Annotated in this window: 48 protein-coding genes and 1 pseudogene (1 of these 49 running past the window's edge); 33 read left to right on the forward strand and 16 right to left on the reverse strand. The window is 63.9% G+C overall.

Features of this window, described 5'->3' with window-relative positions; all coding sequences use genetic code 11:
* A pseudogene (locus tag ACQ4WQ_RS18935) lies at positions 1–183 on the reverse strand (carbohydrate porin); the annotation flags it as partial.
* Positions 184–494: 311 nt separating this feature from the next.
* Between ACQ4WQ_RS18935 and ACQ4WQ_RS18940 the strand changes: the two are divergent.
* From ACQ4WQ_RS18940 to ACQ4WQ_RS18975, 8 genes are all read left to right on the forward strand, one after another.
* On the forward strand, positions 495–1,805 hold the full coding sequence (locus ACQ4WQ_RS18940) for an ABC transporter substrate-binding protein (RefSeq protein WP_436499182.1): 1,311 nt from the start codon (positions 495–497) through the stop codon (positions 1,803–1,805).
* A gap of 230 nt (positions 1,806–2,035) precedes the next feature.
* A complete protein-coding gene (locus ACQ4WQ_RS18945; protein ID WP_436499184.1) occupies positions 2,036–2,896 on the forward strand; it encodes a carbohydrate ABC transporter permease in 861 nt (286 codons plus the stop codon).
* A 10-nt stretch (positions 2,897–2,906) separates the two neighbouring features.
* Positions 2,907–3,725 (forward strand): carbohydrate ABC transporter permease, encoded by an 819-nt coding sequence (locus tag ACQ4WQ_RS18950; RefSeq protein ID WP_436499186.1) that lies wholly within the window; start codon positions 2,907–2,909, stop codon positions 3,723–3,725.
* An 18-nt stretch (positions 3,726–3,743) separates the two neighbouring features.
* On the forward strand, positions 3,744–4,793 hold the full coding sequence (locus ACQ4WQ_RS18955) for an ABC transporter ATP-binding protein (RefSeq protein WP_099664782.1): 1,050 nt from the start codon (positions 3,744–3,746) through the stop codon (positions 4,791–4,793).
* Positions 4,793–6,268 (forward strand): mannitol dehydrogenase family protein, encoded by a 1,476-nt coding sequence (locus ACQ4WQ_RS18960; RefSeq protein ID WP_436499188.1) that lies wholly within the window; start codon positions 4,793–4,795, stop codon positions 6,266–6,268. Before ACQ4WQ_RS18955 ends, ACQ4WQ_RS18960 begins: the two co-directional genes overlap by 1 nt.
* Before the next feature lie 15 nt (positions 6,269–6,283).
* Complete coding sequence (locus tag ACQ4WQ_RS18965) at positions 6,284–7,201, forward strand: AraC family transcriptional regulator (protein ID WP_326456366.1); 918 nt, start codon at positions 6,284–6,286, stop codon at positions 7,199–7,201.
* Between the two features lie 55 nt (positions 7,202–7,256).
* Positions 7,257–8,183, forward strand: coding sequence for a helix-turn-helix domain-containing protein (locus ACQ4WQ_RS18970; protein WP_436499191.1), 927 nt, complete (start codon positions 7,257–7,259; stop codon positions 8,181–8,183).
* A gap of 70 nt (positions 8,184–8,253) precedes the next feature.
* Positions 8,254–10,308, forward strand: a complete 2,055-nt coding sequence (locus ACQ4WQ_RS18975; protein ID WP_436499193.1) for an esterase-like activity of phytase family protein — start codon at positions 8,254–8,256, stop codon at positions 10,306–10,308.
* Between the two features lie 193 nt (positions 10,309–10,501).
* Here ACQ4WQ_RS18975 and ACQ4WQ_RS18980 read toward each other — a convergent pair whose 3' ends face one another.
* Together ACQ4WQ_RS18980 and ACQ4WQ_RS18985 are read right to left on the reverse strand one after the other, a co-directional pair.
* Positions 10,502–12,589 (reverse strand): S9 family peptidase, encoded by a 2,088-nt coding sequence (locus ACQ4WQ_RS18980; protein WP_436499195.1) that lies wholly within the window; start codon positions 12,587–12,589, stop codon positions 10,502–10,504.
* A 118-nt stretch (positions 12,590–12,707) separates the two neighbouring features.
* Positions 12,708–13,415 carry a glutathione S-transferase family protein gene (locus ACQ4WQ_RS18985; RefSeq protein ID WP_436499197.1) on the reverse strand — a complete coding sequence of 236 codons (708 nt, stop codon included), beginning with the start codon at positions 13,413–13,415 and terminating at the stop codon, positions 12,708–12,710.
* Between the two features lie 112 nt (positions 13,416–13,527).
* Here ACQ4WQ_RS18985 and ACQ4WQ_RS18990 point away from each other — a divergent pair, with 112 nt between their 5' ends.
* The 4 genes from ACQ4WQ_RS18990 to ACQ4WQ_RS19005 all read left to right on the forward strand — a co-directional run bounded on the left by ACQ4WQ_RS18990 (position 13,528) and on the right by ACQ4WQ_RS19005 (position 17,913).
* Positions 13,528–13,893 carry a winged helix-turn-helix transcriptional regulator gene (locus ACQ4WQ_RS18990; protein WP_070219853.1) on the forward strand — a complete coding sequence of 122 codons (366 nt, stop codon included), beginning with the start codon at positions 13,528–13,530 and terminating at the stop codon, positions 13,891–13,893.
* A gap of 62 nt (positions 13,894–13,955) precedes the next feature.
* Positions 13,956–14,546, forward strand: coding sequence for a hypothetical protein (locus tag ACQ4WQ_RS18995; protein ID WP_436499199.1), 591 nt, complete (start codon positions 13,956–13,958; stop codon positions 14,544–14,546).
* A gap of 375 nt (positions 14,547–14,921) precedes the next feature.
* A complete protein-coding gene (locus tag ACQ4WQ_RS19000) occupies positions 14,922–16,166 on the forward strand; it encodes a cyclic di-GMP phosphodiesterase (RefSeq protein WP_436499201.1) in 1,245 nt (414 codons plus the stop codon).
* 145 nt (positions 16,167–16,311) lie between these two features.
* Positions 16,312–17,913: a methyl-accepting chemotaxis protein gene (locus ACQ4WQ_RS19005; protein ID WP_436499203.1), complete on the forward strand. Its 1,602-nt coding sequence runs from the start codon at positions 16,312–16,314 to the stop codon at positions 17,911–17,913.
* On the opposite strand, the gene ACQ4WQ_RS19010 is transcribed toward ACQ4WQ_RS19005, so the two are convergent.
* From ACQ4WQ_RS19010 to ACQ4WQ_RS19020, 3 genes are all read right to left on the reverse strand, one after another.
* Positions 17,885–18,733 carry a DUF2071 domain-containing protein gene (locus ACQ4WQ_RS19010; protein ID WP_436499205.1) on the reverse strand — a complete coding sequence of 283 codons (849 nt, stop codon included), beginning with the start codon at positions 18,731–18,733 and terminating at the stop codon, positions 17,885–17,887. The genes ACQ4WQ_RS19005 and ACQ4WQ_RS19010 overlap by 29 nt on opposite strands.
* A 172-nt stretch (positions 18,734–18,905) precedes the next feature.
* Positions 18,906–19,688, reverse strand: a complete 783-nt coding sequence (locus ACQ4WQ_RS19015) for a 3-hydroxybutyrate dehydrogenase (protein WP_326456358.1) — start codon at positions 19,686–19,688, stop codon at positions 18,906–18,908.
* Between the two features lie 92 nt (positions 19,689–19,780).
* The gene (locus ACQ4WQ_RS19020; RefSeq protein ID WP_436499207.1) at positions 19,781–20,869 is read right to left on the reverse strand and encodes an AraC family transcriptional regulator; all 1,089 of its coding nucleotides are present in this window, start codon (positions 20,867–20,869) and stop codon (positions 19,781–19,783) included.
* Positions 20,870–21,008: 139 nt separating this feature from the next.
* Between ACQ4WQ_RS19020 and ACQ4WQ_RS19025 the strand changes: the two genes are divergently transcribed.
* The 5 genes from ACQ4WQ_RS19025 to ACQ4WQ_RS19045 all read left to right on the forward strand — a co-directional run bounded on the left by ACQ4WQ_RS19025 (position 21,009) and on the right by ACQ4WQ_RS19045 (position 28,613).
* Positions 21,009–22,619 carry an FAD-binding oxidoreductase gene (locus tag ACQ4WQ_RS19025; RefSeq protein ID WP_436499209.1) on the forward strand — a complete coding sequence of 537 codons (1,611 nt, stop codon included), beginning with the start codon at positions 21,009–21,011 and terminating at the stop codon, positions 22,617–22,619.
* Entirely contained in the window at positions 22,616–24,184 is a 1,569-nt protein-coding gene (locus ACQ4WQ_RS19030; protein ID WP_436499211.1) for a glycerol-3-phosphate dehydrogenase/oxidase, read from the forward strand. The genes ACQ4WQ_RS19025 and ACQ4WQ_RS19030 overlap by 4 nt, the downstream gene beginning before the upstream one ends.
* Before the next feature lie 123 nt (positions 24,185–24,307).
* Positions 24,308–24,535, forward strand: coding sequence for a hypothetical protein (locus tag ACQ4WQ_RS19035; protein WP_326456354.1), 228 nt, complete (start codon positions 24,308–24,310; stop codon positions 24,533–24,535).
* Positions 24,536–24,538: 3 nt separating this feature from the next.
* Positions 24,539–26,116 carry an FGGY-family carbohydrate kinase gene (locus ACQ4WQ_RS19040; RefSeq protein WP_436499213.1) on the forward strand — a complete coding sequence of 526 codons (1,578 nt, stop codon included), beginning with the start codon at positions 24,539–24,541 and terminating at the stop codon, positions 26,114–26,116.
* 241 nt (positions 26,117–26,357) lie between these two features.
* On the forward strand, positions 26,358–28,613 hold the full coding sequence (locus ACQ4WQ_RS19045; RefSeq protein WP_436499215.1) for a TonB-dependent hemoglobin/transferrin/lactoferrin family receptor: 2,256 nt from the start codon (positions 26,358–26,360) through the stop codon (positions 28,611–28,613).
* A 195-nt stretch (positions 28,614–28,808) separates the two neighbouring features.
* Here ACQ4WQ_RS19045 and ACQ4WQ_RS19050 read toward each other — a convergent pair whose 3' ends face one another.
* The 3 genes from ACQ4WQ_RS19050 to ACQ4WQ_RS19060 form a co-directional block, all read right to left on the reverse strand.
* Positions 28,809–30,167, reverse strand: a complete 1,359-nt coding sequence (locus ACQ4WQ_RS19050; RefSeq protein ID WP_436499217.1) for a diguanylate cyclase — start codon at positions 30,165–30,167, stop codon at positions 28,809–28,811.
* A gap of 291 nt (positions 30,168–30,458) precedes the next feature.
* Entirely contained in the window at positions 30,459–31,652 is a 1,194-nt protein-coding gene (locus ACQ4WQ_RS19055; RefSeq protein WP_436499219.1) for an aminotransferase-like domain-containing protein, read from the reverse strand.
* A 176-nt stretch (positions 31,653–31,828) separates the two neighbouring features.
* Positions 31,829–32,740 (reverse strand): DMT family transporter, encoded by a 912-nt coding sequence (locus tag ACQ4WQ_RS19060; protein ID WP_436499221.1) that lies wholly within the window; start codon positions 32,738–32,740, stop codon positions 31,829–31,831.
* Between the two features lie 134 nt (positions 32,741–32,874).
* Between ACQ4WQ_RS19060 and ACQ4WQ_RS19065 the strand changes: the two genes are divergently transcribed.
* Positions 32,875–34,353, forward strand: coding sequence for an aminotransferase-like domain-containing protein (locus tag ACQ4WQ_RS19065; RefSeq protein ID WP_436499223.1), 1,479 nt, complete (start codon positions 32,875–32,877; stop codon positions 34,351–34,353).
* 31 nt (positions 34,354–34,384) lie between these two features.
* Here the strand turns inward: ACQ4WQ_RS19065 and ACQ4WQ_RS19070 are convergent, their stop codons facing one another.
* Entirely contained in the window at positions 34,385–35,083 is a 699-nt protein-coding gene (locus ACQ4WQ_RS19070; protein ID WP_436499225.1) for a PEP-CTERM sorting domain-containing protein, read from the reverse strand.
* Between the two features lie 379 nt (positions 35,084–35,462).
* Here ACQ4WQ_RS19070 and htpG point away from each other — a divergent pair, with 379 nt between their 5' ends.
* The 3 genes from htpG to ACQ4WQ_RS19085 all read left to right on the forward strand — a co-directional run bounded on the left by htpG (position 35,463) and on the right by ACQ4WQ_RS19085 (position 38,342).
* Positions 35,463–37,382 (forward strand): molecular chaperone HtpG, encoded by a 1,920-nt coding sequence (htpG, locus tag ACQ4WQ_RS19075; RefSeq protein ID WP_230506175.1) that lies wholly within the window; start codon positions 35,463–35,465, stop codon positions 37,380–37,382.
* A 208-nt stretch (positions 37,383–37,590) separates the two neighbouring features.
* Positions 37,591–37,980, forward strand: a complete 390-nt coding sequence (locus tag ACQ4WQ_RS19080; RefSeq protein WP_436499227.1) for a hypothetical protein — start codon at positions 37,591–37,593, stop codon at positions 37,978–37,980.
* The gene (locus tag ACQ4WQ_RS19085) at positions 37,977–38,342 is read left to right on the forward strand and encodes a hypothetical protein (RefSeq protein ID WP_436499229.1); all 366 of its coding nucleotides are present in this window, start codon (positions 37,977–37,979) and stop codon (positions 38,340–38,342) included. Before ACQ4WQ_RS19080 ends, ACQ4WQ_RS19085 begins: the two co-directional genes overlap by 4 nt.
* Here the strand turns inward: ACQ4WQ_RS19085 and ACQ4WQ_RS19090 are convergent.
* Positions 38,319–39,050, reverse strand: coding sequence for an alpha/beta fold hydrolase (locus ACQ4WQ_RS19090; protein ID WP_436499231.1), 732 nt, complete (start codon positions 39,048–39,050; stop codon positions 38,319–38,321). The genes ACQ4WQ_RS19085 and ACQ4WQ_RS19090 overlap by 24 nt on opposite strands.
* Positions 39,051–39,193: 143 nt before the next feature.
* On the opposite strand from ACQ4WQ_RS19090, the gene ACQ4WQ_RS19095 reads away from it, so the two are divergent.
* On the forward strand, positions 39,194–40,231 hold the full coding sequence (locus tag ACQ4WQ_RS19095) for a hypothetical protein (RefSeq protein ID WP_436499233.1): 1,038 nt from the start codon (positions 39,194–39,196) through the stop codon (positions 40,229–40,231).
* Between the two features lie 2 nt (positions 40,232–40,233).
* Here ACQ4WQ_RS19095 and ACQ4WQ_RS19100 read toward each other — a convergent pair whose 3' ends face one another.
* The 5 genes from ACQ4WQ_RS19100 to kynU all read right to left on the reverse strand — a co-directional run bounded on the left by ACQ4WQ_RS19100 (position 40,234) and on the right by kynU (position 46,146).
* Positions 40,234–41,259 carry a leucine-rich repeat domain-containing protein gene (locus ACQ4WQ_RS19100; protein WP_436499235.1) on the reverse strand — a complete coding sequence of 342 codons (1,026 nt, stop codon included), beginning with the start codon at positions 41,257–41,259 and terminating at the stop codon, positions 40,234–40,236.
* 2 nt (positions 41,260–41,261) lie between these two features.
* The gene (locus tag ACQ4WQ_RS19105) at positions 41,262–43,367 is read right to left on the reverse strand and encodes a toxin-antitoxin system YwqK family antitoxin (protein ID WP_436499237.1); all 2,106 of its coding nucleotides are present in this window, start codon (positions 43,365–43,367) and stop codon (positions 41,262–41,264) included.
* A gap of 69 nt (positions 43,368–43,436) precedes the next feature.
* Positions 43,437–43,982 carry an RBBP9/YdeN family alpha/beta hydrolase gene (locus tag ACQ4WQ_RS19110; RefSeq protein WP_326458936.1) on the reverse strand — a complete coding sequence of 182 codons (546 nt, stop codon included), beginning with the start codon at positions 43,980–43,982 and terminating at the stop codon, positions 43,437–43,439.
* Between the two features lie 17 nt (positions 43,983–43,999).
* Positions 44,000–44,887, reverse strand: a complete 888-nt coding sequence (kynA, locus tag ACQ4WQ_RS19115) for a tryptophan 2,3-dioxygenase (protein ID WP_326458937.1) — start codon at positions 44,885–44,887, stop codon at positions 44,000–44,002.
* An 8-nt stretch (positions 44,888–44,895) separates the two neighbouring features.
* Positions 44,896–46,146, reverse strand: a complete 1,251-nt coding sequence (kynU, locus tag ACQ4WQ_RS19120) for a kynureninase (RefSeq protein WP_436499239.1) — start codon at positions 46,144–46,146, stop codon at positions 44,896–44,898.
* 606 nt (positions 46,147–46,752) lie between these two features.
* Here kynU and flhD point away from each other — a divergent pair.
* From flhD to ACQ4WQ_RS19175, 11 genes are all read left to right on the forward strand, one after another.
* Complete coding sequence (gene flhD / locus ACQ4WQ_RS19125; RefSeq protein WP_010396649.1) at positions 46,753–47,070, forward strand: flagellar transcriptional regulator FlhD; 318 nt, start codon at positions 46,753–46,755, stop codon at positions 47,068–47,070.
* 149 nt (positions 47,071–47,219) lie between these two features.
* Positions 47,220–47,783, forward strand: coding sequence for a flagellar transcriptional regulator FlhC (gene flhC / locus ACQ4WQ_RS19130; protein ID WP_326458939.1), 564 nt, complete (start codon positions 47,220–47,222; stop codon positions 47,781–47,783).
* 109 nt (positions 47,784–47,892) lie between these two features.
* Positions 47,893–48,654 (forward strand): SAM-dependent methyltransferase, encoded by a 762-nt coding sequence (locus tag ACQ4WQ_RS19135; protein WP_436499242.1) that lies wholly within the window; start codon positions 47,893–47,895, stop codon positions 48,652–48,654.
* A 219-nt stretch (positions 48,655–48,873) separates the two neighbouring features.
* Entirely contained in the window at positions 48,874–49,734 is an 861-nt protein-coding gene (motA, locus tag ACQ4WQ_RS19140; RefSeq protein WP_077401985.1) for a flagellar motor stator protein MotA, read from the forward strand.
* Between the two features lie 58 nt (positions 49,735–49,792).
* Positions 49,793–50,770 carry a flagellar motor protein MotB gene (gene motB, locus ACQ4WQ_RS19145; protein ID WP_436499244.1) on the forward strand — a complete coding sequence of 326 codons (978 nt, stop codon included), beginning with the start codon at positions 49,793–49,795 and terminating at the stop codon, positions 50,768–50,770.
* Positions 50,771–50,816: 46 nt separating this feature from the next.
* Entirely contained in the window at positions 50,817–51,365 is a 549-nt protein-coding gene (locus ACQ4WQ_RS19150; protein WP_034758366.1) for a hypothetical protein, read from the forward strand.
* 83 nt (positions 51,366–51,448) lie between these two features.
* On the forward strand, positions 51,449–51,814 hold the full coding sequence (locus ACQ4WQ_RS19155) for a response regulator (RefSeq protein ID WP_034758362.1): 366 nt from the start codon (positions 51,449–51,451) through the stop codon (positions 51,812–51,814).
* A 43-nt stretch (positions 51,815–51,857) separates the two neighbouring features.
* Positions 51,858–54,053, forward strand: coding sequence for a chemotaxis protein CheA (cheA, locus tag ACQ4WQ_RS19160; RefSeq protein ID WP_436499246.1), 2,196 nt, complete (start codon positions 51,858–51,860; stop codon positions 54,051–54,053).
* A 30-nt stretch (positions 54,054–54,083) separates the two neighbouring features.
* Entirely contained in the window at positions 54,084–54,590 is a 507-nt protein-coding gene (locus ACQ4WQ_RS19165) for a chemotaxis protein CheW (protein ID WP_034758356.1), read from the forward strand.
* 187 nt (positions 54,591–54,777) lie between these two features.
* Positions 54,778–56,499 carry a methyl-accepting chemotaxis protein gene (locus ACQ4WQ_RS19170; RefSeq protein ID WP_436499248.1) on the forward strand — a complete coding sequence of 574 codons (1,722 nt, stop codon included), beginning with the start codon at positions 54,778–54,780 and terminating at the stop codon, positions 56,497–56,499.
* 71 nt (positions 56,500–56,570) lie between these two features.
* Positions 56,571–57,095, forward strand: partial view of a CheR family methyltransferase gene (locus ACQ4WQ_RS19175; protein WP_326456260.1) — the 5' portion only. It continues 348 nt past the right edge of the window; only the first 525 of its 873 coding nucleotides appear in the window; the start codon lies at positions 56,571–56,573; its stop codon lies beyond the right edge, outside the window.

The following is a 57,095-nucleotide window of genomic DNA, read 5'->3' on the forward strand; positions in this document are numbered from 1 at the left end:
ATTGCCGCCCAGGCCGAAGCAGCCTTGCGAACCGCCGTCGCCCGAAGTATTGCTGCCGGCGCCGGCGCGCAGGTAGCCGTGGAAGCCTTCGGAGTCGGATGGGTACATGGGGTCGGCCATGGCGGAAGCGCTGGCGATGGCCAGGAGCAGGGCAGGTAAAGTTTTCAATGCAGTGCGATTCATGCGGTCTCCAGAAGAATGTTGGTGGTAGCGGTGGCGCCCCGGAAGGCCGGTCACCGCACACGGTCTAATGCCGAAAACCAAGTCTAGCAGCGCTTTTTTAACCACCCTGATACAAATCGAACAAGTACCGATACTTTCTTTCAAAGTGTTGTTTTTACTCAATATCGATACTCTGGTGCATGGAGCGGGTGCAAAAGAGTATCGAATTGCGGTTTTGGAGTATCAGAAAGTATCAAAGTCCGGTGCTACATTGTGGTCGTGGTGCTAAGTACCTGAGCATTGCCAACGACAAAAAACACTGGAGACACACAATGAAACGTTCCGCCATTGCCGCGCTGTGCGCCGGCGCGCTCTGCCTCAGCTCGTCCGCTTTTGCCGCAACCGACCTCGTCATCGCCACCGTCAACAACGGCCACATGATCGAAATGCAAAAGCTCAGCAAGTTCTTCGAGCAAGCCAATCCCGACATCAAGCTCAAGTGGGTGACCCTGGAAGAGGGCGTCTTGCGCCAGCGCATGACCACCGATATCGCCACCAAGGGCGGCCAGTTCGACGTGATGACCATCGGCCTGTATGAAACGCCCATCTGGGGCAAGAAAAACTGGCTGATTCCCATCAAGCCGGATGCCAAGTACGATATCGACGATCTGCTGCCCGCCATCCGCGAAGGACTGTCCGGCGACGGCAAGCTGTACGCGTCGCCGTTCTATGGCGAAAGCTCGATGATCATGTACCGCAGCGACCTGGTCAAAAAGGCGGGCGTGATGATCGAAGACCGCCCCAGCTGGAACCAGTTGCGCGACGTGGCGGCCAAGCTGCACGATCCGGCCAACGGCGTGTACGGCATCTGCCTGCGCGGCAAGCCGGGCTGGGGCGACAACATGGCGCTGATCACCACCATGGCCAATTCCTACGGCGGCCAGCTGTTCGACATGCAATGGAAGCCGCAATTTACCAGCAAGCCGTGGAAGGATGCGGTCACCATGTACGTCGACCTGATGAAGAAATACGGCCCGCCGGGCGCGGCGGCCAACAGCTTCAATGAAAACCTGGCACTGTTCAACCAAGGCAAGTGCGGCATCTGGATCGACGCGACCATCGCCGCCTCCTTCATCACGGACCCGAAACAGAGCAAGGTGGCCGACAAGGTGGCGTTCGCCCAGTCGCCCATCGGCGTGACGGAGCGGGGCGCCAACTGGCTGTGGATCTGGTCGCTGGCCATCCCGTCGAGCTCGAAGCACCCGAACGAAGCGCAACGCTTCATCAACTGGGCCACCTCGCCCGATTACGTGAAACTGGTGGCCAAGGAAACGGGCTGGGCCAACGTGCCGACGGGCACGCGCAAGTCCACGTATGCGAGCCCCGAGTTCCAGAAAGTGGCGAAATTCGCCGCCGCCGAAGGCAAGGCCCTGGCCACCACGCGCGCCGTGCAAAGCACCTTGCCGCCATCGCCGTACGTGGGCGTGCAATTTGCGTCGATTCCCGAATTCCAGGTGATCGGCGTGGCCGCCGGCCAGCAGATGGCGGCCGCATTGCTGGGCAAGGTGACGGTGGAGCAGGCGCTGGAATTGTCGCAGCAGACGGCGGAACGTGAGATGCGCAAGGGTGGCTATTACAAGTAAGAGGATAGCCTGACCAAACCTACTGCGCGTCGCGCTTTGCGGCCGGCGATGCTCACCGTACTCCAGTACGGTTGCGCTTCTTGGGCACAAGGGGGCGCCGAGCCTCACTGCCGCTCGCTACGGTTTTGTCAGGCATCTTTGTTGTGCCGTTTGGTTTGTAAAACAGGTGACATGACTGGCCTTGCTATTGCAGAGATCAATCACTCACCTCACGTCTCAAGAGAACCCCTATGAAACGCATTATCCCCCGGACTTTGCTGACGCCGGCCGTGCTTGCCGTCTCCGTCATTTCCGTGATCCCGTTGCTGATCACCCTGTATTACGCGTTCGTGCGCTATTCCATGCTCGATCCGAGCGGCCATCCTTTCCATGGTCTGGCCAATTTCCACTTTTTCTTTACCGATGCCTCGTTCCTGCCGGCCTTGCAGAACACATTTACTTTGCTGTTTTCCGTCATGCTGATCACGGTGGTGCTGGGCACGGCGCTGGGGCTGCTGATCAATGAAGCATTCCCGGGGCGTGCCATCGTGCGCGTGCTGCTGATCTCGCCGTTTCTCGTCATGCCGGCCGTCAATGCCCTGATGTGGAAGAACATGCTGCTCAACCCGATCTATGGCCTGTTCGCGCAAATCAGCCTGTTCTTTGGCGCCGCGCCCGTCGACTGGCTGTCGGCCCACCCCCTGTTTTCCATCATCATGATGGTCTCGTGGCAATGGCTGCCGTTTGCCTGCCTGATCTTCATGACGGCCCTGCAATCGATGGACCGCGAACAGCTGGAAGCGGCGCGCATGGATGGCGCCACCTATCTGCAGCAGTTGCGCTACCTCTACATTCCCCACCTGGGCCGCGCCGTCTCGGTGGTGCTGATGATCGAGATGATCTTCCTGCTGTCGATTTTCGCGGAAATCTTTACCACCACGGGCGGCGGACCCGGCTTCGACACGACGACCATCACCTTCATGATCTATCAGCAGGCACTGCTGTCGTATGACGTGGGAGCGGCCTCGGCCGGCGCCCTGTTCGCCGTGCTCATCGCCAACATCGCCGCCTTCTTCCTGATGCGCGTCATCGGCAAGAATCTGTCGAAATAAGGAGACCTTGATGCATAGCAAATTCAATCTGTATGGCCGCACGGCCGCCGCCTGGCTGTGCGCGCTACTGCTGTTCTTTCCCATCTTCTGGCTGGGCCTGATGGCCTTCAAGACGGAAGGACAAGCCATTTCCACGCCGCCGTTGCTGTTCTTCACGCCGACCTTGGACAGCTTCCGCGAAGTGCTGGCGCGCGACAATTACTTCAGCTACGCGTGGAACTCGCTGTTTACCAGCGTGGTCTCCACCGCCATTGGCCTGCTGATCGCCATCCCGGCCGCGTATTCGATGGCTTTCTTTCCCACGGGCGGCACCATCGGTCTGCTGAAATTCATGCTCAGCTCGCGCTACATGCCCGGCGTGGGCGCGCTGATGCCCATCTATATCTGCTACCAGTATTTCGGCCTGCTCGATACGCGCATCGGCCTGACCATCATGTTCATGCTGATGAACCTGCCCATCATGATCTGGCTGCTGTACACCAGCATGAAGGAGCTGCCGCGCGAAATCCTCGAGGCCTCGCGCATGGATGGCGCCACCGTGTGGGATGAATTCCGCCACGTCGTGCTGCCCCTGTCCGTGGGCGGCATCGCTTCCACGGCGCTGGTCTGCATGGTGTGGTCGTGGAATGAATCGTTCTGGTCGCTGAACCTGAGCGCTTCCAATGCGGGCACGCTGGCCTGGCTCATCGCTTCGTATTCGAGCCCGGAAGGCCTGTTCTGGGCCAAATTGTCGGCCGCTTCGCTGATGGCCATCGCGCCGATCATGGCGCTGGGCTGGTTCTGTCAAAAACAACTGGTCCAGGGTATGACCTTCGGCGCTGTTAAGTAAACACTATTGGATGACATCATGGCTTACCTTCAACTGAGCAATATCGAGAAATTCTTTGGCGAGCACCGCGCCATCAAGGGCATCGACCTGGAGATCCGGCAGGGCGAGTTCGTTGTCTTCGTGGGGCCGTCCGGCTGCGGCAAATCCACTCTGCTGCGCCTGATCGCGGGCCTGGAACCGATCGATGGCGGCAAGCTGTCGCTGGACGGGCGCGACATCACGGCGCTGCCGTCATCGAAGCGCGACCTGGCGATGGTGTTCCAGTCGTATGCGCTGTATCCGCACATGACGGTGTTCCAGAACATGTCGTTCGCGCTGAAACTGGCCGGCGTCGATCCGGCCATCATCCGCGAAAAGGTCGACAAGGCGGCCGCCATCCTCGATCTGGGCAAATACCTGGAGCGCACGCCGAAGGAATTGTCGGGCGGCCAGCGCCAGCGGGTGGCCATCGGCCGCGCCATCGTGCGCGACCCGAAAGTGTTTTTGTTCGACGAGCCGCTGTCCAACCTCGACGCGGCCCTGCGCGTGCAGACGCGCATCGAGATCGCCAAGCTGCACCGCGAACTGGGCGCCACCACCATCTATGTCACGCACGACCAGGTCGAGGCGATGACCCTGGCCGACCGCGTGGTGGTGCTGCGCGACGGGCAGATCGAGCAGCATGGCTCGCCATTGGAACTGTATGACCGTCCCGCCAACCGCTTCGTCGCGCAATTCATCGGCACGCCCAGCATGAACGTGGTGCCGGCCGATGCGGCGCCGCAGCTGCTGGCGCAGGCGGGCAGCGCGGCGCAGGCGGACGGTTTTGTCGGCATCCGCCCCGAGCACGTGCACCTGGGCGCGGCGCAGCCGGGCAGCGTACCCGTCACCGTCGACCTGGTGGAATCGCTGGGCGTGGAAACCCTGACCTATGTGCGTTTGCCGAACAATGTGCAGGTGGTGTCGCGCGGCGCGGAACGCAGCAGCCTGCAGCCGGGCCAGCAGACGCATTTGACGTTCGAACCGGGCTTCGTCCATTATTTCGACCGCGCCGGCAAGACCTACGCGGCGGCGAAAGGAGCGCTGTAATGGATGCGATCGCATTGAAGCAATCGAACCTGGCCAAGCTGCCGGCGAACGTGGCCGTGCCCGCGTATGCGCGCGAGGCGCTCGTGCCCGGCATCGTGCACATCGGCGTGGGCGGTTTTTTCCGTGCCCACCAGGCCGTGTATCTCGACGATTTGCTGGCCTTGCCCGGCAACGCAGAATGGGGATACTGCGGTGTGGGCTTGCTCGCGCATGACGCGGCCATGCGCGACGCCATGCGCGCGCAGGACGGTTTATATACGGTGGTCGAGCGCAGCGCGGCCGGCGACTCGGCGCGCATCATCGGCTGTATCGGCGACTACCTGTATGCGCCGGACGGCCCGCAAGCCGTGCTGGAAAAGCTGGCCGACCCCGGCACGCGCATCGTCGCGCTGACCATCACGGAGGGCGGCTATTACGTCAACCAGGGCACGGGCGAATTCGATGCGCAACACCCCGACATCGTGCAGGAACTGGCGCACCCGGAGGCGCCGCGCTGCTCGTTCGGCTACCTGGCCACGGCGCTGGCTCTGCGCCGCCAGCGGGGACTGGCGCCATTTACCATCATGTCCTGCGATAACCTGCAAAACAATGGCGATGTGACGCGCAAGATGCTGCTGGCCTTTGTCGCCTTGCGCGACGCAGAACTGGCGCGCTGGCTGGCCACGCATGGCAGCTTCCCCAACAGCATGGTCGACCGCATCACGCCGGCTACCACGGATGAACACCGGGAGCTCGTGCGCGACAGCTTCGGCATCGTCGACGCCTGGCCCGTCGTGTGCGAGCCGTTCCGCCAGTGGGTCATCGAAGACGAATTCCCGCAGGGCCGGCCGGCCTGGGAAAAGGTGGGTGCGCAGATGACGCACGACGTGCTGCCGTATGAAAAGATGAAGCTGCGCTTGTTGAATGCCAGCCACCAGGCCTTGTGCTACATCGGCATGCAGCTCGGCTACACGTTTGCGCATGAAGCGATGGAGGATGCGGGCATCCGCGCGCTCGTGCGGCGCATGATGGATGACGAGGTCACGCCTTTGCTCGATAGCGTGGAAGGCATCGATCTGGAACGGTACAAGGCTACCCTGATCGAACGCTTTTCGAATCCGGCCGTGCGCGACCAGCTGGCGCGCATCGGCACGGAAGGCTCGGCGCGCATCCCGAAATTCGTGCTGCCGTCCGTGCGCGAAGCGCTGGCCCGGGGCGGCGCCATCAAGCTGCTGGCGTTTACCGTGGCGTGCTGGTTCCGCTACCTGGAAGGCCACGACGAGCAGGGGCGCGAAATGCCACTGAACGATCCGTACGCGGTGCGCCTGCGCGCGCTGGCGCTGCAGGGCGGGGCGGACGCCGCAGCGCTGCTGTCCTTGCGCGAGCTGTTTGGCGAATTGAGCGACGCAGAGGCGTTCACGCAGACGGTGGGGCAGTCGCTGGCCAGCCTGTATGGACTGGGCGCGCGCGCGGCGCTGGAACAGATCGTCGCCTGACGGGGAGGGCGCGCCATGCCACGCAAGGCCGATGCCTCGTTGCCGCAGATGGAACTGGAACAGCAGCGCGACGCCACGCCCGGCTTCGAGCCGAAAGGCAGTTTCGGCTTCATCCGCTACCTCGAGCACGGCTTTCCGAATGCGCTGGTGCGCTGGCACTATCACGACGAGTACGAACTGCACCTGATCGTCGAGAGCAGCGGCAAGGTCTTTGTCGGTGATTACATCGGCCAGTTCACGCCCGGCCACCTGGTGCTGACGGGGCCCCGCGTGCCGCACAACTGGGTCTCGCTCGACACGCCGGCCGAGGGCGTGGCCCTGCGCGACATGGTGATCCAGTTCGGCCATGCGCCGCTGGCGTCGATGGCGGCCGCCATTCCCGAATTGAAGGGGATCTTCCCGCTGCTGCAGCGCGCCCTGCATGGCGTGGAATTCTTTGGCGTCAGCGAACAGTCGCTGCGGCGCTTCCGGCGCATCCGCGACACGAGCGGCCTGCCGCGCTTCATCGAATTTCTCACCCTGCTGGGCGAGCTGGCGCAGACCAGCGATTACCAGCTGCTGTCGACGGTGCCCATGCAGTCGAGCGACGACGACGTGGCGCTGGCGCGCATCAGTTCGGCCATCAACTTCATCGTGCACAATTACAGCAGCCAGTTCTCGCTGAAACAGCTGGCCGAGCAGGTGGACATGCCCGAGCGGACGTTTTCGCGCTTCTTTCGCAGCGCCACGGGCAACAGCTTCACGGATTTCGTCAACCGCCTGCGCATCAACAAGGCGTGCCAGCTGCTGATGGAGACGGAGCGCTATGTCAGCAACATCTGCTACGAGGCGGGTTTTAATAATGTGGCCAATTTCAACCGGCGCTTCCTGGAATTGAAGGGCATGACGCCGAAGGAATTTCGCCAGCAGGCGCTGGGCCGTTTTGGCGAGTGAAGCTTTTTGAGGTACATTCGATGGCACGGGCGGGGACAGCCTGAGAGAGACAAGCATGGAACACCTATGGCACAAGGACAGCGAGCGCAAGGCGCCCGAACTGGAACGCGAAAGCTACGACGGCATCATCAATTACCTGGAACATGGTTATCCCAGCTCGCGCGTGCGCTGGCACTGCCACGAAGAGTATGAGCTGCACCTGATCGTCGCCACCAGCGGGCGCTTGTTCGTGGGCGACTATATCGGCGAATTCTCGCCCGGCCACCTGGTGCTGACGGGCCCGCGCCTGCCGCACAACTGGATTTCCAATGTGATGCCGGACGGCGGCGTGGCCCTGCGCGACATGATCGTGCAGTTCGCCCATGCGCCACTGGCGGGCGCCGCGCGCGTGATTCCCGAATTGCGCGAGCTGCTGCCGCTGCTCGAGCGCTCCAGCTATGGCGTGGAATTTTTCGACATGGGCAGCGAGGCCGAACAGCACCTGGCGCGCATCCGCGCCACGCATGGGGCCGAGCGCTTCGCCGAATTCGTGCAATTAATGAGCAAGCTGGCGCGCACGGCCAACTACCGTCTGCTGTCGAGCGCTTCCCTGCGTTCCTACGACGATGACGCTACCCTGGCCAAGGTCAATTCCGTCCTCAACTACATCACGGACAATTACCGCGAGCCGATTTCGGCGGAAATGCTGGCCGAGCAGGTGGGCATGTCGCTGAGTAAATTCTCGCGCTTCTTCCGCAAGGCGACGGGCAACAGCTTTACCGATTTCGTCAGCCGGCTGCGCATCAACAAGGCTTGCCAGCTACTGATGGACACCGACCAATACGTGTCGAACGTCTGCTACGACGTGGGTTTCCAGAACGTGGCCAACTTCAACCGCCGCTTCCTGCAGGTGAAGGGCGTCACGCCGAAGGAATTCCGGCGCCAGGCCGATGGCCGCTTCGGCGGCATCGGCGGACCTGTTGCGGATACGCCACTGGCGTGACGGCTGTCATGGGCTTGTCACTTTGCCCAGTTACTCTCCACGGCTTCAACCCATCTTAGCCGAGGAATGCATGAACACTGCTGTAACGTCGACCCCGAAACTGACCCTGCTGGCCATCGCCGCCGGCCTGGCCCTGGCCGCTTGCGGCGGCAGCGATAATCCGCCGGCGGAGCCCTCCAAGCCCGTGGCGCAGACGGGTGTGTTCCTCGACGGCGCGGTGGAAGGACTCGATTACGTGGCCGGCAGCGCGGCCAAGGCCAGCACCAATGCCAAGGGCGAATTCATTTGCAACCCGGGCGAGACGGTAGCCTTCAGCGTGGGCGGCCTGGCCCTCGGTTCGGCCCCATGCGGCGCCGTCGTCACGCCGCTGGCGCTGGCCGCCAGCACGAACGTGGCGGACGACAAGGTCGTCAACCGCCTGCTGGCGCTGCAACTGCTCGACGACGACAGCGATCCGTCGAACGGCATCAAGCTGACGGCCGAAGTGAAGGCAGCGCTGGCCGGCAAGACACTGGACTTTGCCACCGCCCCGGCCGTCTTCAACACGGCCCTGGCCGCGCACCTGGCGTCGGTAGGCGGAAAATTTGCCGGCCGCACGGTCGATGCCGAGCGCCGCGCCCTCGTGCGCGAGCATTTCGAGGACACCCTCGCCTCGAAGGCGGGCGCGCCCGTCAACGAAGCGCTGACGCAAGCCAATCCGGTGGGCGAAGTGAAAGTGACCGTGACGCGCTACCAGATCCAGGCGGCCGATAAATTCTACGTGCCGTACGAAGGCGCCAACGCCAAGATCAAGGGCGAATTCCCGAACGGCTTCCTGCCGTCGTACGGTTCCGGCCTGGCCTACAAGGGCAAGAACGCGGCTGGCGACCTGGAATTCTATGGCTTGACGGACCGCGGCCCGAACGGCGACGGCCCGCTGGTCCCCGATCCATCGGGCAAGGGCACCATCGGCAGCAAGATCTTCCCGTCGCCCAGCTTTACCCCGTCGTTTGGCGTCATCACGGTGGGCAAGAACGGCGCCGTGCTGGGTTCGTCGACGCCGATCAAGGTGTCCGCCGCCGTCAACAGCTCGGGCTTGCCCGTGCCCGTGGGCGCCGTCGGCAATTCGGCCGAGATTCCCGTCATGGATGCGATGAAGTTCGACGCGACCGGCAAGGCCGTCTTCAATGCGGGCGGTCTCGATTCGGAAGCCATCGTCGTCGATGCCAAGCGCAATGCGCTGTGGGTGTCCGACGAATACGGCCCTTTCATCGTCAAGATCGATGCGGCCACCGGTATCATCCAGGCCAAGTACGAGCCGGGCAAGGGCTTGCCGGCGCTGTTCGCCAAGCGCCGCGCGAACCGCGGCATGGAAGGCATGACCTTAGACACGAGCAACGACAAGCTGTACGCCTTCCTGCAAAGCCCTCTGTCCGACGGCACGGCACCATATTCTGTGACGAAGAAGAATGAACAGGTCGAGCGCTTCGCCCGCTTCACGCGCTGGATCGAATTCGACCCGACGACGGGCACCAGCGGCAAGATGTATGCGTATCCGCTGAATGCGGCCGACTACCAGGATGGCCGCACGGGCAACGCCAAGCTGGGCGACATGGTGGCGCTGGGCGGCGGCAAGTTCCTCGTCATCGAGCAGGGCGCCGCGCCGTCGGGCAAGGTCTTCAACAAGCTGATGCTGGTCGAATTGAAGGGCGCCACGGACATTGCGGCCGCCGCCTTCAATGCGACGACCTCGGACCTGGAAAAGAGCAGCATGGGCGGCGCGGCCGTCAATGGCGCCGACTGGGCCGCTGTCACGCCGCTGAAGAAAACCCTGCTGCTGGACTTGAACGCCATCGGCTGGGCGGCGGAAAAGGCCGAAGGCCTGACCCTGATCGACGACTCCACCATCGCGCTGGCCAATGACAATGACTTCGGCCTGAAAACCAAGGTCTTCGACGCGAATGGCGTGGAAGTGGCGGACGCCGACGTGACCAAGTGCACGGTCGACGCCAACGGCGCCATCGTCACGAGCAGCGCGACCGGCTGCACCGCAGGCAATACCATCCGCGTGGCGCGCGGCGACGACCGCGAGCGCCCAAGCCGCTTGTGGATCGTGAAGTTCGCCAAGGCGCTCAATACGTACTGATGCCGTTTGACGGATGAAAAAAAGCCGTGCTGGATTCAGCACGGCTTTTTTAATTTATGAAAATCACATCGCCTCAACACCTGACAAAACCGTAGCGAGCGGCAGCGATTTGTGGTCGAGAAGCGCAGCCGTACTTTAGTACGGCGAGCATCGCCGACCGCAAAGCGCGACGCGCAGTAGGTTTGGTCAGGTGTTATTTAGTATAGGTATTGAGCCAGTCCAGCACCGTGTGATGCCACAGCAGCGAATTGGCCGGCTTCAGCACCCAGTGGTTTTCGTCCGGGAAGACCAGCAGCTTGCTCGGGATGCCACGGCGCTGCAGCGCGGTGAAGGTACCCAGGCCTTGCGCGGTGGGGATACGGAAGTCCAGGTCGCCCTGGACCACCAGCATCGGCGTCTTCCAGTTCTTCACGAAGTTGACGGGGTTGAACTGCTCGTACTTGGCTGGCGCATCGTAATAGGTGCCGCCGTTTTCCCACTCGGTGAACCACAGTTCTTCCGTCGCGTACGCCATGCCGCGGTTGTCGAACACGCCGTCGTGGTTGACCAGGCACTTGAAGCCGTCCGGCCAGTTACCGGCGATCCAGTTCATCATGTAGCCGCCGTACGACGCGCCCAGCGCGCAACTGCGCTCGCGGTCCAGCCATGGGAATTTTTTGGTGGCCGCTTCCAGGCCCTTCTGCAGGTCGATCAGCGGCTTGCCGCCCCAGTCGCCGCTGATGGCATCCGTGAACTTCTGGCCATAGCCGGTGGAACCGTGGAAGTCGATGAAGACGGTGGCGTAGCCGGCGCCCGCATACACTTGCGGATTCCAGCGGTAGCTCCAGCTGTTGCCGAAACTGCCCTGCGGGCCGCCGTGCACCAAAAAGGCGATCGGGTACTTTTCGCCGGCCTTGGCATTCCATGGCTTCATGACGTGGCCGTAGACGGTTTCGCCATCCGCGCCCGCGAACGAGAACTGCTCATATTCGCCAAAGCGCACGTTGGCCAGCGCTGCCGCATTCTGCCTGGTCAGCTGCACCATCGGTGCGGTTTCCGACTTCGCGTCGAGCTTGCGCGTGTACAGCTGCGCGCCCGAGGCCAGGTTCGCTTGCGCCAGCACGATGGTATTGCCGCGCACGTCGAAGTCGCCCACGGCGCCCTTGCCCGTCAGCGCGTTGACCTTGCCGCTGGCCGCGTCAATGTGGAACAAACGGTGCTGGCCCACGTCATCGGCGGCGACGAGGAAGGCCTTGCCGTCCGGCGTCCAGCGGAAATCGGCCACGGAACGGTCCCAGTCGTCGGCCAGGGTGCGCTTCTTGCCTGTGGCGACATCCATCAGCACCAAATGAAAACGGTCCGCTTCGAAGCCAGGCTTGGTCATGGCGACATACGCGAGGGTGCGGCCATCGGGCGAGTAGGTGGCTTTCGCATCCCAGGCCGGATTGTCGGCCGTGAGGTTGCGCGGCGCCTGGCCGCCGGTGGCGGGTATCGTGTAGACGTCGAAGTTGGTCGACCACGCTTCCGTGCGGCCGGCCACGCGCACGGAGAAGGCCACCGTCTTGCCGTCCGGGCTGAAGTGGTATTCGCCGTTGTCGCCGAATGGTTTTGATGGCGCGTCGCCATCGAGGGTGCCGCTCAGGCTCACGGGTGCGGCGCTGACCTTGCCGGTCGCGTCGATCGGTGCCGAATACAGCGCATTGCGGCGGCCGTCGGCCCAGGTATCCCAGTGGCGCACGAACATCTGGTCGTAGACCATGCCGCTGGCCTTGTTTTTCGCTTTTTCATCGAGGCGCTTCCTGGTGCAGGCGATATCGGCGCAATCGAGGAAGACGCCCATGCTGAAGGCCAGGCGGTCGCCTTGCGGCGACAGGCGGTAGGTATCGACGTCCAGCGCCAGGTCGGTGACCTTGGCCGCTTCGCCGCCGTTCAGGGGCAGCTGCCACACTTGCGAGGAACCGGAACGGCCGGACAGGAAGTAGATGGCGTCGCCGTTCGGCGACCATTGCGGGTCGCTGGCGCTGGCGTCGCCGCGCGTGAGCTGGCGCGGCGCGGCGTTCGGCGCGCGCAGGTCGATCATCCACAGCTGCGTGTTGCCGCGGTTTTTCTCCAGGTTGATGGTGCGCACCGTGTAGACGACGCGCGTGGCGTCCGGCGACAGCACGGGGCTGCCCACCCGTTCCATGGCGACCATGTCTTCCACGGTGAAACCGCGTGGCGCAGCCAGCGCCGGTTCCGCAGCAGCGGCGGTGGTGGCCATGGCGGCACTGAATGCTCCCAAGAGCAGCAGACGTAAACTCATTCAAACTCCCAATTCTTATGACGACGTTATCGATATGGTATTGACGTGGCCGGCTGTACCGCCGGCAGCCCGACATCATAGCAATAAAGACGCGCCCGCTGCGGGAGTTGACCGCCGGTTAGCCGGCCGGCACCGCCAGTTGGTCGAGCGCCACGTGGCCCAGGAAACCGCCCCGGCTGACGGCCGGCAAGCCCGCCTCGATGGCGTGGGCAAAGCGGATGCCGGGGTCCTGTTCCAGCGCCGCCAGCACGCGCGCCACGTGCGGATAGTCGCTTAAGCGTGCCAGCTGCAGCGGTTCGGCCCAGCGTGCCGTGGCGGCCAGGTAGGCGTCGGCAATCGTCGGCGCGGCATCGGAAGCGAGCCAGGCGCGGCCATCGAGCAGGCGCTCCAGATGCGCCAGGCTTTTATTCACCTTCTCGACGGCCATTTCGCGCCAGACGGCCGCGCGCGCATCGTTTTCTGCCGCGCGGCTGGCCTGGAAGGCGGGCATGAAGGCGGCGTGGAAGGTCGTGTGCAGAAACGACAGCACGCTGTTCAGGCGGTCGCAGGCGGGCGTTCCCTGCGCAAAGCCCAGGCCGCTGGCCGGTGCGCGGGCGGCCAGGTGCAGCAGGATCGCCATGCTTTCCAGCAGCGGCGCGCCCGTATGCGTGAGCAGGGCCGGCGTCTGGCCCAGGGGATTGATGGCGAGAAAGGCCGGATGCTGCTTGCTGGCCGGGTCGCGCGCTTCGACGCGAGCCAGGCGATACGGCAAGCCGCTCCATTCGAGGGCGGTGATGGCGGCAAACGAGCAGCCGAATGGCACGCTGTAGATCAGGGTGGTTTCCATGCTGGAATTCCTTTGAGCTGAGGGAAGGGCAGTCTAGCCGTTGTGGTTACTATTTGGAAGAAGGCAGAATAATGTGGTATGGGTATATTTTTTATACCAGATAGGGATCGCCATGAAGGACAATGTCTCCGGCTGCGCCGTGGAAGAAGCCATGCGTTTGCTGGGCGGGCGCTGGAGAGCGGTGCTGCTCAGCTATCTGATGGCGGGGCCGAAGCGCTTCAGCGAAATCCGCCGCGCCGTGCCGAATATCTCGCAGCGCATGCTGACCCTGGACTTGCGCGCGCTGGAAGAGGCGGGCTTGCTGACGCGCACGATCTATGCGGAAGTGCCCGTCAAGGTGGAATACCAGCTGACGGACGAGGGCTTGCGCTTGCGCGAGCTGGTCGAGATGCTGCGCGCCATCGGCCTGCGCCTGCGCGGACAGGCGGACGGGGGCGGTGCCTTTCTCGCGCCCGATGCCGTGGATAGTTCTCTATAGAAACAGCTGTTTTTTATGCAAAGTGCTAGACTGCGGGCCTTTGACCACTACTTTTGACACCCATGCGCCTGACTACTCTCGCCCTGACCGCCGCCGCCCTGTTCGCCGCCTTGCCGGCCCAGGCCGCTACCATGCCCACGCTCGAACACATCCAGGCCGCCGTGCAGGCGGGCGTGGCCAAGTCCCAGGCGAAGATGCAATCGAGCATCCCGATTCCAGTGAAGGCCACCAGTCTGCAGGGTTGCCAGGAGTCGCAGGAAGTGCCGGGCGAGGTGGTGTGCCTGGTCGGCATGCGCGCCGGCATGCGCGACGGCTTTATGGTCTTGCCGCTACGTAACGATAACGGCACCTGGGTCGGCGTCGAGCGCAAGGACGCCAAGTTTGCGGGACCGTCGCCGGCTGAGGCGCAAGCGATGATACGCGCCTGGGCCAAGGAAGAAGTGGCGCGCAATCCGGAGGCGGCCAAGGACGTGCAGATGCAGGAAGCGCAAAGCACCATGCAGGTCAAGGCCGTCAACGAATGCGACGTCAAGCGCAAGACGGGCTACCTCGTGTGCGACACGGAATTGAGCGTGCCGAGCCGCCCTGAAGGCATCAAGACGGAACTGACCTTCATGCTGGAAAACGCCGGCTGGCGCTACGTGCCGCGCTAAGCTGCGGCCGCCACGCCGCTCGCGCAGCAGCCAGACATTCCTGTCCCCATAGCGCCAGCCCCAGTTCGGGGCGCCTGGCGCTGGTGTATTCCTTCCTGCACACCATGCCCGTGCGGCGGCCCATGCGGCCGCCGAGAGGCATATCGCATCCCTCATCGGTACAAGACATTCAGTCAAGCACATCCAATATGGATGAATCGGTATATTTGTTGATTTAATATTCCACGACAATGGAAATGATAGAATTGGTTATTATTTTTATTTTTGCGGTGATTTTGCCATATAAAACAATATATTCGTTTTAATCGTTATTTCGGCGTATGATATTGATAATGCGCAAGTAAATGCTGCGATCTGAATGCCTGGAGAACCGCCGTGCTGAAAAAAATAACGAGTAGCGAACTGATGTTGGGAATGTTTGTGGAACGCCTGGGCCGTTCCTGGCTCGATACCCCTTTCTGGACGCGTTCTTTCTTGCTGGAGTCGCCGGCTGACCTGGAGCGCATCCGCTCGGCACGCCCGTGCGAAGTGTGGATCGACACGACGCGCGGGCAGGCGCCGCAAGTAGCGCCGCCCGCCGCGCCGCCTGCTCCCGCGGTACCGCCTGCCGCCGCAGCCGCGCCCGCAGGCAAAACCGGCGCCGGCGCCGATGCGGGCCCACCCCGTTCGCGCGACGAGGAGCTGGCGCGCGCCTGGCGCCAGATCGGGCGCTCGCGCCAGGCTGTGCAGACGATGTTCGACGAGGTGCGCATGGGCAAGGCCTTGTCTGCGGCGCAAGCTTACGAGCTGGTCGACGATATCGCCGCCTCGGTGCAGCGCGGCGGCGACGTCCTGCTGGGCCTGGCGCGCCTGAAAACCGCCGACAATTACACGTATATGCATTCGGTGGCCGTGTGCGCGCTGATGACGGCCCTGGCCAAAGAGCTGGGCCTGGCGCCCGAGCAGGTGCGCTCGGCCGGCCTGGCGGGCTTGCTGCACGATATCGGCAAGATGGCCGTGCCGTCCGCCATCCTCAACAAGCCGGGCAGCCTGAGCGAAGCGGAGTTTTCCTCCGTGCGCGCCCATCCGGCCGCCGGCCACCGCATGTTGCAGGAAGTGGGCGAGATCGATCCGGTGGCGCTCGACGTGTGCCTGCACCACCATGAAAAACTCGATGGCAGCGGCTACCCCATGGGGCTGCGCGGCGAGGAAATCAGCCTGTTTGCGCGCATGGGCGCCATCTGCGACGTGTACGACGCGATCACCTCGAACCGGCCGTACAAGCAGGGCTGGTGCCCGGCTGATTCGCTGCGCCGCATGGCAGGCTGGCGCGGCGGACACCTGGACGCGCAGCTGTTTGCCGCCTTCGTCAAATGCCTGGGCATCTATCCGCTGGGCACCCTGGTGCGGCTGCAGTCCGAGCGCCTGGCCGTGGTGGTGGGACAGGCGCCGGGCAAGCCGCTGACCCAGCCCAGCGTGCGCGTGTTTTTTTCCATCCGCTCTGGCACCTGCATCGTCCCGACTCTGCTCGACCTGGCCGCGCCGGGCTGCCAGGAGCGCATCGTTTCCACGGAAAGCGCAGCCCAGTGGCGCTTGCAGGACATCGACCGTTACTGGGCCGGCGAGCCTGCCGTGGCATGACGGCTGGCACGAGCGTAATAAAGTGCATTTTGTTAATAATAAAATATTAAAATAATGGTGCCAGTGCCGTGCCCGCTTTGCTGGCTGGCGACCGTTCCTTGTCCGCAACCCCGTCACCGTACGGGCTACTTTTGAGGATGTGACCATGCGACTCAATCTTCCCGTCAGCGATACCGAAATCAACCTGAGCGATAGCGAGACCATCGTCTCGACTACCGACTTGCAAGGCAATATCACGTATGCCAACCCGTATTTCATCGCCGTCAGCGGTTACAGCGCGGAAGAATTGATCGGCGCGCCGCAAAACATCCTCCGGCATCCGGACATGCCGGCCGAAGCGTTCGCCGATTTCTGGGCCACCATCCGTTCGGGGCGCTCGTGGAGCGGCATGGTAAAAAACCGCTGCAAGAACGGCGATTATTACTGGGTGCTGGCGAACGTCACGCCCGTGGTGGAAGACGGCGTGGCCGTCGGCTACATGTCCGTGCGCACCAAGCCCACGCGCCAGCAGGTGGCGCAGGCGTCCGCCCTGTACGCGCGCATCAAGGCGGGCCAGGCCGACGGCATCGTCATCAGCCAGGGCGCTGCCGTGCGCACGGGCTGGCTGGCCAAGGTCTCCAGGCTGCGCGACCTGCCGCTGGGCCAGCGCATCGGCTGGAACCTGGGCCTGCTGAGCCTGGTATTGCTGCTGCAACTGGCGTGGAATACCGGGGTGTTGCCCGATGCGGCCCACGGCTGGCTGACGGGCTTGTCCGTGCTGGCTTTGTGCGCGACCCTGTATTTCTGGCACAGCTTGCACCGCGCCGTGCTGCAGCCGCTGCAGCGGGCACGCCAGGCCTGCGACGTGATGGCGGGCGGCGACCTGACGGGCGAGCTCGATACCACGCGGCGCGACGAGATGGGACAGCTGCTGCGCTCCTTGCGCCAGCTGCGCGTGAACCTGCATTCCATCGTTGGCGACGTGCGCGGCAATTTCCTGCGCATCAGCATGGCCAGCCAGGAAATCGCCGCCGGCAATATGGATTTGTCGGGCCGCACGGAAGCGCAGGCCTCGGCCCTGCAGCAGACGGCGTCGAGCATGGAGCAGCTGGCGGCCACGGTGCAGCAAAATAGCGGCAACGCCGTGCAAGCGAGCGACATGGCGGGCAAGGTGCATGGCCTGGCCGGGCGCGGCGGCGAAATCGTCGGCCAGATGGTCAGCATGATGGAGGGCATTCACGCCTCGTCGAAGAAGATCGGCGACATCACGGGCATTATCGAAGGCATCGCTTTCCAGACGAATATCCTGGCCTTGAACGCGGCCGTGGAAGCGGCGCGCGCGGGCGACCAGGGACGCGGTTTTGCCGTGGTGGCGGGCGAAGTGCGCAGCCTGGCCCACCGCAGCGCGGCGGCCGCCACGGAAATCAAGCAGTTGATCACCGCATCGCTGGAGCAGGTGCAGGCGGGGGCGACGCTGGCGCAGCAGGCGGGCGCCAGCAGCGCCGAAATGCTGGGCGCCGTGCAGGGCGTGCACGGCATCATGGAGGAGATCGCCTCGGCGTCGCGCGAGCAAAGCCATGGCATCGGCCAGGTCAACATGGCCGTCACGCAGATGGATGAAGTGACGCAACAGAACGCGGCGCTGGTCGAGGAATCGGCGGCCGCCTCGGCCTCGCTGCAAGATCAGACCTTGCAGCTGGAACAGGCGATGGCCCTGTTCAAGCTGGAACGCAGGCGTACTACAGCAGGCGCTCTGACAACGCCTTGAAGGGCACCTTGGGGACGAGGAAGGCGAACGGTTTTGACATGGGCGGCAACTGCCCCAGCAAGCCGCAGTCGGCGCGCAAGGCCGTCAGCGCTTGCACTTGATCCACATCAACGGGCAAGTCGATTTCGCCGAAGACCAGCTTGCCGTTGCGTGGCACGTGCGCGATGGCCGCATCCTGGCAAGCGAGGAAGGCGACGGCGTCGCGCCAGTTGCCGAATAGCGCTTGCCAGTCGGCATCGAGGCCATGCGCCGCCGTGATGGCCGCCTGCACATCGAGCGCCGGGGCGCTGCCGTCGCCGCCGGCGATGCTGCAGTGCGCCCGCGTGGCCGTGACGTCCAGCGCCATGTTGTCGGCCAGGTGGGTCGGCAGGATATCGCTGAACAGCCGCGTGCCCAGCGCGTGCGGCAGGCTGGCCATGATGTTTTTCAAAAAATATACGCAAGGCACGGCCGGCGCGCCCGGCGGCGTGCGGTCCAGGTACAGGCGCCAGTTGCTTTGCAGGGGAGACGGCAGCAGGCGGCGCAAGGGACCGAGCAGGGCAGGGCCGAAATGTCCGTGGCGGTAGGTCAGCACGGTGAATGGCGTCTTGCCATCGCGCTGCCACAGGGCCACGCCCGGCGGCAATAATTTCTGCGCCGCGGCGGCATCGACCAGCCAGCTCACGTAGACGACGTCGCGCACGTCACTGTGCAGGGTGAGGAAGGGCAGGCGCGACATGACGGCCTGGCGCACGCTGGCGAAATGCGCGCAGTTGGCGAGCGCGGCAAACACGCGCCCCGGCCAGCCCGCGCGCGGGTGGCGGTAAGTGTTGTCTTGCAATTAGGAACTTTCTGGAAAGGCGCAGGAAGATTAATACGCTGACGCTGCAACGCCCGTCCACATCATCGCGAGCGGCAGCGATGTGTGGCCGAGACGCGCAGCTGTGCTGGGGCACAGCGAGCATCGCAGGCCGCACAGGGCGCCGCGCAGCCGATGTGGGCGGGCGTCACTATTATTGCATGTGCCAGCCGTGACTTACTACTATAGATTGTCCGCTCAGGGCGTTCGACGGGAAGGCGGCCAGGAAGATGGCCGTTTGCGCCACGTCCTGCGTGGTGGTGAATTCGCCGTCGATGGTGTCTTTCAGCATCACTTTCTTGATCACGTCTTCCTCGCTGATGTTCAGCTGGGCCGCCTGTTCGGGGATTTGCTTGTCGACCAGCGGCGTGCGCACGAAGCCGGGGCAGATGACGTTGGCGCGGATGCCATCTTTCGCGCCTTCCTTGGCCACCACCTTGGCCAGGCCCAGCAAACCGTGCTTGGCGGCCACGTAAGCGCTCTTGAACGGCGAGCCTTCGTGCGAGTGCACGGAACCCATGTAGATGATGGCGCCGCCGCGGCCCGCCTTGATCATTTCGCGCATGCAGGCGCGCGTGGTGAGGAAGGCGCCGTCCATGTGAATGGCCAGCATCTTTTTCCACTGGTCGAACGGGTAGTCGACGACGGGACTGATGATCTGGATGCCCGCATTGCTGATCAGGATATCGATGCCGCCGAAGTGGGCCACGGCATCGGCCACGCCCTTGTCGACCTGTTCTTCGCTGGAGACATCCATGGCCACGGCAAACGCCTGGCCGCCCGCTTGCTTGATTTCCTCGGCCGTCTTGCTGGCCGCTTCCAGGGCCAGGTCGGCGATGACGACCTTGGCGCCCTGTTTTGCGTATTCGATGGCCATTTCCTTGCCGATGCCACTGGCGGCGCCGGTAATCAGTGCGACTTTGTCTTTGAGTTGCATATTAATCCTTTGCATTGCGGGTTGGAGTGATCGTGGAAAACCTGACTATGCCAGTATAGCCAGAAAACGCGCTGCGCATGCCCCGCGCACGCCTAAACGGCTTGTTGCCGCTCAAGCCGGTCAAGCTGCCTGTCCAGCATCTCCTGCATGCGCCAGGCGCCTGGATTGGTACCCGACCAGGTGCGAAACGCGTGGTTGAACGCGCTTTGTTCCTGGTAGCCGAGCAGGAAGGCGATGTCGACCAGCGACAGGTCCGGCGCGCGCAGATAGTCGCGCGCCAGGCCGTACCTGGCCTGGTCCAGCAGGGCCTGGAAGCTGGTGCCCGCGTCGGCCAGCTTGCGCTGCAGGGTGCGCGGCGTGATGGCCAGCGTGGCGGCAACGGTGGCCAGCCGCGCCGAACCCTGGCGCAAGCCCGCGACGATGGCCGCGTGCACTTGCGCGTCGATGCCGGCGCCCGTGTCCATCTCCGCCTGGCGCTGCGCCAGCAATTGTTCCGCATGCTGGCACAGCACCGGGTACAGACTGACGTCCGCGTTCGGCACGGGCCAGTCCAGCAATTGCGCGTCGAAGGTGGCCGTGTTGGCGGGGGCATTGAAGGCGGGCAGGCTGCCCAGCACACGCACGTATTCGTCGCGGTGCGCCGCGTGGCGCAGCAAGTCGCGGCCGCCATCGTGGGTAAAGGCCAGCCGGGCCGGCGGCAGCGGCATGCCCGCCAGCCAGTCGCCGCACACTTTGACGCCGGCAAAGACGCTGTCGACCAGGTGCCGGCTGGCGCCCGGGTAGTTGCTGGCCCAGCGGTAATGCGCGATGGCGCCGTCGCGCTGCAGGGTCGAGCGGCCCAGGTCGTGCGCCAGCCGTTCGTAGCGGGCCGTCTGTTCCAGTGCCTGGCCCACGTTGCTGCAACTGAGCAAGATCAAGCCATAGGCGCTGTAAGTGCCCATGCGCACGCGCTGGCCCACGTGCAGGCCGAAATGCGCGTCGCCCGCCAGCAGCGCGCCCGCATCGAGCAGGCGCACGTAGTCGCGCGCGGCCAAGGCCAAGCTGGGCGCTGATGCTGCCAGGCTGTGCGGCGCCACGCCGGCCGCCTGCGCCAGGGTGGCGCTATCGATACCGTGCGCGCTCGCCGCTTCCAGCAGCGGCAGCAGATAGGCGCCGGCGACCCGGCCGTCAGTGCTTGTCATGATGGAACAATGCGATTGTCATGAAAAACCAATACCCTTCGTCTGTGGCGGCATATGCTATTGATCTAGCAAGAAAATCAGGCAAGAACAGTATAGCAAGCCGCCGTGGCGCGCAACTGGCCGAACACAGGGGATGTCCATGCAACGCTGGAATGGCTGGGGAGATGAAAGCATCGTGTATGCGCTGAACGGGGGTGCGCTGGCCTTCCTGCGCGAGCGCCTGGGGCCGGGCAGCGGTATTGTCGACGCCACCTTCGACGACGCCTGCGCGCAGGTGCCGGCGTCGCGCCTGGCGCCCCATCCGCTGATCGACACCCAGCCAGCCACGCGCGTGCGCCATGCGCTCGGCCAAAGCCTGCCCGACTGGTTCAAATTGCGCCATGGCCGCATCGGCGTAGTGCCCGATGGCGTGGCTTTTCCCGACAGCGCGCTGCAGGTGCGCCAGCTGCTCGCGTATGCGCGCCAGGCGTGCGTGGCCATCATTCCCCACGGCGGCGGCACCAGCGTGGCCGGGCATTTGACGGTGGCGGCGGGGCCGCGTCCCGTGCTGTCAATCAGCCTGACCCGCCTGTGCGCGCTGGGTCACCTGGACCGCGAGGCGCAGCTGGCCACGTTTGGCGCGGGCGTGTATGGTCCCGACCTGGAAGCGCAGCTGCGCGCACACGGCTATACATTGGGACACTATCCGCAGTCGTTCGAGTATTCCACGTTGGGCGGCTGGATCGCCACGCGCTCGTCGGGCCAGCAATCGCTGCGCTATGGCCGCATCGAGCAGCTGTTCGCGGGCGGCGAGGTGGAAACGCCGTCCGGCACCTTGAGCATCCCCACCTTTCCCGCCTCGGCGGCCGGCATCGACCTGCGCGAAATGGTGCTCGGCTCCGAAGGGCGGCTGGGCATCCTGACGCAGGCCACCGTGCGCGTGTCGCCGCTGCCGCCGTATGAGGCGTTCCACGTCGTGTTTTTCGCCGACTGGGGCCAGGCGCAAGCGGCCGTGCGGACGCTGGCCCAGTCGCGCCTGCCCCTGTGCATGCTGCGCCTGTCGAACGCGGTCGAAACACAGACCATGCTGACCCTGGCCGGGCATAAAAAACTCGTGGGATTATTGGAACGTTATCTGTCCCTGCGCGGCTGCGCGGAAGGAAAATGCATGCTGATGCTGGGCATCAGCGGCGACGAGAAACCGGCGCGCGCGGCCCTGCGCGGCGCCCTGGCGCTGGCGCGGCGGCACAAGGGCGTGCACGTGGGGCGCCACATGGGCGACAAATGGAAGCAGGGACGCTTTCGCAACGTCTACCTGCGCAACGGCGCCTGGGAACACGGCTATGTCATCGACACGGTGGAAACGGCCGTCGACTGGCCCCGCGTGACGGCCATGATGGCGGCGCTGGAGCAGGCGGGCGCCAGTGCGCTGGCCGCACACGGCGAGCAGGTGCACGCCTACACGCATTTGTCGCATGTGTATGCGCAGGGCGCCAGCGTCTACACCACGTATGTGTATCGCTTGGCGTCCACGTATGAAGACAACATGGCGCGCTGGCGCAGTTTGAAAGACGCGGCCAGCGCCGCCATCGTCGCCAACGGCGGCACCATCAGCCATCAGCATGGCGTGGGCACGGACCACGCGCCGTGGCTGATGGCGGAAAAGGGAGAACTGGGCATCGCCGCCATGCGCGCGCTGCTGCGCCAGTTCGACCCGCAGGGCATGATGAACCCCGGCAAACTGCTGCCCGAGGCCGGCGGCCCGTCATGAACAGGGCGGATCTGCCTGGCATCCTGGCGCGCGAGTGGGATGTGCTGGTCGTCGGCGGCGGCATTACGGGCGCCGGCATCCTGCTCGAAGCGGCGCGGCGCGGCCTGGCGGCGCTGCTGGTGGAGCAGCGCGATTTCGCCTGGGGCACGTCGAGCCGTTCCTCGAAGCTGGTGCACGGCGGCTTGCGCTACCTGAAGCAGGGACAGTTCGCCATGACGCGCGAGTCGGTGCATGAGCGGCAAGCCTTGCTGGCGGATGCGGCGGGGCTGGTCGAGCCGCAGGGCTTCGCCTTCGGCGACTACGCGGGCAGGAAGCCGGGGCGGCGCCAGTTCATGCTGGGCCTGGCCATCTACGACGCGATGGCGGGCAAGCGCGCGCGCCGCTATGTCGATGCGTCTGACTTTGCCATGCTGGCGCCGCACGTCCGGCGCGACGAGCTGCGGGGCGGCATGCTGTACCAGGACGCCAAGACGGACGATGCGCGCCTGGTGCTGCGCGTGCTGCAGGAAGCGCGGCGCCATGGCGGCGTGGCCGTCAACTACCTGGGCGTGGCATCGCTGCTGCGCGAAGATGGCAAGGTCGCCGGCGCCACCTTGAACGATGCGGTCGATGGCGCGGCATTCACCGTGCGCGCGCGCCTGGTGATCAGCGCCACGGGGGCCTGGGCCGACGCCTTGCGCGGCCAAGTGGGAGAGCCGCCGAAATTGCGGCCCCTGCGCGGCAGCCATTTGCTGCTGCCGGCCTGGCGTTTGCCGCTGGCGCAAGCCGTCAGCCTGATGCACCCGCACGATGGCCGCCCCGTGTTTGCCTATCCGTGGGAGGGCGTGACCCTGGTCGGCACCACCGATGTCGACCACGGCGCCAGCCTGGACCTGGAGCCGGCCATCACACGCGGCGAACTCGATTATCTGCTGACCGCCTTGCAGTGGCAGTTTCCGCAGCTGGCGCTGGGCGAAGACGACGTGCTGGCCACGTTTGCCGGCGTGCGCCCCGTGATCGACAGCGGCCAGCTTGACCCGTCGAAGGAAGCGCGCGAACATGCGCTATGGCTGGAAAACGGCTTGCTGACGGTGGCGGGCGGCAAGCTGACGACGTTTCGCGTGATCGCCCTCGATGCGTTGCGCCGCGCCGCGCCGCTGCTGCCGGGCTGGCAGGCGGATTTGCGCCCGCTGCCGATTTTCGACCCCACGCCACCGCTGGCGGGCAAGGCCTTGCTGCTCGACGGCGAGCAGCGCGCGCGCCTGCTGGGCCGTCATGGGGCTGCCGCGCAGGCGCTGTGCGATGCGGCGCTGGACGGCGAACTGGAGCCGATTCCCGGTACGCAGACCCTGTGGGCGCAGCTGCGCTGGGGGGCGCGCAGCGAGGATGTGCAGCATCTGGACGACTTGCTGCTGCGGCGCACGCGCCTCGGTTTGCAGCTGGCTGGCGGGGCGCTTGCTATCATGCCGCGCCTGCGCGCCATCTGCCAGCATGAACTGGGCTGGGACGATGCGCGCTGGGAGATAGAGCAGCAGCGCTACCTGGCCTTGTGGCGCCGCCATTACAGCGTGCCGCAGGGCGACTGAAAAACCATAAAAAATATACAAGAGGAGAGCATCATCGATACCACCCTGTTTGGCCAGTCCCTGGCGCTGGGCGACGCCTGCATCACCTACGACAGCCTGTCGCCGCTGGACCTGCGCCAGCCCGTGGACGTCCTTGTCGACGACCTGGGCGAAGACCTGCTGCAAATCACGTGCGCGAATGGCGACATCGTCGACGTGGGCTGGTACCCGGCCTGGAGCGAAGAGGGACGCTTGCGCGTGGTGGCCGTGCGCGGGCAGGACTGGGAAGCGCCCGTCTTCAGCGCGCAGCCGGACAAGGATCCGCAAGCGCTGCTGCAGGCGCTGCGCGCCGCGCTGGCCAGCCTGGCATAAGCCATGGCCAGCGTATCCGGCCAGGGACCGTACATCCTTGCCATCGACAATGGCACGCAAAGCGTGCGCGCGCTGCTGTTCGACCGGGAGGGGAGGCTGGCGGCGAAGGCGCAAGTCTTCCTCGAAGCGTATTACTCCGACCACCCCGGCTGGGCCGAGCACGACGCCGACGGCTACTGGCAAGCCGTGTGCGCGGCGTGCCAGCAGCTGTGGCGCAGCACGGACATCAATCAATCCTCGGTGGCCGGCGTGGCCGTGACGACGCAGCGCGGCACGGTGGTCAACGTGGATGAACACGGCGCGCCGCTGCGGCCCGCCATCACCTGGCTGGACCAGCGCAGCACGCGCGACATTCCCCCACTGGCGCCGTGGTGGCGCGCCCTGTTCCGCGCCACGCGCCTCGATGGCACGATCCGGTATTTCCGCCGCGAGGCCGAGATCAACTGGATCAGCGCGCACCAGCCCGACATCTGGCGCCGCACGCATAAATTCCTGCTGCTGTCGGGCTTTTTGAACCACCGCCTATGCGGAAAATACATAGACTCGACGGGTTCGCAAGTGGCCTACATCCCGTTTGATTACAAGCGCCATGCCTGGGCCGGGCGCTTCGACTGGAAGTGGCAGGCGCTGGCGATACGACGTTCGATGCTGCCGGAACTGGTGGCGCCGGGCACGCGCATGGGCGCCATCACGGCATCGGCCGCCGCGGCGACGGGCATCCCGGAGGGCACGCCGCTGCTGGCGGCAGCCGCCGACAAGGCGTGCGAAGTGCTGGGCGCCGGCTGCGTCGAGCCGCACGTGGCGTGCCTGAGCTACGGCACCACGGCCACCATCAACACGACCAGCCGCAAATACGTGGAAGTGACGCGTTTCATTCCGCCGTATCCGGCCGCCATGCCGGGCGCCTACAGCACGGAAGTGCAGATATTCCGCGGCTACTGGATGGTCAACTGGTTCAAGGAGCAGTTCGGCGACCGCGAACGGGCGGCCGCCGCCGAAGACGGCACGGGCTTGTCCGCCGAGGCGCTGTTCGACCGCCTGGTCGACGCCGTGCCGCCCGGCTCCATGGGCCTGATGCTGCAGCCGTACTGGAGTCCCGGCATCAAGGTGCCGGGGCCGGAAGCGAAGGGCGCCATGATCGGCTTTGGCGACGTGCATACGCGCGCGCACATCTACCGCGCCATCCTCGAAGGCCTCGCGTATGCGCTGCGCGAGGGCAAGGAACGCATCGAGCGGCGCAGCGGCATTGCCATCACGGAGCTGCGCATCGCGGGCGGTGGCTCGCAAAGCGACGCGGCCATGCAGCTGACGGCCGACATCTTCGGCTTGCCGGCCGCGCGCGCCCACGTGTATGAAAGTTCGGGCCTGGGCGCGGCCATCGCCGCCGCCGTGGGCCTGGGCTGGCATGCGGACTTTCCCGCCGCCGTGCAAGCGATGACGCGCAAGGGCAAGGTATTCCAGCCCCATCCCGAGCATCGCAAAATCTACGAACAGCTGTACCGGCGCGTGTACCGCAAGATGTATGCGCGGCTGCAGCCGCTGTACCGCGAGATCGCCGATATCACCGGTTATCCCGGGTAGCTTTCGCATCAAATGCTATTGCGAATCATTCTCATCCATTATATGATGTGTTCCGCATTTCACTAAGGCAACTTATCCCCGGTGACTGCAGTGCGCCGCCGGCCTTGCGCCGGCGGCGTGTCCGCGCGGGCAGGGTTCCGCCGCAACGCTTCCTTCAACGCCGCCGCTTGATCGCGCACCGCCGTCCTCTGCCCCAGCATTTTTTTCATTCCAGCAGTATGCAAACTAGGCAAGGATAGCGATGAAGAGCAGCAGCAAACAAGGATGGACCCCGCTGGCCGCCGCGCTGGCGCTGGCATTGGGCGGCGCGCACGGCCATGCGTGGGCGGCAGACAGGATCGATGCGGTGCAGATGCCCGCCATCAGCGTGTTTGGCGACGCCATCAGCGCCGGCACGGCCGGACGCTCGTATATCACCAGCGCCGATATCGAACGCCAGCAGGCCGACAATGTCGCGTCCTTGCTCGACACCTTGCCCGGCGTCGACCTGGCCGGCACGGCCCGTCCCAGTGGCCAGAGCCTCAATATCTGGGGTTTTAATAAAGTGCAGGACGTGAAAGTCATCCTCGACGGCGTGCCCAAGGGTTTTGAAAAATACCGCCAGGGTTCCATCTTCATCGAGCCGGAACTGATCAAGCAGATCGAAGTCAACAAGGGCGCGCATACGAGCTTGTACGGCAATGGCGGCTTCGGCGGCGTCATCACGGTCGAGACCAAGGATGCGCAGGACTTGCTCGAAGGCGGCGAGAAAGCGGGCGCCATGCTCAAGTATTCGCGCCACTCGAATAACGGCGAAAACGACGCCACCGTGGCCGTCTACGGCCGCACGGAAGACGGCCGCTTCGACGCGATGGCGTTTACCACGCGGCGCAAGTCCGACGATTTGCGCAAGCCCGATGGCAAGCCATTCCGCTTTTCCGCCATCGACGCGCCATCGAGCCTGGCCAAGCTGAATATCCGGCTGACGCCGGAGCAGCTCCTGACCCTGACGGCCATGAAGAGCGGCAGTTCGGGCTGGGGCCCGTTCGCCGCCATGGGCGAGGACGTGCCCACGCCGACCGAGGCGGAAATCAAAAAATATGGACTGGAAGAGGCGTGGCAGCGCAAGGCCGTCTACCGCGACCAGGACGACGATACGTATTCCGTGAAGTGGCAGTACGCGCCGCAACATAATCCGTGGATCAAGCTGACGGCCAGCGCCGGCTATTCGCACACGGACCAGCATGACAAGCGCCTGCCATCGGCTTCGCTCGGCTCCTACCTGGGTTCCCTCGGCAACGAGAGCTGGGCGTCGTACGTGGACCGCATCGCGGAGGTGCGCAACGAAAGCGTGTTTGCGACGGGCGCCGTGTCGCACGTGCTGCAAACGGGCCTGCAATGGCACAAGAACGTGCGCGACACCCTGATGTACTACCCGTCGTCGACGGCGCTGAAGGACCCCAGCTACAACTACGGCTACTTCCAGCCCTATTACATGCCGGCCGGGCGCCAGGAAACCACGGGCCTGTATCTGCAGGATGCGATGACGTATGGCGATCTGACGCTGACGGCGGCGCTGCGCCATGACCGGGTCGTCTCCGAGGGCGTGCCGAACAAGGCGTCGCGCTACAACAGCCCGCTGGCGGCGGCCGGCCACGATTTCAGCGAAAAGGCGCACGCAGACTGGTCGCCCCGCCTGGGCCTGTTCTGGAAGGCGTCCGGCACGCTGGCCTTGTTCGGCGACTTGAGCCGCACCTGGCGCGCGCCGACGATCGATGAGATGTATTCGAACGAATACTATGTGTCGTCCCGGCTCGGTTCATCGACGCCTGGCACCAGCCGCGACCTGGCCGTCGAGCGCGTGACGGCCGTGCGCGCGGGCGCCATGCTGCACCGCCAGAACGTGTTCATGGAGCGCGACGACGTGCAGCTGCGCCTGACGGCGTACCAGAACCGCGTTAGCGACAATATCGGCCCGCGCCTTGGCATCCTGGTCGAAGGCTATGTGCCGGGATCGGGCAAGGTGCCGCCCGCCCTGTCGTCCTACCGCAACCTGGCCGGTTTCCGCACGCAGGGCGTGGAAGTCGAGTCCTACTACAACTCGCCGCGCCTGTTTGCCAGCGCATCGCTGTCGAAGCAGCGCGGCACGCGCACCGGTTCCCAGCGTGACCCGTGGGGCCAGGACGAAGCCGTGTCGACCATCGCGCCCGATAAATTGATGGCGGGCCTGGGCTGGCGCATGCCCGACCTTGGGGCCAGCATCGGCTGGCAGGGCCGCTTCGTGGCGAAGCAGGAGCGCGTCCTGCCGGTGGGGAACGTGTACCGCCTGCCGCCATCGAAAGGCTATGCGTTGCATACCTTGTTCGCGTCGTGGAATGGCAGGCAGGGCGTGTGGCGCGGCACGGAAGTGCGGCTGACGGTCGATAATGTCTTCAACCGCAATTACATGCCCTACCTGAGCGAGGCGGTCACCGGTGTGGGGCGCAATGCGAAGTTGAGCGTGTCGAGAAAATTTTGATTCGCTTTGAGAACGGCGGGCCGGAGACGCGGGCCTGAGAAAATGCCGATGGCGGCGTTGCAGCTTCCTTGCCGTACTTGCGTACTGTCTGCGTCGCTGCGCCTTGCCCTCGCCATTTTTCAGGCCCGCTTGGCCCGGGGTGCCTTTGTTTTTGACTTGGGCCTACTCCCGGTCCGCTGCATTTTCCCTTAAGCTTTAACGCAATACGATCGCCTTGACCGTCTCCCAGGCCGTGCTGCCCGAGTGCGTGGCGCGGACCTGGTTGCGGCCCTCTTCCTTGGCCACGTACAGGGCGCGGTCGGCGGCGACGAACAGCGCTTCGCGGTCGTCCAGCTGGTGCGGGTGGATGGTCGCCACGCCGATGCTGACGGTGATCCATGGCGAGGTGCTGGAGCGCGGGTGCGGCAGTTGCAGCGCTTCGATGCTGGCGCGGATGGCCTCGGCCAGGTGCAGGGCGCTGTCGGCGTCCGTGTCGGCAAACAGCAACACGAATTCCTCGCCGCCGTAGCGGGCCGCCAGGTCGCCGGAGCGGCTGGCATGTGCATCGATGGCCTGCGCGACCTGCTGCAGGCAGCTGTCGCCGGCCGGGTGGCCCAGGCTGTCGTTGTACAGCTTGAAGTGGTCGACGTCGAGCACCACCAGCGACAGGGCGCCGCCGCCGCGCACGGCGCGCTGCCATTCTTTTTCCAGGAAGCTGTCGAAATGCCGGCGGTTGGCTATTTTGGTCAGCGGATCGAGATAGGCGGCGCGCTGCAGCGCGTCTTCCGACTGCTTGTGGTGCGTGATGTCGTGCAGCAGGCCGATATACAGGGGCTGGCGCAGATACATGGGCGTCAGCGTCAGGTCCATGCTCAGCGCCGCGCCGTTGCGGTGGCGGATCGCCACTTCGCGCGTGCCGTGGTTGTGCGCTTTTTCCGGATTGGCCGCGTGCATGGCGAAGTAATCGAGGTATTCCTGCGTCACCAGGGGGCTGAGCAGTTCGCCGATGGAACGCCCGGCCAGTTCGTTTTCGCGGTAGCCCAGGTAATGGTCGCAGGCCGGATTGGTGTACTGGATGCGCCCGTCGGCCTCGATGATCAGCAAGCCCTCGGCCATGTTATTGACGATGGTGCGCAGGCGCTCGGCCTGTTCCTGCTGGGTCTCATTGTTGCTGCGGATTTGCAGCTGGGCGCGCACGCGCGCGCACACTTCGGCCATGCGCAGCGGCTTGCTGATGTAATCGACGGCGCCGCAGTCGAAGCCGGCCACCACGTCTTCCGTTTCCGTCTTGGCGCTCATGAAGATGACGGGGATGCGCTGCGTCAGCGGGTGCTGCTTGAGGCGGCGGCACGTCTCGATGCCGTCCATGTCCGGCATCAGTACGTCGAGCAGGATCAGGTCGGGCTGGGCACGCTGGGCGATCGCCAGCGCCCGTTCGCCGGACGTGGCGACATAGGTTTGATAACCCTGTTCGCTCATCAGCTTGCGCAGCAGCTCAAGGTTGGCCGGCGCATCGTCGACAATCAAAATCGCGGCTTCTTGCCGCTGGGAATGCCCCACACTGCCTGAACTCATTGCTACCGGCCTTCTCGGATGTACTCTGCGCTGCCAGCATTTGCTGCACTTTCGGTGATGCTGAGCGGATTCAAATCTGATACAGCGATCAAATCATACCGCCTTGCTAATTTTTTGGGTGAAAAAATCGATGCTGCACGAGGCGGGAAAGTATTATTTTTATGCTATTTTTAAAAATAAATACACGCAGTTGCTATCGTGAAAGCGGTTTTTGGGCGGAAAAGACGCGTGCCCGGCGGTGCAGGGGGCAGCTGGGACACGCCCCGCAGCTGCGGGGCGTGAAGAGGCGGGTTACATTTTTGCGGCGATCAGTTTGCCCAGGATGGCGATGCCTTCGCGGATGCGTTCCGGCGGCACCGTCACGAACGACAGGCGCAAGGTGTGCGTGTCCGGCGTGTTCGCGTAGAACGGCGCGCCCGGCACGAAGGCGACCTTGTTGGCGATGGCTTCATCGAGCAGTTTCATCGCATCGATATGTTTCGGCAGGGTGACCCAGATGAACATGCCGCCTTCCGGCTTCGTCCAGGTGACGCCGGCCGGGAAGTGCTCTTCCAGCGCCGACAGCATGGCCTGGCACTGGTTGCCGTACAGGCTGCGGATGCTGGGGATATGCCGCTCCAGGAAGCCATCCTTGATCACTTCATGCACGACCATCTGCGTCAGCTGCGAGGTGTGCAGGTCGGCGGCCTGCTTGGCCAGTTCCAGGCGGCGCACCAGCGGCATCGGCGCCACCACGTAGCCGAGGCGGATGCCGGGCGTGAGCACTTTCGAGAAGGAGCCCATGTAGATGACGCCGTCCGGATTCATGTTGATCATCTTCGGATACGGCTCGCCGCTGTAGCTCAGGGCGCCGTACGGATCATCCTCGATCAGCGGCAGGCCGTGGCGGGCGCAGGTTTCCACCAGTTCCACGCGGCGCGCCACGGACAGGCTGCGGCCCGTCGGGTTCTGGAAGTTCGGCAGCGCGTACAACAGGCGCGCGCCATCGGCGACGGGATCGATCGACGACGGCACCAGGCCTTCGTCATCGGTATCGACGGACACGAATTCGGGACGGTAGACGGAAAACGCCTGCAGGGCACCCAGGTAGCTGGGGGTTTCCACCAATACCTTGCTGCCTTCGTCGATCAGGACCTTGCCCAGCAAGTCCAGCGCCTGCTGCGAGCCGGACGTCATCAGCACCTGTTCGGGCAGGATGGTGCTGCCATTGCCGGAGAGCGAGTCGGCGATCCACTGGCGCAGCGGCAGGTAGCCGTCGGTGGGGCCGTATTGCAGGGCTACCTTGCCATTGTTCGACAGGACCTTGTCGAAGGCGGTCTTCATTTCTTCCACGGGGAAGGTGGCGGGCGAGGGCAGGCCGCCGGCAAACGAGATGATCTCGGGACGCTGCGTGATCTTCAGGATTTCGCGGATGAACGAGCTTTGCAGCTGTTCCGCGCGTTCGGCAAAGCGCCATTGGATCGGATTCGGATTTTCAATTTTCATACGAGTCTCACAGAAGATGCCGAGCTGCGCCGGCTGGATTTGTTGGCCCGCTTGTGGCGGTGCGTGCGCAAGCGGCGCCGGATAGGCGTCGCCATGGTGCTGCGGTATTGTACGGCTTGCACGCCGCCGTGCCCATCCGCACGCGCAACGGCGTTGCAAATGGGCGTCAGGGAACCTTACTTCAGCTTGCGTCCGATGGCCACGACGGCGATCACGGCGCCGGCAAACAGCAGGCTTTCGCCCGTCAATGGCTCGTTCAGCAGCACGGCCGCGCCCACCAGGGTGAGGAAGGGTTGCAGCAGCTGCGTCTGTCCCACGCGGGCCACGCCGCCCAGCGCCATGCCCCGGTACCAAAAGAAAAAGCCGATAAACATGGAAAACACGGAAATATAGGCAAAGCCCAGCCAGGCGGCGGCGCCGGCCTGCGCCATCAGCGCGCGCTGCGGCCACGCGTTCCACAGCACCACGGGCAGGACAAAAGGCAGGGCCAGCAGCAGGGCCCAGGAAATCACGTGCTGGCCCGGCATGGCTTGCGCCAGGCGTCCGCCTTCGGCATAGCCGAGCGCAGCCAGCAGCACGGCGGCAAAGATCAGCCAGTCGGCCAGGTGGAAGCTGCCGCCGCCCTGGCGCAGCGCGAACGCCACCACCAGCGCCGTGCCGAGCAGGGCCATCAGCCAGAAGCCGGGGGAAGGGCGTTCCTTGCCGCGCAGCACGGCAAACACGGCGGTGGCCAGCGGCAAAATGCCGACCAGCACGGCGCCGTGCGAGGCGGGCAGGCTGCGCATGGCGATCGACGTCAGCCAGGGGAAGCCCAGCACGCAGCCCAGCGACACGAACGCCAGCGGCAGCCATTGTTCGCGGCGCGGCAACGGCGCGCGCTGCTGCCACAGCCACAGGCCGGCCAGGCCGGCGGCCACCAGGGCGCGGCCCAGGGCGACAAAGGTAGGGTCGAGTTCGGCCACCGCCAGGCGCGTAAACGGCAGGGTCAGGCTGAAGAGGGCGACGGCTGTCAAGCCCAGCAGCATGCCTTTGCGGTCGGCGCCGAGCCGCAGGGGAGAAGTGGGGGAGGTGGTGGCGGGCGATGGCATGGCTGTCCTGGTACGGGTGGCATGGGTAAATAAAGCGGGGTGGATCAATCCGCCCCGTACTGCTATCCTAGAGGTGAATAGCAATACAGTACAAATACACTTCAACGCATAATTTCACATACTGTCATGGTCATATGAGCAATACACCCGCCTCACCGTCCCTGCCTTTGCTGTCGCGCGCCTCGGGCGAAACCCTGATCGACCAGATCGCGCGTTCGCTGGCGGCGCGCATCGACGACAAGCTGCTGCGCGGCGGCGCGCGCATGCCCTCGATCCGCCAGGCCGCCGCCAGCCTGAACGTCTCGTGCGCCACGGTGGTGGCCAGCTACGACAAGCTGGTGGCGCGCGGCTACCTCGAATCGCGGCGCGGCGCCGGCTTTTTCGTGCGCGAACGCTCGCCGCTGAACACGCCGGCGCCGCCCGCCGGCGCGCAGGACGCGGCGGCGCAGCCGATGGACGTGGTGTGGCTGATCCGTAACATGTTCCGCCAGACGCCGGCCATCCCCGCGCCCGGCACCGGCATGCTGCCGGCCGAGTGGCTCGATGGCGAGCTGGTGGCGCGCGCCTTGCGCGATGTCAGCCGCCAGCCGGGCAGCCTGCTGCTCGGTTACGGCTCGCCGCAGGGTTTTTTGCCGCTGCGCCAGCAGTTGCAGCTGAAACTGGCGGGCCTGGAAATCGCCTGTCCGCCCGAACAGATCGTCACCACGGTGGGCGTGATGCAGGCGCTGGACCTGGTGGCGCGCGAGTTTGCCCGCCCCGGCGACACCATTTTCGTCGACGATCCCGCGTATTGGCTGATGTTCGGCGCCTTTGCCGCCATGGGCATGAACGTCATCGGCATCCCGCGCTTGAAAGACGGCCCCGATATCGCCGTGCTGGCCGAGCTGGCGGCGCTGCACCGCCCCAAGCTGTACGTGATCAATTCGGTGCTGCACAACCCCAGCTCGACGTCGCTGTCGGCCGCCAAGGCTTTCCAGGTGCTGCGCCTGGCCGAACAGCACGATTTCCTCATCGTCGAGGATGACATTTATTGCGACATGCACCCGGGCGGCGCGGTGCAGGCAGCCACCCGCCTGGCCGCGCTGGACCAGTTGCGCCGCGTGATTTACCTGGGCGGCTTTTCCAAGAGCCTGTCGGCCAACCTGCGCGTGGGCTTCATCGCCACCTCGCCTGAATGGGCGCAGCGGCTGGCCGACCGCAAGATGCTGGCCACCCTGACCACCAGCGACATCGGCGAGCGGGTCGTATATAAAATCCTCTCGCAAGGCCTGTACCGCAAACACGCGGAGCGGCTGCGCGCGCGGCTCGACAAGGTGCGCGAGGGCACGTACCGCCGCGCCGAGCGGGCCGGCCTGCGCTTCGATCCCGCACCGGCCGGCATGTTCATCTGGGCCGACGCGGGCTGCGACACCAATGTGCTGGCCGAAAAGGCGCTGGCCGAAGGCCTGGTGCTGGGGCCGGGCAGCCTGTTTTCGCCGCGCCAGCTGCCGTCGACCTGCATGCGCCTGAACCTGGCCACGGTGCAGGACGAGCGGATCTGGGATTTTTTCGCGCGTGCGCTGGGTCAGGCGGGCGGCGCCGTCCCATCCGCTCTGAACAAGCCGGCGAGATAGCGCCTGATTGCGCGCAGCGGCCGCCCGATGCTCAGGCGCGGCGGCGCTCCCGGCGCGCCACGGCTGTCAGCAGGGCCGCGCCGGCCAGCAGCATGCCGACTTGTCCCGGTTCCGGCACCTCGCGTACTTGCCACAGGGCGTAGGTGCCGGTGCCGACAAAATTGGTCTTGGCGACGTAAGCGCCATGGTCGTCCGGATAGCGCGGCGCGGTATACGTCAGCTGGAATTCTGAACTGTAGCCCCAGGGGTCGACGAAATCCTTGAATTCGATGCGCTGTTCAAACTCCGCGGTGTCAAAATAAGGTGTCGAGCCGCCGGTGGACACGTCGAGCATGGACGACACCTTGTATTGCCCGAAGCCGTAGCCACCGGAACTCTGCATCATGATATTGCTTGTCGGTAGCAAATACATGCTGGCGTAGCCGTTTGGATCGAGAGTCCAGTTGTAACGGCGGCTGCCCATCGTGATCTCGCCGGAAAAATACACGGGGGCGCCATTGGTCGAGTTACTGGCGCCATGGATGTTGCCGGATTGGCTCTCTGCGAGCGTGGCCGTATCGAGCAGGAATTTCATCGTATATGGCTTGCCGACCAGCGATTCCCCGTAGTCGGAGAACAGGTGCAGTTCGTCCACCCCCTGGGCGACGATGCCGCTCACGCTGAATTCGATGACGGTCGCCTGGGCCATGACGGGCAGTGCCAGCAGGCCAGCCAAGATCCCGGTCCGCATGGCCTGCATCATGGTCTTGCACTGATGCGCAGTGACGGACTTTTCGGGAACCGCGGGCGCCGTTGTCGGTGTGCGGCGGGAGTCCGCCATGGACGGCGGCGTGCAGGTGCGAACGGACAGCATGGATAGGCGTTTCACGACGGTCTCCTCCTGTTTGATAATAGAAAATCAATATTAATGCCGATGCTGCTTGCAAGCCGCTCAATTGATGAGGTTGTTTTGTTATCGACTTTGCTATGACCTCCGTCACACCGGCCGACGGGCGTCGGTGCACGCTGCAACCACCCCACCCGCACATTGCTGCAAAGACGCCTTGAAATCGCTTATATAATCCCCAACTTCATCAAATCCGTCCCATCCACAAGACTATGAGGTAAAAATGGCTGTCTCCGAAAAGCAAACCCTGGGTTTTCAGACCGAAGTGAAGCAAATGCTGCACCTGATGATCCATTCCCTGTACTCGAACAAGGAAATCTTCCTGCGCGAATTGATCTCGAACGCGTCCGACGCGGCCGACAAATTGCGCTTCGAAGCGATCGATAACGACGCCCTGTATGGCAACGATCACGAATTGAAGATCAAGGTCAGCTTCGACAAGGATGCGCGCACCATCACCATTTCCGACAACGGCATCGGCATGACCCGTGACGAGGCGATCTCGCACCTGGGCACCATCGCCAAGTCGGGCACCAAGGAATTCTTCGGCAAGCTGTCGGGCGACCAGCAGCAGGACGCGGCCCTGATCGGCCAGTTCGGCGTGGGCTTCTATTCCGGCTTCATCGTCGCCGACAAGATCACCGTCGAAACGCGCCGCGCCGGCGTGGACGCTTCCGAAGGCGTGCGCTGGGAGTCGGCGGGCGAAGGCGATTACAGCATCGAATCGATCGACAAGCCGTCGCGCGGCACGGACATCATCCTGCACCTGCGCGAAGGCGAGGACGAATTGCTGTCGAGCTGGAAGATCAAGTCCATCATCCGCAAATACTCGGACCATATCTCGCTGCCGATCGTGATGCAGAAGGAAGAGTGGGACGACGAGAAAAAAGAAACCGTCCTGAAAGACGAATTCGAAACCGTCAACCAGGCCAGCGCCCTGTGGGCCCGCAACAAGGCCGACATCACGCCGGAACAGTACGACGAATTCTACAAGCACGTGTCGCACGACTTCCAGTCGCCGCTGACGCACACGCACAACCGCGTGGAAGGCCGCAGCGAATACACGCAGCTGCTGTACATTCCGGCCAAGGCGCCGTTCGACATGTGGGACCGCAACAAGCGCGGCGGCATCAAGCTGTACGTCAAGCGCGTCTTCATCATGGACGATGCCGAGCAGCTGATGCCGACCTACCTGCGCTTCGTGCGCGGGGTGATCGACTCTGCCGATTTGCCGCTGAACGTATCGCGCGAAATCCTGCAGGAGTCGCGCGACGTCAAGGTCATCCGCGAAGGCTCGACCAAGCGCGTGCTGGGCATGCTGGAAGAACTGGCGAACGCGGACGAGCAGGACAAGAAGGACAAGTACGCCGTCTTCTGGAAGGAATTCGGCCAGGTGCTGAAAGAGGGCATCGGCGAGGACGCGGCCAACAAGGAACGCCTGGCCAAGCTGCTGCGCTTTGCCTCGACGGCCAACGACAGCGACGAGCAAGTCACCTCGTTCGCCGACTACGTGGCGCGCATGAAGGAAGGCCAGGACAAGATCTATTACGTCACGGCCGACAACTACGCCGCAGCGAAAAACAGCCCGCACCTGGAAATCTTCCGCAAGAAGGGCGTCGAAGTGCTGCTGCTGACGGATCGCGTCGATGAATGGATGCTGTCCTTCCTGCAGGATTTCGAAGGCAAGGAACTGGTCTCCGTGGCCAAGGGCGGCCTGGACCTGGGCGCGCTGGAAGACGAAGCGGAAAAGAAAGAGCACGAAGAAACGGAAACCTCGTACGCCGACCTGGTGGGCAAGATGAAGACCGTGCTGGCTGACAAGGCCAAGGACGTGCGCGTGACGTTCCGTCTGACCGATTCGCCAGCCTGCCTGGTGGCCGATGAAAACGAATTGTCGGGCAACCTGCTGCGCATGCTGAAGGCGGCAGGTCAGAGCGCGCCGGAATCGAAGCCGATCTTGGAAATCAACCCGAACCACCCGCTGGTGACGCGTCTGAAATACGAGGACGCGGAAGGCGGCAAGTTCGGCGACTGGGCCAACATCCTGTTCGACCAGGCCATGCTGGCCGAAGGCGGTTCGCTGGCCGACCCGGCCAGTTTCGTCAAGCGCCTGAACGAGTTGCTGCTCAATACGGCGAAGTAATCGCCACCGCTGCGTAGGTCGGATTAGCGGGGCCGCCGAGGCCAAGCGTAATCCGACAGCCGCAGCGGCGACTGATGCAGCGAAGCCGGCCCTTTCGTCATGAAAGGGCCGGCTTTTTTTATGCTACAGTGCGCGATTATTTTATTTTATGGAAATAGCAATGGCGCATTGCCCGGCATGTGACAGTTCCAACATTCAACGCCTCTCCATGGTGCATGCCTCCGGCATTTCCGGCACATCGACCCATATGTCGGGCAGGATCGATGGTGATTTCATCCACGGTCATGCGCATACGCGCAGCCAGACCTTGTTATCGCGCCAGGCCGCCGGGCCGACGATGCAGACCCACCAGAAAGTGGGGCTGATCGTGTTGGGCGTGATCATTTTTGTCATCGCCGCCGTCATCTTTTACCAGGCTGGCGCAAATGGCCTGTTCTGGATCTTCGTAGCAGGGGGTGTCGTCTCCGTCGCCTTGTCGCAAACGTCCTTCGTCGCCAATTGGGACAAGGAGGCCGCCGCCTTGCAGGATAAATATGCGCGTACCTTCATGTGCCATGCCTGCGGCCACCGCTTCATTCCCCTACTCAAGCAACCGTGAAAATTCGCCTGATGGCGGGCCTGGGCGCGCATGCGCTGGGCTGCCTGCTGTTTATCGCATTGAGCTGGCTGGGGTTTTTCCTGTACACGCAGCTGTTCGGCAGCCTCGGCTCGCGCGGCGTGGCCGGCGGCCTGGCCTTGCTGCTGGTGTTTTATGTGTATGCGGGCACGAATCTGCTGCTGGCGCTGCTGCCGTCTGGCTGGTGGAAGCCTGCGCTGTGCGGCTTGCTGGGCGCGGTCGTGCTCGCGTACCTGCTGCCCCAGCATCCGCTGCGGGCCATCTACTTCAGCGTGCTGTCGGGCAGCTTGAGCTGGCTGGCCGTGCTGGCCAGCGCACGCCTAAGCGGATACCTGCGCGGCTGACAGGCCCGCAATGAAAGCGGCCACCGCAACGGCGGCTGCATCCGGCGCCGCCTGCAGCAGCATGTGCGGCGCGGCGATGTCGGCCAGTTGCGTGCCCGCTGCCTGCCGCAGTATTTGCACGGCGTTCGCCGGCGGCACCAGGCGGTCGTGGCTGGCGCGCAGATACAGCACGGGCAGGCTGCCGCGCGCGAAGCTGCGCGAGGCGTCGGTTTCCAGCACGGCGCGCAGGCGCTGGCGCAGCACGCTGGGCGGCACTTGCGCGAGCGCCGCGGCCAGTTCCGCCTGCAGCGCTGGCGTCGCATACGGCGTCAGCAGCGCCTGGCGCAGGGCGAAGCCGGGCAGGGGGCCAAAGGGCACCAGGCCGAGCAGGTGGCGCAGGGGCGCGAGCATCGGGCGTGGATTGCGCACGAACGAACAGCACAGGATCAGGGCACGCATGCCGGGCGGCGGATCGGCGCGCAAAGCTGCCCCCAGCGGTCCCGAAAACGATTCTGCCAGCACGATGAAAGGGCGGTCCCGCGGCAAACGCTCGCGCACGAATGCTTCCAGCGCCGCGTAATCGAGCGGCGCGGCCGGGTAGGCGATGGCCTGGGTGTCGATGGTGCTCTGCGCGCGCAAGGCGGCGTCAAAACGGTGGAAGAGCCGGGCCGTGCCATCCATGCCGGGCAGGAGGACAAGCAGTGTCGAGGCGGGGTGAAAGGTGGTCATTGCAGCCATCATAACAGCCGCACCGGCGCACCTGCCGTCCGCCTGCCGCACGGCATGGGGACTGGCGCCATGCTAGAATCGCCGGCGCGCCATGCGTGGCCAGTGGCCACTGGTAGCGGCAAAATCCCCCGACAGACAGAATCATGCATATCATCTTTTCGAATTACCGTACCCTGGGCGGCGCCTTGCTGGCTGCTGCCTGCGTCCTTTCCCAGCCCGCCCGCGCCACGGCGGCGCCCTCGGCACCGGCCGGGAAAAGCCTGTCCTCTCTGCTGGCCGGCGGTCCCTTGCCGCGCCTGAGCGAAGACCCGCAAGTGCGCGCGGCCCTGTTCGATTTCTTCGGCTACGCGCGCGGCAGCTACACGGAAGACGATGAACTGCTGCTGGCGCAGGCGCTCGAAGCGATCAGCGAAAAGCGCGACGCCACGCGCACCGTGCTGGCCGATGGCCGCCAACTGCTGGCGTCGATGAATGACCGCAAGCAGGGTCGCGAACGGGGCGCCATGCTGCTCGACAAACGCGGCGTCATCATCGCCTTTGGCCTGGTCAACGGGCATTGCCACCTGGAGGGCCAGCCGCTGGCGAAAGTCTGCAAGCCCGATCCGAACGCGGTGCTGACGGTATTCCACCGCAAGGGCATGCTGGTCGGGGATGCGGCGCCCTTGCTGGCCTGGGCCCGTCAATTGCCGCCCATGCTGGCGCTGATCGCGGGCGACAAGGAAGCGGGCGCAGATGGGCAGAAGATCGCCAGCGTCGAATACGTGCTGGCGCAGCCGGCCCTGCCGGGCTGGAACCGCGCGCAGCTGCCGCCCGCCTATCCGCCAGCGCTGCTGCCGCTGCTGCTCGATAAATCCACGGTGCTGACGTCGGCCGGCGCCGGCGTGTTTGCCTATCCGCTCACGCTCAAGGGCAAGAAACAGAACAATGTGCTGGACCATGCGGAAGGCCGTCCGCCGCGCGACCTGGAAGTGGCGTTGCGCAGCTATGCCAGTTTCGACACGGTGGTCGAGCGCTACCGCCAGCTGGCCAAGGGCGCCAGGCTGCAGCGCAACGAGCGCACGGCCTACCTCGATGGCGACATGGGGCAGGGCAGCTACCGCGTCTACATCCGCAACACGGGCGCGGACGGCGTGATGATCGACGTGGCGCTGTGGCAGCGCAGGCTGGCGGCGGGCCGCTGATTTTAGCAAGGGCGCGCTTGTTCGTAGCCCAGTTGCGCCAGCTGCGCGGCGATGGCGTCATCGCGTGTTTTCCTGCCGGTGCGCAGGCGAGCATGCGTCAGGGACGCGGGCAAGCCATGCGCCAGCAACGCGTCGATGTCGAGCATGGTCTCGGATGCCGACAACTGGCGCAGGGCGGGCAAGGCGGCCAGGCCGGGCAGGCTGTCGAGCGTCTTGCAGGTGTGCAGGTTCAGGCGTTCGAGCGCAGGATTGGGCCCCAGCGCGATCTGCCGCAGCTTGATCTGGTCTTCCACCCATAGCGCCTGCAACAGCGGGAAACGGCCGATATCGCCCAGCGTTTCCAGACCGCGCACACGTATCACTTCCAGTTTCCTCAACAGCGGCGCCTCGATGTGTGCGAGCGATTCCCGGCCGCCCAGTTGCAGCAGCAGCCTGTCCAGGCGGCTCATCTCCGAGATGAAATCCAGCGGCACCTTGTTCTTGATGCGGTACAGCGACAGGTCATGCAGCGCCGGCAGGCTGGCCAGGGTCTCGATATGCTGGCTGTGGCCTTCGATGACGAGGCTGGCCAGGTGCGCATACTGGCGCAGGGGCGCCAGGTCGATATTGTTCCTGGCAGATTCGCCCAGGTTCAGGTATTCGAGGGCGCGCAAATTGTCCAGCTGCAGGATGTCGGCTTGCCCTAGTTCGTACACGCCCAGGCTCAGGCGCTTCAGGTGGCGCAACTCGCCCAGGGTTTCCAGATACAGGGCGTTGCGGTGGCAGTCGATGGACAGGCTGGCCACATGCGGCAGCGCGCGCAGGATGCGGGCATCGAACACCCTCGGGTCGTAGCCGTAGATGCGGATGGTCAGCGCCGTGCCGCAAGTGGCGGCCAGGGCGTCGAGGTCGGCCAGCAGCGGCGTTGGCTCGGCCAGGGTATTGAACTGCACCAGCACCTCCTGGCCGCCCGCGATGGCGGCGCGGATCGCCCCGGCATCGATGCGCTCGGGGTTCTGGATGCACTGCGGCTGTCTTGCTTGCGTCATTGTCACAGTCCTATCGGGTAGTCGACTTTCCTGGGAGGAGGGCAGCCTTCCGGCCCCGGGAAGGTCTGCTTGCCCGTGTCGTCGTAGCGCTTGCCGCAATCGACGAGCACGCGCTTGCGGAAGGTGTAGATGCTGGCCACCTTGCCGTTCGGGTGGTAGCAGATATTGTCGCCATCGCGGTCGGCCGAAGCGTAGCTGATCATGGTCTCGCCGTTGACCGTGCGCGTGCTGTGGCCGCTGCGCGGCTCCGTGCATTTGAGCTGGCCGCTTTCATAGTATGCGTTGACGACGGAGGTGTCGGCGGCGCGGTCGACCAGCAGTTCATCCTTGCGCTTGCCGTTCGGGTAGTTCGAATAGCCTTCCTGGCGCTGGCCGTACTGGAAGGCATAGTAGTACTGCGGCTTGCCGTCCGGGTAGTACATGTGGTGGTACTCGCACACGTCGTCGCGCGTGCTGCCGTACTCCTTGAAGGTGCAGCGGTGGATGTCGTTGAGCAGCTGGCCGTCTTCATAGTATTCGCGCAGGTGCGTGAGCAGGCGGCCCTGGTCGATGACGGCCAGGCGTTCCGGCTTGCCATTCGGGTAGTAGCGCGCGTCGAGGCCCTGCTTCTTGCCGTTGTCCCACAGCGTATCGAGGCGCAGGATCTTGCCGCTGTCGTCGAACGCCTGTTCGCGCCCGTCCAGCTGGCCGTTGCGGTAGGTGGCCGTGTAGACCACGTATTCCTTGCCTGCCGGGCCCAGGTAGCGCGTGCGGCTGCCTTCGAGCACGCCGGCCTGATAGTGGTCGCGCACGCGCAGCGCGCCTTGCGCATCCGTGTCGATGGCCTCGCCCTGCTTCTTGCCTTTGACGAAAGTGACGCTTTGCGTGACCTTGTCCTTGAGCTTGAGCTTCCACGGCCCATCGCGCAAGCCGTCGATGAAGCTGCCTTCGCCGTCTTCCGTGATCCATGCGCCATGGCGCGTGCCGTTCACGTAGGTGCCGCGCGTTTGCAGCTTGCCGCCCATGCGGCGTTCGTGCGGGCCGTTCAATTGGCCGCCGGCGTAGGTGTCGAAACCCGTCACCTCATCCTCGTCGGCATAGTTGACGACGGTCCAGCGGCCTTCGCGCTTGCCGGCCCGGTACATGCCGCTCTCGCTCTGTTTGGGGTAGTCGAAGTGCCACATGCCTTCCTGCAGGCCGTTGACGTAATGGCCTTTCTCGCTGCCTTCATGCATGCCCTCGCGCACCCACAGTCCCTGGCGCTTGCCCTTCACGTACTGGCCCCGCTCGACCACCGAGCCGTCGTCCCAGGCCAGGCTGTAGAAAACGGACGGGCCGTCTTCGCTGCCCGTGAACTGCTGCGGCGCCGTTTCCCACGTCACTTGCCACAGCCGGTAATTGGGCAGGATGCCGGCGCCCGCATCGCTGTACAGGGTGTAGCTGGCCGTCAGGTAATGGTCGCCTTTTTTCTGGAAGGTTTTCTTGTAGGTGATGGCCTCCTTGCCGGCACCGGCCACGGGCTTGCCGTCATCGCTGTAGTAGCCGACGATGGTGCCTTGCGTATGGTCGATGGCGTCGAAGTCCGCATTGCCGCTCTTGCCGCGCGCGACGCTGTAGTCCATCGGCGCCAGCTTGGCCAGCGCCGCCTTGACCTGACCCGCGTTGGGCGCGGCGCTTTGCGCCACGATGCGGTTCAGGGCCGGCTGCAAGCCGTCGAGGCGCCGGTACTTGCCGGAGCCGCGGTGGTAGCGGTAGGCGCGCAGACCGTTCCTGTCGCCCTGGCGGAACAGCACCAGCATGGTTTGCACGCTGGTGTCCGATTCCTTGTCCAGCGACGCGTAGAAGACGGAGCGGATGACGGCGTTGCCGAACTGGTCGAGCAGGAAGGTTTTCGAAGCGCTGTTCGCGCACTCGCAGTAATAGCCGTTGACGCCTTCTTTTTCCTTGATGAAGGCGATATCCAGCCCGCTATCCTGCGATGCAGTGATGGCGGGATGGGCGAGGGTCTTGCCTTCGTAGAAGGGCGCGCCGTGGGCGAGGGCGGAGCAAAGCAGCAAGGGCAGGAGAACTGGCAAGAGCGGACGTTTCATCGTGAGGCTGGCGCCGGGGCGCCGCAATGGAAAGGCCACGATTTTGCCTGCGTTCTTACTTGTGGGCAAATGCGGGTGCGTCTATCGTGTGCGCGTGCGCACCCCGGTTCAGGGCTGGTGCGCGGCGCAGAAGTCCAGCAGCAGCTGTTCGCCGTCCGGCCAGGGGCCGTAGCCCGCATCGCCATTGATATGGCCGGCGTCGCCGATCATGGTGAAGTCGCTGCCCCAGGCGGCGGCAAACGCGCGTGCGCGCGCGAAGCTGACGTAGGGATCATCGCCGCTGGCCACCACCAGGCTGGGAAATGGCAAGGCTTGCAGCGGCATGGGAGAGAAACCTGTGGTGCCGGACGGGTAGGAGGGCGCTTCCACATCGCTGGGGGCGACGAGGAAGGCGCCGGCGATCCTGTGCGGCGAGCCGCTGGCCGCCCAGTGGCCCACCAGCGTGCAGGCCAGGCTGTGCGCCGCCAGCACGGGCGGGCGCTCGCAGGCGGCGATGGCCCGGTCGAGTTCCATCACCCATTCGTCCTTGTCCGGCGTCTGCCATTCCCGGTGCGGCACGCGCGACCATTGCGGGTGGCGCGCTTCCCAATGGGTTTGCCAATGCTGCGGCCCGGAATTCCACAGGCCGGCCAGGGTCAGGACGAGAGGCGACATCAAATCTCCTTGTAAAATCAAAGCTCCGTGCGCAGGGCGAATAGTTCAGGGAACAATACCACGTCGAGCATCTTGCGCAAATAGCTCACGCCCGCCGTGCCGCCCGTGCCCGTCTTGAAGCCGATGATGCGCTCGACCGTCGTCACGTGGCGGAAGCGCCAGAAGCGGAAGGCCGTTTCCAGGTCGACCAGCTTTTCGGCCAGCTCGTACAGGGCCCAGTGTTTCGACGGGTCGCGGTAGACTTCCAGCCACGCCGCCTTGACGGAGGCGTCGGAGGCGGTCGGCAGGGTCCAGTCGGCGTCCAGGCGCTCGGGGGCGATGGGCAAGCCGCTGCGCGCCAGCAGCTTGATCGCTTCGTCGTAGACGGACGGCGTGCGCAGGGCGGCGTCGAGCACCTTGTAGGTGTCGGGTGCCGTCGTATGCACGTTCAGCAGGGCGGCGTTCTTGTTCCCCAGGATGAATTCGATCTCGCGGTACTGGAAGGACTGGAAGCCGGACGAGGCGCCCAGGTAGGGCCGGATGGCCGTGTATTCGGGCGGCGTCATGGTGGCCAGCACGTCCCAGGCATGGACCAGCTGGTCCATGATGCGCGCCACGCGGGCCAGCATTTTAAACGCGGGGGCCAGGTCGCCGCTTTGCAGGTTGGCGCGCACGGCGTGCATTTCGTGGAGCATCAGCTTCATCCACAATTCGCTGGTCTGGTGCTGCACGATGAACAGCATTTCGTTGTGGTTCGGCGACAGCGGGTGCTGGGCCGTGAGGATGCGGTCCAGTGCCAGGTAGTTACCGTAGCTCATCGATTCGCTGAAATCCATCTGCGCGCCATGCCACTGCGCATCCTGGCCGCCGGCATGCATGGGGCAGCCGCTGGTGTTTTCCTTGTTCATATTTTTTTCGTCGCTCATGGGATGCCTCAGGTGACGGCATCGCGCTTGGCGGCGATGTCGTAGGCTAGTGTGTCGAGGATGTCGCGCAGGATTTCCACGGCATCCCATACGTCGGCAAAACTCGTGTACAGGGGCGTGAAGCCGAAGCGCATGATGGCCGGCTCGCGGTAGTCGCCAATCACGCCGCGCGCGATCAGCGCCTGCATCACGGCATAGCCGTGCGGGTGCGTGAAGCTGACCTGGCTGCCACGCCGCGCATGCTCGCGCGGCGTGACGAGACCCAGCGGATGGCTGGCGCAGCGCTGTTCCACCAGCGCGATGAACAGATCCGTCAGGGCCAGCGACTTGCGGCGGATGGCTTCCATGCTCGTTTGCGCAAAAATCTCGAGGCCGCATTCGACCAGGGCCAGCGAGATGATGGGCTGCGTGCCGCACAGGGCGCGGGTGATGCCGTCGGCCGGCGCGAAGCCCGGGTCCATGGCGAACGGCGTGGCGTGGCCCCACCAGCCGGACAGCGGCTGGCGGAAGCGCGCCTGGTGTTTTTCCGGCACCCAGATGAAGGCGGGCGAGCCGGGGCCGCCGTTCAGGTATTTATAGGTGCAGCCGACGGCCAGGTCGGCACCGGCGCCGTTCAGGTCCAGCGGCACGGCGCCGGCCGAATGGGCCAGGTCCCACAGCGCCAGCGCGCCCTGCGCGTGGCAGTGGCTGCTGATGGCGGCCATGTCGTGCTGGTAGCCGGTGCGGTAGTTCACGTGCGTGAGCATGGCGACGGCGCAATCGGCATCGATGGCTTGCGCCAGTTCGTCCGGACTGTCGACCAGGCGCAGCTGGTAGCCGCGGTCGAGCCAGGCGGCCAGGCCTTGCGCCATGTACAGGTCGGTAGGGAAGTTGCTGCGTTCGCTGACGATGATGCGCCGCGCAGCCTGGGCGGGATCGCTGGCCTGCATCTGCAGGGCGGCGGCCAGGGCCTTGAACAGGTTGACGGAGGTGGTGTCGGTGATCACCACTTCGCCCGTGCCGGCGCCCAGCAGCGGCGCCAGGCGGTCGCCCAGACGCTTGGGCAGGTCGAACCAGCCGGCCGTATTCCAGCTGCGGATCAGGTCCGTGCCCCATTCGGCCGTGATGACGTGCTGGGCGCGGGCCAGCGCCGCTTTCGGCCGCGCGCCCAGGGAATTGCCGTCGAGGTAAATCACGCCTTGCGGCAAGTCGAATTGCTGGCGCAGGGGCGCCAGAGGATCGTCGAGGTCGCGCGCGCTGCAGTCATGTCGAGAAATCATGGTGGCTTTCATGTTGATACTTGTCTCAATGGCACGATATTGCTTGAGGCTTAAAGTATTGTGCGGAAGCAGGCAGTGTAGCAAATCCATGCCGAAAAGCGGCATTTCCACCCTGGCTGCAGCGCGAAAAGTGCCTCGCTGCCGGGCGTCAACGAAAAAAATCACGATTTTTAAAAATATTTTCAAATCGCCCTAAAGTTTTGCCAGGCGCCGCCGTCAACGATTACATGAACGGTGTCAAACCGGCCAAAAAAGAATGTGGGTCTTTGAAATATTTTTCGAAAAAGCCCTAAAGTTCCTGCCAAGGCGGCCGTTATCTCAGTAGACAGGCTTGATTCCGATCAAGTTGTTGTAAAAAAGTGATATTTTTTACAGGCCAAAAGACGGGTAAATCCGTCGCGGAGCCAACTTCCCACATCCGCGCCGTTGCTGGCGTGCGACCATGATCGAGCAGTGTTTGTCAGACAAACACCTACGATCCCATCCTCTATTGCCCGACCAAAAATACAGCGCTGCACCTCTGTTGCGTTTGATGTTGCTCCTGCAGAATGTATCTCACTGGCAACAAACAATGCTGGCTGAATTCAACGGATTGAGGAGATGGAAATGACTGCTAACGACATGATGGCTGAGATTCGCGACGCTAACCTGAGCTATCTGATGCTGGCCCAGCAAATGATTCGTGCGGACAAGGTAACGGCCATCTTCCGTTTGGGCATTGCCGCCGACATCGCCGAATTGATCGAAGGCATGAGCAATGCGCAGATCCTGAAGCTCGCTGGCGGCAACATGATGCTGGCCCGCTTCCGCTTCGACGACAGCGCCATCCTGGGCATGTTGACGAACTACAATAAAGACCGCTCGCTGGCCCAGTCGCACGCTGCCATCCTCATGGCCGGACAGGGCGTCGAAGAAATCGCCTAAGATCGCCATCAAAACGTCCATGGCTGTGTTGCATTGCCTCGCCGTACATTCGTACTGTCTTCGGCAACGCGCCTTGCCTTGAACATTTTGCCGGCAACCTTTTAGTCAGTCTCAGTTAGTCAGTATCAGTCAGTCGCGGAGTACACAGCATGGCCAAGAAAAGTGTCGTATCGGAAGCGCAGGAAATCCAGCTGGCCATCGAACTGATACAGCTGGGCGCGCGCCTGCAACTGCTGGAGACGGAAGTGTCGCTGTCGCGCGAACGCCTGCTGAATCTGTACAAGGAATTGAAGGGCGTCTCGCCGCCCAAGGGCATGCTGCCGTTTTCCACCGACTGGTTCCTCACCTGGCAACCGAATATCCATTCCTCGCTGTTCATCAACATCCACAAATTCCTCGTCGACCACGCGGGCGCCACCGGCATCGAAGCCGTGATGAAGGCGTATAAGCTGTATCTGGAACAGATGCCGCCCGAAGCGGGCGAAGAGCCGCTGCTGTCGCTGACGCGGGCCTGGACCCTGGTGCGCTTTTTCAGCAGCAAGATGCTGGACATGGCGCCCTGCGGCAAGTGCGGCGGCAAGTTTGTCGTCAACTGCCTCGACCTGAACGCCGATTATGTGTGCGGCCTGTGCCACATGCCTTCGCGCGCCGGCAAGACCAAGAAGGCGCGCGACGAAGCGGCCGCTGTCGCGCCGCCCGGTGTCGTCGCCTGATACTGCTTCAAGAATAGCCTCAGTGAAAACCGGAGCGGTCGCCAGACCGGACTCCGGTTTTTTCATGGTGCTTTCGCTTACACTGGCGTTTTCCTCCGATGGCTGTCCCATGCTGCAACAAATCCTGCGCGCACCCGCGCTCAAGGCGATCCTGATCCAGGTGCTGGCCTTTCCCTTGATGTTGCTATTGGTATATGGCCTGGCGCGCGCCGGCGCGACGATGTCGCTGCCGGCCGTGGCCTTGCTGCAGGGTGTGCTGGCGGCGCTTATCACGTGGCGCGCGGGCCTGGCGCGCTGGTGGTGCGCCATCGGCCTGCTGTTTGCGCCCGCCTTGCTGGGCGCCAGTCTGCTCGACTGGCCTCCGGCCGTGTTTCTGGCGGCCTTTGTTTTCCTGCTGAGCCTGTACTGGTCCACGTTCCGCACGCAAGTGCCGTTTTACCCGTCGGGGCCGAAGGTGTGGCAGGCGGTGGCCGAGCTGATCGCGGACCGGCCCGGCGTGCGGCTGGTCGACATCGGCAGCGGCCTGGGCGGCCTGGTGCTGGACCTGGCGCGGCGCCGGCCCGACGGGCAGTTTTCCGGCATCGAACTGGCCCCGCTGCCGTGGCTGGCCAGCCGCTTGCGCGCGCGGCTGGCGGGCAGTCGGGCGCGCTTCCTGCGCGGCGATTACGAAGCGCTCGACTTCGGCCGCTACGATGCCGTGTTTGCCTACCTGTCGCCGGCGGCAATGGCGGCCCTGTGGATCAAGGCGGAAAGGGAAATGTTGCCCGGTAGCATGCTTCTTAGTTACGAATTCCGGATTGCGGCGCGCGAGCCCGATAAGACCATCGCCGCCACAGAGAGTGGCCCTTTACTTTACATATGGTGCTTTTAAGCAATTGTCTGCGTTATTTGCTTGCCCGGAGGGCAATCTCACGTTATTGTAGTTCCACACGGCATTTTCTCGGAATTGCATTGAAAAGCAGCACATTTCAATTAACTTTCGGTTACTTTTTTTGCCGCTGTCCTTGTCGGCGGCGCAGCCGCCAAGAGACAGAAACAGGTTTGAACATGCCGGGCACACAGCCACGGCCATTATTGGGAGTCAGGGCACTTGTTAGTCATAATCGGATACATCATCGTCTGCGCCTCGGTCTTTGGCGGCTTCGCGCTGGCCGGCGGCCATCTGGCGGCGCTGTTCCAGCCGCTGGAGTTGCTGATGATCGGCGGCGCCGCCCTGGGCGCCTTCCTTGTTGGTAACAATAACAAGGCCATCAAGGCGACGATCGCCGCCTTGCCCAGCCTGTTCAAGGGCTCGCGCTATACCAAAGAGCTGTACATGGAACTGATGTCGCTGTTGTTCGAAGTGCTCAGCAAGGTGCGCAAGGAAGGCTTGATGTCGATCGAAGGCGATATCGACAAGCCGGAAGAGAGCCCGCTGTTTTCCAAATACCCGGCCGTGCTGGCCGACCACCACATCGTCGAATTCATGACCGATTACCTGCGCCTGATGGTATCGGGCAATATGGATGCGTTCCAGATCGAAAACCTGATGGACAACGAAATCGAGACGCACCATCACGAAGGCGCCGTGCCGGCCCACGTGATCGCCAAGGTGGGCGATGGCTTGCCCGCGTTCGGTATCGTCGCCGCCGTGATGGGCGTGGTGCACACGATGGAGTCGGTGGGCATACCGCCGGCCGAGCTGGGCATGCTGATCGCGCACGCGCTGGTCGGCACCTTCCTCGGCATCTTGCTGGCCTACGGTTTCGTGGGGCCATTGGCCAGCCTGCTGGAACAGAAGCTGGAAGAGTCGAGCAAGATGTTCCAGTGCGTGAAAGTGACCCTGCTGGCCAGCCTGAACGGCTATGCGCCGGCGCTGGCCGTGGAGTTCGGCCGCAAGGTGCTGTTCTCGACCGAGCGCCCGACGTTCAATGAGCTGGAAGACCACATCAAGAAATCGAAAACGAAGTAAGCAGTGAAACTACGCCTGGACACCATGAGTCATTTGCAGCACACGGAAGGGGGACGCCATGGCCGATGAAGGCATGCGCCCGATTATCGTCAAGCGTATCAAGAAGACGGCTGGCGGACACCATGGCGGGGCGTGGAAAATCGCCTACGCCGACTTTGTCACGGCCATGATGGCCTTCTTCCTGCTGATGTGGCTGCTCGGCTCCACCTCGAAGGGCGACTTGAACGGCATTTCCGAATTCTTCAAGACACCGTTGAAAGTGGCCATGGCGGGCGGCTCCGGCAGCGGCGAAAGCAATTCCGTGATCCAGGGCGGCGGCCAGGACCTGTCGCGCCAGGACGGGCAGGTACGCAAGGCGCAGGAAGAGCAGCAGCGCAAATCGTTCGACCTCAATTCCGCCAAGGCCGCGCTCGAGCGCGAGGAGAGCAAGCGCCTGCAGGCGCTCAAGGCGCGCATCGAAGCGACCATCGACGCCAATCCCCTGCTGAAAAAATACAAGAACCAGTTGCTGCTCGATATCACCAGCGAAGGCTTGCGCATCCAGATCGTCGACGAGCAGAACCGTCCTATGTTTGCGCTCGCCAATGCGAACCTGCAACCGTACACCAAGGAAATCCTGCACGCCATCGGCTCCGTGCTCAATGAAGTGCCGAACCGCATCGGCCTGTCGGGGCATACGGATTCGACCCCCTACATGAGCGATGCCGGCTACAGCAACTGGGAATTGTCGGCCGACCGCGCGAATGCGTCGCGGCGCGAACTGGTGATCGGCGGCATGAAGGAAGAAAAAGTCTTGCGCGTGGTGGGCCTGGGCTCGGCCGCGCACCTGGACAAGCTCGATCCCTTCAATCCGATCAACCGGCGCATCAGCATCATCGTCATGAACAAACGCACGGAAGAAAATGTCCTGCGCGATGGTGCGGCGATCGAATTGCCGGTGACCGATGCCGCTTCCGCCGCTGTCGCTTCAGGGCTGGCGGCCGGCGCGCCGCCCGCGGCGGCGCCAGTCCCCGCCCCGGCAGCGGCGAAAAAATAACACGCAAGGCTGTCGACGCGTGGTGTATTGAAACAATGAGACCTTTATGACAAGAAAGAAAATACTTGGCTCGCATGTAAAGCGCCTGCTGTCTGGCGTGTCGGACCATGGCCGCAAGCACTTGACGGAGGTGGAAACCGACCTGGTGCAGACCGGCATCTTGCTGGAAGAGGCGATCGAGAAGCTGTCCTTCAATTTCATGGCGATACACGCAGCCGTCGCTGCGCAGCAAGACACGATCGCCTTGCTGCTCGACGGCGGTATTCCTGCCGAGCAGCAGCGGGAAAAACTGCTGGCCTTGCAGGATGAGGTGGGGGGCTATGTGAATGCCGCCATCACCAGCCTGCAGTTCCAGGACATGACCAGCCAGCTGATCGAGCGCACCTTGAAGCGCGTGACGGGCTTGCGCGAGTTCCTCGGGACCCTGGGCGAGCATGGCGCGGAGATGTTGCCGGAGAGCGACAATGAAGAAATTGTCGCCTTGCTGGGGCGGGTCAGCATGGCGCTGGCGATTCAAAGCCTGGAGTTGCGCAGCGTGCTGCGCAAGGCTGTCAGTCAGCAGCATTTGGAAAGCGGCGACATCGAGCTGTTCTAGCATGCCAGTGTGGAGCGCTTGTGGTTGCATGGATTGATTAATCAAATACTCGGGCAGGATGCCCGGAATAAGTGGGAGCAAAGATGGCCAAAACGATACTTGCAGTGGACGATTCCAGCTCATTGCGCCAGATGGTGGCGTTCAGCCTGAAAGCCGCCGGTTACCAGGTGGTGGAGGCCGTCGACGGCCAGGATGGACTGGAAAAAGCCAAGCTGCAAACCGTGGACCTGGTATTGACGGACCAGAACATGCCGCGCATGGATGGCCTGGAGCTGATCAAGCTGCTGCGCGAGCTGCCGACCTACCAGAAGGTACCCATCCTGATGCTGACGACGGAGTCGTCGGACGAGATGAAATCGAAAGGACGTGCCGCCGGCGCCAATGGCTGGCTGGTCAAGCCGTTCGATCCGCAACGCCTGATCGAAGTGGTCAAGAAGGTGATCGGCTGATGCCAGCCGCGCAGCACAACGATGCAATTGACGGAGTCACCCTATGACCATCGATATTAGCCAGTTTTTTCAGGTCTTTTTCGATGAGGCCGAAGAACTGCTGGCTGAAAAAGAACGGCTGCTGCTGGCCGTTGATATTGCGGCGCCCGACGCCGAAGATCTGAATGCCATTTTCCGTACCGCCCATTCGATCAAGGGCGGCGCATCGACGTTCGGCCTCTCCGACATGAGCGAGGTGACGCACATCCTCGAGTCGCTGCTCGACCGCATCCGCCAGGGCCAGATGGCCCTGACGGCGGAACACGTCGACGCCTTTTTGGCCGCCAAGGATATCCTCAAGATGCAGCTCGACGGCCATCGCCTGGGCAGTGCCGTCGACCAGGATGCCGTGGCCAACGTGCGCATGATGCTGCAGTCGTTCTCGCAGGACGTGCCGGTGGCCGCGCTCACGCCCGTCGCGCCGGCCTTCCATACGGCGGAAAAAGCCGCCGTCAGCCATGCCGGCGGCCATCGCATCCGCCTCGAGCTGCCGGCCATGGAGCCGCGCGAAGTCGATGCGCTGGCGGCCGAACTGGGCTTGCTGGGCGACGTCGCCGTATCGAGCTTGCCCGACGCGCGCAAGGTGCTGGAAGTGACGACGCATGAAAGCCTGGACGATATCCTGGCCATCTGCTCGTTCGTGCTCAATCCCGACGACATGGTGATCACGCAGGCGCCGCCGCTGGCGCCAGGCGAAGCCGAGGCGGCCCGCGCGGCGCAGGAAAAAGCCCAGGGCTATGGTTTCTTCGACCCGCTGCCAGGCGCACCTGCCGCACAGGGCGCGGCGGACCCCGGCTATGGCTTCTTCCAGCCGCTCGAGGATATCCGCGCCGCCGCCGGCGTGCAGAGCGATGCCGAACAGGGCTACGGTTTCTTCCAGCCGCTAGAACAGATTCGCGCCGACGCGGCCAAGGCGGGCAGCGCCGCCGCCACGCCGGCCGTGGCGAGCGTTGTGGCCGAAGCGGAGCAGGAAAAGAAACCGGCCAAGAAAGAGGGCGACAAGGCCGGCGCCGAGTCGTCGTCGATCCGCGTCTCGATCGAGAAAGTCGACCAGCTGATCAACCTGGTGGGCGAACTGGTGATCACGCAGGCGATGATCGAGCAGCGCGCCAGCGCGCTCGACCCGATGCTGCATGAAAAACTGCTCGACAGCGTCAGCCACCTGACGCGCAACACGCGCGACTTGCAGGAAGCGGTCATGTCGATCCGCATGATGCCGATGGATTTCGTCTTTTCGCGCTTCCCGCGCATGGTGCGCGACCTGGCCACGAAACTGGGCAAGAAGGTCGACTTCATCACGAATGGCGCCGCCACGGAACTGGACAAGGGCCTCATCGAGCGCATCGTCGATCCGCTCACGCACCTGGTGCGCAACAGCATCGACCATGGCGTGGAAATGCCGGCCGCCCGCGTGGCCGCCGGCAAGACCGAGGCGGGCCGTCTGTTCCTCTCGGCCAGTCACCAGGGCGGCAACATCATCATCGAAGTATCCGATGACGGCGCGGGACTGAACCGCGAGCGCATCCTGGCCAAGGCCGCGCAGCAAGGCCTGGACGTATCCGAGTCGATGAGCGACGCCGACGTGTGGCAGCTGATATTCGCGCCCGGCTTTTCCACCGCCGAAGCGGTCACCGACGTGTCGGGCCGCGGCGTGGGCATGGATGTCGTCAAGCGCAATATCAGCGCCATGGGCGGCGTCGTCGACATCCGTTCGGCCAAGGGTTTCGGCACGACGATTTCCATTTCGCTGCCGCTGACCCTGGCCATCCTGGACGGCATGTCGATCCGCGTCGGCGACGAAGTGTATATTTTGCCGCTGGGCTTTGTCATCGAATCGCTGCAGCCGGCCGTTGAGGACATCAAGGACATCAGTGGCAAGGGGCAGGTGGTGAAAGTGCGCGGCGAATACCTGCCCTTGATTCCGCTGTACCAGATGTTCGACATCGCGCCGCGCTTTACCAGTCCCTCGGAAGGCATCTGCGTGATCCTCGAGACGGAAGGGCGCAAGGCGGCCCTGTTTGTCGACGACCTGGTGGGGCAGCAGCAGGTCGTGGTGAAAAACCTCGAATCGAATTACCGCAAGGTGGTGGGCATTTCCGGCGCCACCATCCTGGGCGATGGCGGCGTGTCGCTGATTCTCGATGTCGCCGCCCTGATCCGTTCCTCTCGCCAGCTGGCCGACGAGTCCATTTTTTCGTAATACCGATAGATAAAGATAGGAAAACGCACCATGTCAGATACTCAACAAACATCCGGAAGCAATGCGGGCGACGGCAAGGACATCGCCGGCCGTGAATTCCTGGCCTTCACCCTGGGCTCCGAAGAGTACGGCATCGATATCCTGAAGGTCCAGGAGATCCGTGGTTACGAAGCGGTCACCCGCATCGCCAACGCGCCTGAATTCATCAAGGGCGTGATTAACCTGCGCGGCATCATCATTCCCGTGGTCGACATGCGCATCAAGTTCAACCTGGGCACGCCCGTGTACGACCAGTTCACGGTAGTGATCATCCTGAACATCGGCGGCCGTATCGTCGGCATGGTGGTCGACAGCGTTTCCGACGTCACCACCCTGACGCCGGAGCAGGTCAAGCCGGCACCGGAAATGGGCACCGCCTTCTCGACCGACTACATGATCGGCCTGGGCACCATCGACGAGCGCATGCTGATCCTGGTCGACATCGACAAGCTGATGTCGAGCAGCGAGATGGGCCTGATCGACAAGCTGGCGGCGTAAGCGGCAGCAAGGCGGCGCCCGGTGCGCCGCCGTTTTAGAACGCAAAGAATCACTACAGATATGCATGTACCGGCGCGGGCATCAGCCAGAGGCGCGCCGGCAGGCTGCAAGGTCCGACAGAGACCCGGCCACAACACGGCGCCGTCCGGTTGAACGGGCGCCGTTCACATAAATATTGGAGACTGTAATGAGTTTGCGCGATTTCAAGATAGGCACCCGGCTGGGGATAGGTTTTGGCAGCATCCTCGCCATCCTGGTGGTGGTGATCGTTTCGGCGAATGCCCTGAATTACCGTAACAAGGCCCAGTTGCTCACGGGCCTGGCACTGGCAAGCGAAAAGAACACGCAGGCGTCGCTGATGAAAAGCGCGATGCTGGAAACCGGTATCGCCATGCGCAATATCGGCTTGCAGGGCGATGTGGGTCTGATGCAGGTGGAAGAGGGCAAGGTGCGCGAGCAGCGCAAGCTGTACGACGGCGCGCGCGGCAAGCTGGCCAGCCTGGGCCTGTCCGATGGCGAGAAGGCGCTGCTGGCCAACATCGCCAAGGTCGACGGCGAAGTCGACGCCGCCTTCAAGGAAGCGATGGGGCAGGTGCTGGCGTTTAACAGCGAGGGCGCGGCGAAGGTGATTGCCACCCGCATCGATCCCTTGAACAAGGCGACCCTGGCCGATATCAACAAGCTGCTCGACTTGCAGCACGTGGCGCAGCAAAGCTTCATGGACGACTCTCTGGCGGCCGATGCGCGCCTGATGACGGTACTGTTCATCCTGGGTGGCGCGGCGGTGGCGATCGGCGCCTGGTGCGCCATCTTCATCACGCGCTCGATCACGGTGCCGCTGTCGGGCGCCCTGGCCGTGGCGCAGAAAGTGGCGGCCGGCGAGCTGACGTCGCGCGTGGTGGTCGAAGGCAAGGATGAAACGAGCGCGCTGCAGCAGGCGCTCAAGGACATGAACGAGAGCCTGGTGCAGACGGTCAGCGACGTGCGCACCGGGACGGACACCATCACCGTGGCGTCGCGCGAGATCGCCAGCGGCAATGCGGACCTGTCGGCGCGCACGGAAACGCAGGCCAGTTCGCTCGAAGAGACGGCGTCGTCGATGGAAGAGCTGACATCGACCGTGAAGCAGAACGCGGACAACGCGCGCCAGGCCAACCAGCTGGCCGTGTCGGCATCGTCGGTGGCGGAACAGGGCGGCAAGGTGGTGGCGCAAGTGGTCGATACCATGGGTTCCATCAAGGACAGTTCGCGCAAGATCGTCGATATCATCGGCGTCATCGACGGCATTGCGTTCCAGACGAATATCCTGGCATTGAATGCGGCCGTCGAAGCGGCGCGCGCAGGCGAGCAGGGACGCGGTTTTGCGGTGGTGGCGTCGGAAGTGCGTAATCTGGCGCAACGATCGGCCGGCGCGGCGAAAGAAATCAAGGGCCTGATCGGCGACTCGGTCGACAAGGTCGATGCGGGCAGCCGCCTGGTGGACGAGGCGGGACAAACCATGGGCCTGATCGTCACGTCGATCCGGCAGGTGGCCGACATCATGGGCGAGATCACGGCGGCGACGCAGGAACAGAGCCATGGCATCGAGGAAGTGAACCAGGCCATCGCGCAGATGGACCAGATGACGCAGCAGAATGCGGCGCTGGTCGAGGAAGCGGCGGCGGCCGCCGAAAGCATGCAGGACCAGGCGCAGAAACTGGCCGACGCTGTCAGTATCTTCAAGCTGGACGGCGAGAGCGCGGCGCAGGCAGCCATGCCCGCGCCCGCGCCCGTAGTCAAAGCGGTGGCACGGCCGGCGCCTGGCGTGGCGGCAACTACACGGCGGTTGGCAAAGACGGCGCAAGCCGGCACGCCGCCGCCCGCGAAAAAGCTGGCGGCGGCCGGCGGCGACGATTGGGAAGAGTTCTGACGCCAACCCGGTCCCGCTAGTTATACTTGCAAAGGCATTGGTCAGAGTAGTCATAGAGAGGTAAAAACAAAATGCCGCAAACTAAAACGGAATCGGTCAAGGAATTTGATTTCACTGGCAAGGACTTCGAACGGGTCCGCGCCATGATTTACAAGCGGGCCGGCATCGCGCTGGCCGACAGCAAGCAGGAGATGGTCTACAGCCGCCTGGCCAGGCGCCTGCGCGCGACCGGCATCTCCTCGTTCGTCCGCTACCTGGACGACCTGGAGGCGGGTCGCATGGGCGACGAGTGGGAAGCGTTCACGAATGCGCTGACGACCAACCTGACGTCGTTCTTCCGCGAGGCGCATCATTTCCCGCTGCTGGCCGAGCATGTGAAAAAACTGAGCGGGCCGATCACCATCTGGTGTTCGGCCAGTTCCACCGGCGAAGAGCCGTATTCGATCGCCATGACGGTGTGCGAGGCGTTCAATACGCTTACGCCGCCGGTCACCATCATCGCCACGGACATCGACACGAACGTGCTGGCCACGGCCGCCAATGGCGTCTACAACCTGGACCGGCTCGACAAGATGCCGGCCGACCGCGCGCGGCGC

It is taken from the genome of Janthinobacterium goodfellowi (assembly GCF_051380695.1).
Taxonomy (GTDB): domain Bacteria; phylum Pseudomonadota; class Gammaproteobacteria; order Burkholderiales; family Burkholderiaceae_D; genus Janthinobacterium.

What these genes read in the sequence shown, in the direction of transcription:
- ACQ4WQ_RS18945 (WP_436499184.1), top strand. Translation starts at nt 2,036, where the DNA reads ATGAAACGCATTATCCCCCGGACTTTGCTGACGCCGGCCGTGCTTGCC.
- ACQ4WQ_RS19025 (WP_436499209.1), top strand. Translation starts at nt 21,009, where the DNA reads ATGCAACGCTGGAATGGCTGGGGAGATGAAAGCATCGTGTATGCGCTG.
- ACQ4WQ_RS19095 (WP_436499233.1), top strand. Translation starts at nt 39,194, where the DNA reads ATGCATATCATCTTTTCGAATTACCGTACCCTGGGCGGCGCCTTGCTG.
- ACQ4WQ_RS19100 (WP_436499235.1), bottom strand. Translation starts at nt 41,259, where the DNA reads ATGACGCAAGCAAGACAGCCGCAGTGCATCCAGAACCCCGAGCGCATC.
- ACQ4WQ_RS19165 (WP_034758356.1), top strand. Translation starts at nt 54,084, where the DNA reads ATGTCAGATACTCAACAAACATCCGGAAGCAATGCGGGCGACGGCAAG.
- ACQ4WQ_RS18965 (WP_326456366.1), top strand. Translation starts at nt 6,284, where the DNA reads ATGCCACGCAAGGCCGATGCCTCGTTGCCGCAGATGGAACTGGAACAG.
- ACQ4WQ_RS18980 (WP_436499195.1), bottom strand. Translation starts at nt 12,589, where the DNA reads ATGAGTTTACGTCTGCTGCTCTTGGGAGCATTCAGTGCCGCCATGGCC.
- ACQ4WQ_RS19080 (WP_436499227.1), top strand. Translation starts at nt 37,591, where the DNA reads ATGGTGCATGCCTCCGGCATTTCCGGCACATCGACCCATATGTCGGGC.
- ACQ4WQ_RS18955 (WP_099664782.1), top strand. Translation starts at nt 3,744, where the DNA reads ATGGCTTACCTTCAACTGAGCAATATCGAGAAATTCTTTGGCGAGCAC.
- ACQ4WQ_RS19055 (WP_436499219.1), bottom strand. Translation starts at nt 31,652, where the DNA reads ATGAAAATTGAAAATCCGAATCCGATCCAATGGCGCTTTGCCGAACGC.
- ACQ4WQ_RS18995 (WP_436499199.1), top strand. Translation starts at nt 13,956, where the DNA reads ATGCGCCTGACTACTCTCGCCCTGACCGCCGCCGCCCTGTTCGCCGCC.
- htpG (WP_230506175.1), top strand. Translation starts at nt 35,463, where the DNA reads ATGGCTGTCTCCGAAAAGCAAACCCTGGGTTTTCAGACCGAAGTGAAG.
- ACQ4WQ_RS19050 (WP_436499217.1), bottom strand. Translation starts at nt 30,167, where the DNA reads ATGAGTTCAGGCAGTGTGGGGCATTCCCAGCGGCAAGAAGCCGCGATT.
- ACQ4WQ_RS19065 (WP_436499223.1), top strand. Translation starts at nt 32,875, where the DNA reads ATGAGCAATACACCCGCCTCACCGTCCCTGCCTTTGCTGTCGCGCGCC.
- ACQ4WQ_RS19170 (WP_436499248.1), top strand. Translation starts at nt 54,778, where the DNA reads ATGAGTTTGCGCGATTTCAAGATAGGCACCCGGCTGGGGATAGGTTTT.
- ACQ4WQ_RS18975 (WP_436499193.1), top strand. Translation starts at nt 8,254, where the DNA reads ATGAACACTGCTGTAACGTCGACCCCGAAACTGACCCTGCTGGCCATC.
- motB (WP_436499244.1), top strand. Translation starts at nt 49,793, where the DNA reads ATGGCCGATGAAGGCATGCGCCCGATTATCGTCAAGCGTATCAAGAAG.
- flhD (WP_010396649.1), top strand. Translation starts at nt 46,753, where the DNA reads ATGACTGCTAACGACATGATGGCTGAGATTCGCGACGCTAACCTGAGC.
- ACQ4WQ_RS18970 (WP_436499191.1), top strand. Translation starts at nt 7,257, where the DNA reads ATGGAACACCTATGGCACAAGGACAGCGAGCGCAAGGCGCCCGAACTG.
- ACQ4WQ_RS19060 (WP_436499221.1), bottom strand. Translation starts at nt 32,740, where the DNA reads ATGCCATCGCCCGCCACCACCTCCCCCACTTCTCCCCTGCGGCTCGGC.
- ACQ4WQ_RS19005 (WP_436499203.1), top strand. Translation starts at nt 16,312, where the DNA reads ATGCGACTCAATCTTCCCGTCAGCGATACCGAAATCAACCTGAGCGAT.
- ACQ4WQ_RS18960 (WP_436499188.1), top strand. Translation starts at nt 4,793, where the DNA reads ATGGATGCGATCGCATTGAAGCAATCGAACCTGGCCAAGCTGCCGGCG.
- ACQ4WQ_RS19030 (WP_436499211.1), top strand. Translation starts at nt 22,616, where the DNA reads ATGAACAGGGCGGATCTGCCTGGCATCCTGGCGCGCGAGTGGGATGTG.
- ACQ4WQ_RS19045 (WP_436499215.1), top strand. Translation starts at nt 26,358, where the DNA reads ATGAAGAGCAGCAGCAAACAAGGATGGACCCCGCTGGCCGCCGCGCTG.
- ACQ4WQ_RS19150 (WP_034758366.1), top strand. Translation starts at nt 50,817, where the DNA reads ATGACAAGAAAGAAAATACTTGGCTCGCATGTAAAGCGCCTGCTGTCT.
- ACQ4WQ_RS18985 (WP_436499197.1), bottom strand. Translation starts at nt 13,415, where the DNA reads ATGGAAACCACCCTGATCTACAGCGTGCCATTCGGCTGCTCGTTTGCC.
- ACQ4WQ_RS19040 (WP_436499213.1), top strand. Translation starts at nt 24,539, where the DNA reads ATGGCCAGCGTATCCGGCCAGGGACCGTACATCCTTGCCATCGACAAT.
- kynA (WP_326458937.1), bottom strand. Translation starts at nt 44,887, where the DNA reads ATGAGCGACGAAAAAAATATGAACAAGGAAAACACCAGCGGCTGCCCC.
- ACQ4WQ_RS19070 (WP_436499225.1), bottom strand. Translation starts at nt 35,083, where the DNA reads ATGCGGACCGGGATCTTGGCTGGCCTGCTGGCACTGCCCGTCATGGCC.
- ACQ4WQ_RS19135 (WP_436499242.1), top strand. Translation starts at nt 47,893, where the DNA reads ATGCTGCAACAAATCCTGCGCGCACCCGCGCTCAAGGCGATCCTGATC.
- flhC (WP_326458939.1), top strand. Translation starts at nt 47,220, where the DNA reads ATGGCCAAGAAAAGTGTCGTATCGGAAGCGCAGGAAATCCAGCTGGCC.
- ACQ4WQ_RS18990 (WP_070219853.1), top strand. Translation starts at nt 13,528, where the DNA reads ATGAAGGACAATGTCTCCGGCTGCGCCGTGGAAGAAGCCATGCGTTTG.
- ACQ4WQ_RS19015 (WP_326456358.1), bottom strand. Translation starts at nt 19,688, where the DNA reads ATGCAACTCAAAGACAAAGTCGCACTGATTACCGGCGCCGCCAGTGGC.
- cheA (WP_436499246.1), top strand. Translation starts at nt 51,858, where the DNA reads ATGACCATCGATATTAGCCAGTTTTTTCAGGTCTTTTTCGATGAGGCC.
- ACQ4WQ_RS18940 (WP_436499182.1), top strand. Translation starts at nt 495, where the DNA reads ATGAAACGTTCCGCCATTGCCGCGCTGTGCGCCGGCGCGCTCTGCCTC.
- ACQ4WQ_RS19090 (WP_436499231.1), bottom strand. Translation starts at nt 39,050, where the DNA reads ATGACCACCTTTCACCCCGCCTCGACACTGCTTGTCCTCCTGCCCGGC.
- ACQ4WQ_RS19020 (WP_436499207.1), bottom strand. Translation starts at nt 20,869, where the DNA reads ATGACAAGCACTGACGGCCGGGTCGCCGGCGCCTATCTGCTGCCGCTG.
- ACQ4WQ_RS19110 (WP_326458936.1), bottom strand. Translation starts at nt 43,982, where the DNA reads ATGTCGCCTCTCGTCCTGACCCTGGCCGGCCTGTGGAATTCCGGGCCG.
- ACQ4WQ_RS18950 (WP_436499186.1), top strand. Translation starts at nt 2,907, where the DNA reads ATGCATAGCAAATTCAATCTGTATGGCCGCACGGCCGCCGCCTGGCTG.
- kynU (WP_436499239.1), bottom strand. Translation starts at nt 46,146, where the DNA reads ATGATTTCTCGACATGACTGCAGCGCGCGCGACCTCGACGATCCTCTG.
- ACQ4WQ_RS19155 (WP_034758362.1), top strand. Translation starts at nt 51,449, where the DNA reads ATGGCCAAAACGATACTTGCAGTGGACGATTCCAGCTCATTGCGCCAG.